Annotated in this window: 37 protein-coding genes (1 of these 37 only partly in view); 22 read left to right on the top strand and 15 right to left on the bottom strand. The window is 66.1% G+C overall.

Going from position 1 to position 43,761, the window contains the following annotated elements:
• Positions 1–571 (top strand): glycosyltransferase family 4 protein (locus ACXRVZ_RS14500; protein WP_458232515.1); only part of this gene is annotated, 571 nt, incomplete at its 5' end.
• Between the two features lie 261 nt (positions 572–832).
• Here ACXRVZ_RS14500 and ACXRVZ_RS14495 read toward each other — a convergent pair.
• Together ACXRVZ_RS14495 and ACXRVZ_RS14490 are read right to left on the bottom strand one after the other, a co-directional pair.
• A complete protein-coding gene (locus tag ACXRVZ_RS14495) occupies positions 833–3,445 on the bottom strand; it encodes a right-handed parallel beta-helix repeat-containing protein (RefSeq protein WP_457422350.1) in 2,613 nt (870 codons plus the stop codon).
• 638 nt (positions 3,446–4,083) lie between these two features.
• On the bottom strand, positions 4,084–4,872 hold the full coding sequence (locus ACXRVZ_RS14490) for a WecB/TagA/CpsF family glycosyltransferase (protein ID WP_457422352.1): 789 nt from the start codon (positions 4,870–4,872) through the stop codon (positions 4,084–4,086).
• A gap of 207 nt (positions 4,873–5,079) precedes the next feature.
• Between ACXRVZ_RS14490 and ACXRVZ_RS14485 the strand changes: the two genes are divergently transcribed.
• From ACXRVZ_RS14485 to ACXRVZ_RS14475, 3 genes are all read left to right on the top strand, one after another.
• Positions 5,080–6,087, top strand: coding sequence for an NAD-dependent epimerase (locus ACXRVZ_RS14485; RefSeq protein ID WP_457422353.1), 1,008 nt, complete (start codon positions 5,080–5,082; stop codon positions 6,085–6,087).
• A 68-nt stretch (positions 6,088–6,155) separates the two neighbouring features.
• Positions 6,156–7,490, top strand: coding sequence for a UDP-glucose dehydrogenase family protein (locus ACXRVZ_RS14480; protein WP_457422355.1), 1,335 nt, complete (start codon positions 6,156–6,158; stop codon positions 7,488–7,490).
• Positions 7,491–7,565: 75 nt separating this feature from the next.
• Complete coding sequence (locus tag ACXRVZ_RS14475; protein ID WP_457422357.1) at positions 7,566–8,657, top strand: sugar phosphate nucleotidyltransferase; 1,092 nt, start codon at positions 7,566–7,568, stop codon at positions 8,655–8,657.
• Positions 8,658–8,811: 154 nt separating this feature from the next.
• On the opposite strand, the gene ACXRVZ_RS14470 is transcribed toward ACXRVZ_RS14475, so the two are convergent.
• The 9 genes from ACXRVZ_RS14470 to ACXRVZ_RS14430 form a co-directional block, all read right to left on the bottom strand.
• Positions 8,812–9,207, bottom strand: coding sequence for a hypothetical protein (locus ACXRVZ_RS14470; protein WP_458232514.1), 396 nt, complete (start codon positions 9,205–9,207; stop codon positions 8,812–8,814).
• 7 nt (positions 9,208–9,214) lie between these two features.
• Positions 9,215–9,766 (bottom strand): dTDP-4-dehydrorhamnose 3,5-epimerase, encoded by a 552-nt coding sequence (rfbC, locus tag ACXRVZ_RS14465; protein ID WP_457422359.1) that lies wholly within the window; start codon positions 9,764–9,766, stop codon positions 9,215–9,217.
• Position 9,767: 1 nt separating this feature from the next.
• Positions 9,768–10,655 (bottom strand): glucose-1-phosphate thymidylyltransferase RfbA, encoded by an 888-nt coding sequence (rfbA, locus tag ACXRVZ_RS14460; RefSeq protein ID WP_457422361.1) that lies wholly within the window; start codon positions 10,653–10,655, stop codon positions 9,768–9,770.
• A 19-nt stretch (positions 10,656–10,674) separates the two neighbouring features.
• Positions 10,675–11,556, bottom strand: coding sequence for a dTDP-4-dehydrorhamnose reductase (gene rfbD, locus ACXRVZ_RS14455; RefSeq protein ID WP_457422363.1), 882 nt, complete (start codon positions 11,554–11,556; stop codon positions 10,675–10,677).
• Positions 11,553–12,611, bottom strand: coding sequence for a dTDP-glucose 4,6-dehydratase (gene rfbB / locus ACXRVZ_RS14450; protein WP_457422365.1), 1,059 nt, complete (start codon positions 12,609–12,611; stop codon positions 11,553–11,555). Before rfbB ends, rfbD begins: the two co-directional genes overlap by 4 nt.
• A gap of 101 nt (positions 12,612–12,712) precedes the next feature.
• A complete protein-coding gene (locus ACXRVZ_RS14445; protein WP_457422367.1) occupies positions 12,713–14,155 on the bottom strand; it encodes a mannose-1-phosphate guanylyltransferase/mannose-6-phosphate isomerase in 1,443 nt (480 codons plus the stop codon).
• A gap of 12 nt (positions 14,156–14,167) precedes the next feature.
• Positions 14,168–15,181 (bottom strand): UDP-glucose 4-epimerase GalE, encoded by a 1,014-nt coding sequence (galE, locus tag ACXRVZ_RS14440; protein WP_457422369.1) that lies wholly within the window; start codon positions 15,179–15,181, stop codon positions 14,168–14,170.
• Entirely contained in the window at positions 15,181–16,407 is a 1,227-nt protein-coding gene (locus tag ACXRVZ_RS14435) for a hypothetical protein (RefSeq protein WP_457422371.1), read from the bottom strand. The genes galE and ACXRVZ_RS14435 overlap by 1 nt, the downstream gene beginning before the upstream one ends.
• Positions 16,408–16,417: 10 nt before the next feature.
• Positions 16,418–17,806 carry an undecaprenyl-phosphate glucose phosphotransferase gene (locus ACXRVZ_RS14430; protein ID WP_458232513.1) on the bottom strand — a complete coding sequence of 463 codons (1,389 nt, stop codon included), beginning with the start codon at positions 17,804–17,806 and terminating at the stop codon, positions 16,418–16,420.
• A 127-nt stretch (positions 17,807–17,933) separates the two neighbouring features.
• Between ACXRVZ_RS14430 and ACXRVZ_RS14425 the strand changes: the two genes are divergently transcribed.
• The 6 genes from ACXRVZ_RS14425 to aspS all read left to right on the top strand — a co-directional run bounded on the left by ACXRVZ_RS14425 (position 17,934) and on the right by aspS (position 24,502).
• Positions 17,934–18,470: a hypothetical protein gene (locus tag ACXRVZ_RS14425; RefSeq protein WP_457422375.1), complete on the top strand. Its 537-nt coding sequence runs from the start codon at positions 17,934–17,936 to the stop codon at positions 18,468–18,470.
• The gene (ubiB, locus tag ACXRVZ_RS14420; RefSeq protein WP_457422377.1) at positions 18,467–20,029 is read left to right on the top strand and encodes a ubiquinone biosynthesis regulatory protein kinase UbiB; all 1,563 of its coding nucleotides are present in this window, start codon (positions 18,467–18,469) and stop codon (positions 20,027–20,029) included. The genes ACXRVZ_RS14425 and ubiB overlap by 4 nt, the downstream gene beginning before the upstream one ends.
• A 66-nt stretch (positions 20,030–20,095) precedes the next feature.
• Positions 20,096–21,559: a sodium:solute symporter family protein gene (locus ACXRVZ_RS14415; protein WP_457422379.1), complete on the top strand. Its 1,464-nt coding sequence runs from the start codon at positions 20,096–20,098 to the stop codon at positions 21,557–21,559.
• 44 nt (positions 21,560–21,603) lie between these two features.
• Entirely contained in the window at positions 21,604–21,927 is a 324-nt protein-coding gene (locus tag ACXRVZ_RS14410) for an FmdB family zinc ribbon protein (RefSeq protein ID WP_457422381.1), read from the top strand.
• A gap of 12 nt (positions 21,928–21,939) precedes the next feature.
• Positions 21,940–22,611, top strand: coding sequence for a DUF502 domain-containing protein (locus ACXRVZ_RS14405; protein WP_457422383.1), 672 nt, complete (start codon positions 21,940–21,942; stop codon positions 22,609–22,611).
• Between the two features lie 97 nt (positions 22,612–22,708).
• Entirely contained in the window at positions 22,709–24,502 is a 1,794-nt protein-coding gene (gene aspS / locus ACXRVZ_RS14400) for an aspartate--tRNA ligase (protein WP_457422385.1), read from the top strand.
• A 42-nt stretch (positions 24,503–24,544) separates the two neighbouring features.
• Here the strand turns inward: aspS and mpl are convergent, their stop codons facing one another.
• The 3 genes from mpl to thiD are packed head-to-tail and all read right to left on the bottom strand — an operon-like array spanning position 24,545 to position 28,186.
• The gene (gene mpl, locus ACXRVZ_RS14395) at positions 24,545–25,906 is read right to left on the bottom strand and encodes a UDP-N-acetylmuramate:L-alanyl-gamma-D-glutamyl-meso-diaminopimelate ligase (protein ID WP_457422387.1); all 1,362 of its coding nucleotides are present in this window, start codon (positions 25,904–25,906) and stop codon (positions 24,545–24,547) included.
• 26 nt (positions 25,907–25,932) lie between these two features.
• A complete protein-coding gene (gene hemL / locus ACXRVZ_RS14390; protein ID WP_457422389.1) occupies positions 25,933–27,219 on the bottom strand; it encodes a glutamate-1-semialdehyde 2,1-aminomutase in 1,287 nt (428 codons plus the stop codon).
• Positions 27,220–27,238: 19 nt separating this feature from the next.
• A complete protein-coding gene (thiD, locus tag ACXRVZ_RS14385) occupies positions 27,239–28,186 on the bottom strand; it encodes a bifunctional hydroxymethylpyrimidine kinase/phosphomethylpyrimidine kinase (RefSeq protein ID WP_457422391.1) in 948 nt (315 codons plus the stop codon).
• 181 nt (positions 28,187–28,367) lie between these two features.
• Between thiD and ACXRVZ_RS14380 the strand changes: the two genes are divergently transcribed.
• From ACXRVZ_RS14380 to ACXRVZ_RS14350, 7 genes are all read left to right on the top strand, one after another.
• Entirely contained in the window at positions 28,368–28,520 is a 153-nt protein-coding gene (locus ACXRVZ_RS14380; protein WP_394471142.1) for a rubredoxin, read from the top strand.
• A 49-nt stretch (positions 28,521–28,569) separates the two neighbouring features.
• Positions 28,570–28,959: a response regulator gene (locus ACXRVZ_RS14375; protein ID WP_457422393.1), complete on the top strand. Its 390-nt coding sequence runs from the start codon at positions 28,570–28,572 to the stop codon at positions 28,957–28,959.
• Between the two features lie 25 nt (positions 28,960–28,984).
• Positions 28,985–29,350, top strand: coding sequence for a response regulator transcription factor (locus tag ACXRVZ_RS14370; RefSeq protein WP_457422395.1), 366 nt, complete (start codon positions 28,985–28,987; stop codon positions 29,348–29,350).
• A 17-nt stretch (positions 29,351–29,367) separates the two neighbouring features.
• Positions 29,368–29,898, top strand: a complete 531-nt coding sequence (locus ACXRVZ_RS14365; RefSeq protein WP_458232512.1) for a chemotaxis protein CheW — start codon at positions 29,368–29,370, stop codon at positions 29,896–29,898.
• Between the two features lie 69 nt (positions 29,899–29,967).
• On the top strand, positions 29,968–32,343 hold the full coding sequence (locus ACXRVZ_RS14360) for a methyl-accepting chemotaxis protein (RefSeq protein ID WP_458232516.1): 2,376 nt from the start codon (positions 29,968–29,970) through the stop codon (positions 32,341–32,343).
• Positions 32,344–32,352: 9 nt separating this feature from the next.
• Entirely contained in the window at positions 32,353–38,304 is a 5,952-nt protein-coding gene (locus ACXRVZ_RS14355) for an Hpt domain-containing protein (RefSeq protein ID WP_458232511.1), read from the top strand.
• Positions 38,305–38,308: 4 nt separating this feature from the next.
• Complete coding sequence (locus tag ACXRVZ_RS14350; protein ID WP_457422401.1) at positions 38,309–39,352, top strand: GGDEF domain-containing protein; 1,044 nt, start codon at positions 38,309–38,311, stop codon at positions 39,350–39,352.
• A 24-nt stretch (positions 39,353–39,376) separates the two neighbouring features.
• On the opposite strand, the gene ACXRVZ_RS14345 is transcribed toward ACXRVZ_RS14350, so the two are convergent.
• The gene (locus ACXRVZ_RS14345) at positions 39,377–40,810 is read right to left on the bottom strand and encodes a cryptochrome/photolyase family protein (protein ID WP_457422403.1); all 1,434 of its coding nucleotides are present in this window, start codon (positions 40,808–40,810) and stop codon (positions 39,377–39,379) included.
• A gap of 14 nt (positions 40,811–40,824) precedes the next feature.
• On the opposite strand from ACXRVZ_RS14345, the gene ACXRVZ_RS14340 reads away from it, so the two are divergent.
• The 5 genes in view from ACXRVZ_RS14340 to ACXRVZ_RS14320 are tightly spaced (each overlapping or abutting the next) and all read left to right on the top strand, a layout consistent with a single transcriptional unit that may run on beyond the window.
• The gene (locus ACXRVZ_RS14340; protein ID WP_457422405.1) at positions 40,825–41,412 is read left to right on the top strand and encodes a YqgE/AlgH family protein; all 588 of its coding nucleotides are present in this window, start codon (positions 40,825–40,827) and stop codon (positions 41,410–41,412) included.
• A complete protein-coding gene (gene ruvX / locus ACXRVZ_RS14335) occupies positions 41,412–41,810 on the top strand; it encodes a Holliday junction resolvase RuvX (RefSeq protein WP_458232510.1) in 399 nt (132 codons plus the stop codon). Before ACXRVZ_RS14340 ends, ruvX begins: the two co-directional genes overlap by 1 nt.
• Complete coding sequence (gene pyrR, locus ACXRVZ_RS14330; protein WP_457422409.1) at positions 41,807–42,292, top strand: bifunctional pyr operon transcriptional regulator/uracil phosphoribosyltransferase PyrR; 486 nt, start codon at positions 41,807–41,809, stop codon at positions 42,290–42,292. Before ruvX ends, pyrR begins: the two co-directional genes overlap by 4 nt.
• Positions 42,292–43,254: an aspartate carbamoyltransferase catalytic subunit gene (locus tag ACXRVZ_RS14325; RefSeq protein ID WP_457422411.1), complete on the top strand. Its 963-nt coding sequence runs from the start codon at positions 42,292–42,294 to the stop codon at positions 43,252–43,254. The genes pyrR and ACXRVZ_RS14325 overlap by 1 nt, the downstream gene beginning before the upstream one ends.
• On the top strand, positions 43,251–43,761 hold the 5' end (the start) of the coding sequence (locus ACXRVZ_RS14320; RefSeq protein ID WP_458232509.1) for a dihydroorotase. 794 nt of this gene lie beyond the right edge of the window; the window shows 511 of its 1,305 coding nt (coding positions 1–511); the start codon lies at positions 43,251–43,253; its stop codon lies beyond the right edge, outside the window. Before ACXRVZ_RS14325 ends, ACXRVZ_RS14320 begins: the two co-directional genes overlap by 4 nt.

The raw sequence follows: 43,761 nt of genomic DNA, 5'->3' as shown, positions 1-43,761 counted from the left end.
AAGTTCGGCCCGCCGCGATTTGCAAATCCAACAGGATGCCCCAGTTGCCCTTTTCTGCGGCTCTCTGTATCCTGACAAAAGGCTCGATATCATGATTGCCGCGGGGGATTTGGTGCATGAAAGATTCCCGCAGTTCTCACTGCTGGTAATTGGAGATGGTCCATCGGCAGGGGATCTAAAAGCCGCAGCTAAAAGTCGGCCTTGGATGCATTTACTGGGCGTTAAAACAGGGCGAGAGAAAGCCCTTTATTTTCGGATGGCCGATGTGATGTTTAACCCTGGTTTGGTCGGGTTGCATATAGTCGATGCGTTTTGCGCCGGTTTGGTAATGGTTACAACGAAGGGCGCACGACATTCGCCGGAGGTTGCTTATCTTGAGCAGAATGTAAATGGCGTTATGACCGGCGACAGTTCACAGGAATATGCGGCCGCAGTAATTGAGCTGTTTTCGTCATCGCAGCATTTGGCTGCAATGAGGGGCGCCGCACTTTTGGGTAGTGAAAAATACACCATTGATAATATGGTGGCTAATTTTGCAGATGGGCTTTTTAATGCAACCCGTTCGGGTTGAGTGAGTCTTTGTGACTCTATTGAAGACAGCTTAGTAGACCTTTTTGGTGGTTGGAGCATGCCTGCCAGATGGTGCCGCCAATCGGCGTATCGACGTGCCCCCGACCGCTACTTGACGACAACCTTAAGCCCCAGTCGGACCTAGAAGGCGCGCCAGACCGTTGCCGCCCTAAAATGAATGCGGGAGCCGCAGTGCGTCGCACTGGGCTCCCGATATGAGGTAGATGCCAGTAGGTTCTGGCGACGGCAGCGGTACTAGCGCTTACAGATTAGACGCCTTCAAACCAGCCAAGCATGAGCTAGAGGTAGTCACGCCGTTTGAAATGAAGCCAAGCCAATTGAGTCGATTGAATTTCGGATTCTTCATCGCGAGGTTATTTACTGTCACCTTGTCACCGTTGGCTCGTGTCATTTCCAGCTTCCAAACCGCGTTCTGTTGACCCATTGGGGCGGTGACCTTGAACTTGATCCACTGCCCTACGTCAACCGCAGCGACAGTTGTGCCGAGAACTTGTACGCCCTTGGAACTGATGAACATCGTTGGTCCCCCGATGTACGGGCTACTGTCGTCGCGCCACTCGTGCCAGAAGCTGGTGGCGGCATCGACCTGTAAGCTGAACTCGACCGTGGTGGTGCCGGCCGTGTGGTTCAACTTGGCGAACGCCATCGGCTCGTAGCTGTTCTGGAACGTGGAGCTGTCGTAGTAAGCCAGACATTTGCCGCCAGGAGCGTCGGCCTTGTCGATCACCTTCATTGAGTTGCTGTTGTTCCCGAGGACGTAAACAAAGCCTGTCGATGGTCGCGCGCCCGCAGCCGTTCCGGCAATATCGATCGTCCAGTCCAGCCCGGTTGCCACTAGCGGTGGTGGCAGCAGTTCCTTGCCAATCACTGGAGGCAATGTCGCCGCTGGCGTGGCCAGCAGTGACAAGGCGCTCGTCGTGTTCTTGACCCCCAGTGCCGTGTTGATGATCGGCGCCCACATGCTGGAGCTGGTGGAGATCGCCAATGGCGCAGACGTCGTGGTGATCGACGTTTGACCCTTGGTGCAGCCGGCGCCGCAGATGGAGAGGTCCACGGTCGTGCTCAAGCTGCTGGAGACTTCATTGATGGTGGCGACGATCTCCGGCGCAGTTGCCAGTGCGCCAAACACCTGGGGCTTGTTGGAGACAAACAGGTTGGCACGAACGGTCAGGTTGGTTGCCACGTCCAGGCGGCCGACGTTCACGTCCGGGGCGTCGCTGGCAGCGAACACGTTGTTGTGCACCATGTTGTCACGGCCGTATTGCAGGAAGTAGCCGCCGCTGTCGGTGCCGATCACGACGTTGGTCTGCATGACGATGTTGCTGCTGCCTTGGTCGTTGTACAGGCCCCAGGCCCCGCCGCCGTTGCCGCCGTAATGGCGAACTTCGCGAATCACGTTTTGCGTGATCGTCGTGCCTGGCGACTTGCCCAGCGTGTAGATGCCACCCAGGTCAGCCAACTGGCCTTGCCCGATGTTGTAGAGCAGGTTGCCATTGATCTTGTTGCGGCCGGACCCGGCGTCGGCGTAGCCCCAAGTCCAGCCCACGGAGATGCCGGTGTGTGTCGTGCGATAGACGTTGTTCCACTGGACCTGGTTGTCCCAGGTCTGGCCCAGCCAGATGGCTGCCGCACCGGGGAAGAGCTTGCCGGTTTCGGCGACCGTGTTGCCGTTGACTTGATTCACGCCGCTGGCGTAGAAATCGGTGGCACTCTGGCTGGTCAGGCCCACGCGGATGCCGCCCGCGCCCATGTCCGTGAAGGTGCTGTTGGTGACTTTGGAATCGCGCACGCCGTCGCGAAGCCAAAGGCCCCAAGCGGCGGTTTGCGAGACCTGGCAGCGGTCGAACACGATGCCTCGGGCCTTGTTGACTTCGATGGCAGCACCGAGGTCGGTTGCCGACTGGTGGTCGATGAAACCAGCCGCCGGTGTCAGGTAGCGCGTGTGTGCAAACGAGAGGCCGACGAAGCGGACGTTCTGAATCAGCTTGGTGTTCGACTCGCCCTGGACAAGGAAGAGTTTGTCGAGCACGGGAAGCACCGGCGCAACGGTCTGCCCGGCCTCATCCGCCTGGCGGATGTACCGCACCACGCCGCTTTCGTAGATCCACTCGCCGGGGGCGTCCAGCGCGGCGACGACGTTGTCTACAAAGTAGCGTTGCGAGACGCCGAAATTCTGGAAAGGCCAGAGCGACTTGGGGGCCACGCGAACAGCGCCACTCGGTGCGCCGACTGCGCCGATGTGGTGGCGGCTGCTGGTCCAGGAGTGCATGACGTCAACGATGGCCCGGGACTTGTCGGCCGCGCTGAGGTTGGCCAGCCAGGTCAGATCCGGTGCGGCTGGTGCAAACGCCTCGGCGCCTTCGCTGCCGGCGGCATCGGTGCCGAGCACAATGGGTTTCTGGACAAACCAGGCAGAGCCAGCGTTCGGCTGTCGTGCCAGGATGGCCCGTCGACCGTTGACGTAGAGCTGCGCGCCGCCGGCGATCACGGCGGTGTCGGTGGGCGCGGTGAAGCTCAGAGACGTCACCGTTGCGGGAGCAACCTTCTCGCCGAGGGAGACGCCACCGCTGATCGTGACAGTGCCACTTTGTCGCGCTTCGTAGCTGACCGGTGCTGCCGCCGTACCGGAGTCGGCGGAGCTGAAGACTTGTGTGGCGCTGAGTCGGTAAGTGCCGGGACCGATCAGGACCCGAACGGGCAGGCGAACGGCCGAGCCGGCCAGCATGGCGGCCAGCTTGGCCCGGGCCAGCTGCTGTGCACGTCCAATCGTGAGCACGGGGCCGTCCGCGCTGCCAACGGTCAGGGTGCCCCCGGTGGCCGAATCGCTGCCATTGGGTTCGACGTAGATCAGCACCGCTGAGATAGCGTCAGTTGCCGTCGTCGTCGCTGCGATGCTGGCGTTCGCGGTGGCCGTAGCAGTTGTCGAACTGCCGCCTGCCACCACAGTGCCGCTCTGATTGCCTGCCGGCCCGGCTGATGTTGGCGCGCCAGAGGAGGAGGTGCCAGTGGATGTCCCACCCGTCGTGCTTCCGGTTGCAGAGGCAATCCCCGTGGTAGACGAGGAAACGCCGGCATTGGCATTGGCGCCTGCGGCCGACGCTGCGTCGTTTTGCGCCGCAGCGGCCATCGGGGCCGAGGCCGCGCTTGCCGCGGCTTCTGCGGCGGAGGCAGCCGAAGCGCTGCTGATGGCAGCGGAGGCGGCTGGGTCAACTGGCGCAACAGCAGCTTGCGATTGGGGCTGTCCCCCGCCGCCGCCGCCGCCGCCACAAGCGGTCGCGAGGAGAACTGACGAGACGACGGCGCCAGTCAGCATCGAGAGTTGCAAGGGCGAGCGTGGTGCGGAGCGGTACTGCATTGGGAGTGGCCCTGTGAAAGTGAGGAGCAAGTGGGGGCGCTGCTCCGGTCATCATTCTGTCGATTCGCAAAAATTGGAGCCGCCAAATCTGGCACGGTTGCGCGGCGGAGTTCGTAACGCATTTAAACGTTCGCGAACTAGTCCCCGCTCGTACGTTTGCTTACTGGCGACATGAGTTCTCGAATGGCGTACCAAATAAATAGCGAATTTCCGATCAGATATCGCTTCCAGAGGCGTCCAGGCTCCTGGCCCAGACGGAATAGCCATTCGAGACCGTTTTCACGCATCCATTTCGGTGCCTGCTTCTTGGTCCCTGCTATCAGTGCGAACGCCAGCCCAACGCCGACAGCCACAGGCCTGAGCTCGGCTCTATGGGTGTCCATCCAGAACTCTTGTTTGGGGCAGCCCAGGCCGACAAACACCAGCCCAGCGCCGGACTCGTTGATGTGGCGCGCGGTGCCCGTATCAAGTGGCGGCTCGGCAGGCAGCATCGGCGGCGACATCACGCCGGCGATGAGCAGGGCAGGGAAGCGAGTGCGTAGATTGCTTTGCAGTTGCGCCAGTTCGTCAGGCGTGCCACCGTAGAAAAACACGCTGACGCCGTCGGTGGCGGCCCTTTCGCAAAGGTCCAGCACGAGCCCGGGGCCGTAGACCCGCTGTGCGTCCTGGCGCCGGTGCAATGTGCGCAGCGCCCAGACGAGGGGCATGCCGTCGGTGACGACGGCCGTCGCGTTGCTCATCAATTGCGCCAGGCGGGGCGTGCGTTTGGCGCGGGTCAGCATGTCGACATTGGCCACGCAGACAAGCCCACCGGCGGACTGCGTCGCTTTGGCCATGATGGACTCCACGGCGGTGGCCATGGAGCCGACGCTCACCCGAATGCCGAACAACGTGGTTTCTGAAAGCAGGGCGTGGCCAGGGCGCATGAGGATTTCGTGATGTGAACGCTGAGCTTGGCGAAGGGAGCACGTGGACTCTGCCGAAGCTGCAAGACAATTTCAGAGCGAAGTGTCGCGGGTGACTAACGTCCCCCAGGTGGGGTGGCGTGGAATTCAGCTACCGGTCAAGTCGATGAGAATAGCGGCTCGATGAGCCAGCGCGGATGCCGCGTGGCCTAGCTTTTAGGAGAAATATTGAAAATCCTCGTCACCGGCGCCGCCGGCTTCATCGGCATGCATGTCAGCCAGATCCTGCTCGCCCGCGGCGACGAGGTAGTCGGCCTGGACAACCTGAACGACTACTACAGCCCCCAGCTCAAGCATGACCGTTTAGCGCGGCTGACGGGCAAGCCAGGCTTCAGCTTTGTGAAGATGGACGTGGCCGACCGCGAAGGCATGGCCAAGCTGTTTGCCGAGCAACGCTTCGACCGCGTGGTGCATCTGGCGGCCCAGGCCGGCGTGCGCTATTCCATCGAGAACCCGCACGCCTACATCGACAGCAACATCGTCGGTTTCACGAACATCCTGGAAGGCTGCCGCCACAGCGGTGTGCAGCACTTGGCCTATGCGTCCAGTTCCAGCGTCTACGGCGGCAACACGCTGATGCCCTTCTCGGAGCATCACGGCGTGGACCACCCCATCAGCCTCTACGCCGCGACGAAGAAGGCCAACGAGCTGATGGCGCACACCTACTCGCACCTTTTTGGCTTGCCGACGACGGGCCTGCGCTTCTTCACGGTCTACGGGCCCTGGGGCCGGCCGGACATGGCGCTGTTCCTGTTCACCAAGGCCATCATCGAAGGGCGGCCCATCAACGTGTTCAACCACGGCAAGATGATTCGCGACTTCACCTACATCGATGACATCGCCGAAGGCGTGGTGCGCGTGCTGGACCGCACGGCCACGGCCGACCCGGGCTACAACCCCGATCAGGCGGACCCGGCGCGCTCCAGCGCCCCCTACCGCCTCTTCAACATCGGCAACCATGCGCCTATCCAGCTGATGAGTTTCATTGAAGCCATCGAGCAGTCGGTAGGCCGCGAGGCGGTCAAGAATTTCATGCCGTTGCAAGACGGAGATGTGCCGGCAACGCACGCGGACGTAGAGGAGCTGGCGGCCTGGACTGATTTCCGCCCTGCAATGCCAGTACCAGAAGGTATCCAGCGGTTTGTCGCCTGGTATCGGGACTACTACAAGGTCTGACACACGGTGGCATGTCACGTGCTTGCGTTACAAACGCCTGAACCGCTTTTAAAGAACGAGGACAACGAATGAAAGTCACCGCCATCGGTACCGGCTATGTCGGCTTGGTCACTGGCGCCTGCCTGGCCGAGATGGGCAACCATGTGGTTTGCCTGGACGTGAATCCCGAGAAGATCCGCATCCTTAACGAAGGCCAGATTCCCATCCACGAGCCGGGCCTGCTGGAAGTCGTGCGCCGCAACGTGGAAGCCGGCCGGCTGCAGTTCACGACCGACGTCGACATGGCTGTGCAGCATGGCACGATGCTTTTCATCGGTGTCGGCACGCCGCCGGATGAAGATGGCTCGGCGGACCTGCAATATGTCGTGGCGGCGGCCCGCTCCATCGGCCAGCGCATGACGGACTACAAGGTCATCGTCGACAAGAGCACGGTGCCTGTAGGTACGGCGGACAAGGTTCGCGCGGCGATCAAAGAGGAACTGGTCATGCGGGGCCTCGGCGACATGGCCTTTGCCGTCGTTTCCAATCCCGAGTTTTTGAAAGAGGGCGCTGCGGTCGAGGACTTCTCGAAGCCGGACCGCATCATCGTCGGCTCTGACGACGAGCAGGCCACGCTGCTGATGCGCGCCCTCTATGCGCCTTTCAACCGCACGCAGGACCGCATGGTGGTCATGGACGTGCGCAGCGCCGAGTTCACGAAGTACGCGGCCAACGCGATGCTGGCCACGCGCATCAGTTTCATGAACGAACTGGCTCTGCTGGCCGAGCGCGTGGGAGCAGATATCGAGCTGGTGCGCCGCGGCATTGGCTCAGACCCGCGTATTGGCTACCAGTTCCTGTATGCCGGTGCTGGCTATGGCGGCTCCTGCTTCCCCAAGGACGTGAAGGCGCTCGTCAAGGCGGCGGCGGATGCTGGCATCCCCCTGAAGGTGCTGACGGCTGTGGAAGAGGCCAACGAGCGCCAGAAGCACGTGCTGGTGGACAAGGTCGTTGCGCGTTTCGGCGGCGACCTCAAGGGGCGCCGTTTCGCGATCTGGGGTCTGGCGTTCAAGCCGAACACCGACGACATGCGTGAAGCACCGTCGCTCGTCATCATTGACGAGCTGACGAAACGTGGCGCGACGGTGGCCGCCTACGATCCGGTGTCCATGCCCGAAACGGCTCGCGTGCTCGGCCCGCGGGACGACGTGACCTTGGTGGACCGCGCCGAGGCGGCGCTGCAGGGCGCCGACGCGCTGCTGATCGTGACCGAGTGGAAGGAGTTCCGCACACCGGACTTCGATGTCATCAAGGGTTCATTGAAGGCGCCCGTAGTCATGGATGGCCGCAACCTTTACGACCCGAAGCTGATGAAGACGCTGGGCATCGAGCATCACGGCATCGGCCGAGGTGCCCCGCTTTAAAAGCCAGCTAGCAGGCGCGCCGCTTGCTCAGTGGTCGTTGTTGTACTGACGAGGGCGGTAAAAGTGGCAAAAGCAATGATCCTGGCCGCAGGCCAGGGTACGCGTGTGCGACCGTTGACGAAGCACACGCCCAAGCCGATGGTGCCCATCCTGGGCAAGCCAGTGATGGAATACCTGGTCGAGCATTTGGCGCGTTATGACGTCAGGCAGATCATGGTCAACGTGGCGTTCATGCACTGGAAGATCGAAAACTATTTCGGCGCCGGAAATCGCTGGGGGGTCGAGCTTGGCTACTCCTACGAAGGTGTGCGGGAGCAGGGCGAGGTGGTGTGCAAGCCGGTTGGCTCGGCCGGCGGGATGCGCAAGATCCAGGACTTCGGCGGCTTCTTCGACGAGACCTTCATCGTGCTGTGCGGCGATGCGGTGATTGACCTGGACATTGCCGCCTCGGTGGCCGAACACAAGGCCAAGGGCGCGATTGCCACTGTCGTGACGTTCGAGGTGCCGCGCGAGCAGACCAAGAACTACGGCATCGTGGTGGCGGATGCTGACGGGCGGGTGACGTCCTTCCAAGAAAAGCCCAAGCCCGACGATGCCAAGAGCCTGCTGGCGTCAACGGGCATCTACATCTTCGAGCCTGAGGTGCTGGACCTGATTCCGTCTGGTGTCGAGTTCGACATTGGCAGCCAGCTGTTCCCTCTGCTGGTCGAGAAGGGCCTGCCGTTTTTTGCGCAGAACCGGTCGTTCAACTGGATCGACATCGGTCGTGTCACGGACTACTGGGCCGTCACCCAACAGGTGATGGCCGGTGGCGTTGCACAGATGGACATGCCGGGCCGCGAGGTCAAGCCGCAGGTCTGGGTCGGGCTGAACACGTCCGTGGATTGGGACAACGTGCAGATTGAGGGGCCCGTCTATATCGGCTCTAACGTGCGCATCGAGCCGGGCGCCAAGGTCATCGGCCCGACCTGGATCGGTCATGGCTCTCACCTGCGCTGCGGCTCGGTGGTGGAGCGCTCGGTGCTGATGGAACACACGCGCATCGGCGAAGGTATGACGGTGCGCGAGATGATCATCTCGCCGCAATACTGCGTCGATCGCAGCGGCCACACCAGCTATGTAGGGGACGAAGTCACACCGCTGCGCTGGGGTGACGCGCGGGCCTGACCACTGCGGCGGAGCGGTACGTCGGGGCGCAGCTAAACGGGTTGGCTCACGTGTAGATGGTGGAGGCTATCCGTGCAGCGTGTGGTGGCGCTACAGCACGGCTTATGCGGCGCTGATCAACTGACCGGTGATTGACAGCTTTACTTGCCGCAGGTCAGCGGTCAACTCTGACGTCGAACGCTAGTTCAACAGGTTTTGTCGTGCTGTTCGTCCATGACCAACAAATGCGATTGGTTGAGGAGTCGTCAACTTTCCCGGAAGACTTCCAGCCATTTGCGGCTGCAGCGCGAGGAGTTTTTTTACTCCCGTCGACCTGATACACGGTGAAACTCAGGGGTTGGGATGATTCAAAAGACCACAGCAGTTTCTGGCCGGTCGAGAGCGTTTTGCAGAATTCATAGGGTTGCGATGGCAAAACCTTTACTGAACGGGTAAACCTATCGATTCCAGTCCACTGAATGTCGACAGATTGCGCTTGCGCTTGGCAAACAATCATGAACATCAAGCCTGACGCAAACCGGTTGACGACGGGAATGTTGCTTTTCGCCATAAATAAGCTACTCAAAAAGTTTGGCGTCGGTCAGCAAAGGCGCGTTCGCGTCCTTGACGGCCAATATAGGCGTGATGCCTGCCAATGGCCACTCGATGGCGATGGCCGGATCATCCCAACGCACCGCCCCCTCGCACTCCGGCGCGTAGCGCCCGCTGGTCTTGTAGAGGAAGTCGGCCGTTTCGCTGGTGACGACGAAGCCATGCGCGAAGCCCGGCGGGATCCACAGTTGTCGGTGGTTCTCTGCTGTCAGCTCGTAGCCGACCCAGCGGCCGAAGTTCGCGCTGGAGCGCCGCATATCCACGGCGACGTCGAACACCGCGCCTGAGGTGCAGCGCACCAGCTTGCCCTGGGCATGCGGGTCGAGCTGGTAGTGCAGGCCGCGCAGCACGCCGCGCGCGGAACGGGAGTGGTTGTCCTGCACGAAATGCACGTCGTAGCCGAGGGCCGCATTGAAGCGTGACTCCGTCCAGCTCTCCATGAAGAAGCCGCGAGCGTCGCCGAAGACTTTGGGCTCGATAAGCAGGACTTCGGGCAGGGCGGTGGGGATGACGTTCATTTCAGAAAGCGCGGGAGTCGGTCAGCAGCTTGAGCAGGTATTGGCCGTAGCCGTTCTTGGCGAGCGGCTTGGCCAGGGCTTCGAGCTGGGTAGCGTCGATCCAGCCGGCGCGGAAGGCGATTTCCTCCGGGCAGGCGACCTTCAGGCCCTGGCGCTTTTCTAGCGTCGCGATGAACTGGCCGGCTTCCATCAGGCTGTCGTGCGTGCCCGTGTCCAGCCACGCATAGCCGCGGCCCATGATCTCGACATTGAGCTGGCCGCGCTTCAGGTACTCGGCATTGACGTCGGTGATCTCCAGCTCGCCGCGCGGGCTGGGCTTGATGTTGGCGGCGATGTCGCAGACCTGCTCGTCGTAGAAGTACAGGCCGGTGACGGCGTAGTTGCTCTTGGGCGAGGTCGGCTTCTCTTCGATGGATAGCGCACGCTTGGCCGCGTCGAAGTCGACGACGCCATAGCGCTCGGGATCGTGGACGTGATAGGCGAAGACGCTGGCACCGGTGTCGCGCTGGGTCGCGTTGTCGAGCAGGCCGGCGAAGTCGTGGCCGTAGAAGATGTTGTCGCCCAGCACCAGCGCGCTGGGCTTGCCGTCGACGAAATCGCGGCCAAGGATGAAGGCCTGTGCCAAGCCGTCCGGGCTGGGCTGCACGCAGTAGCTGATCTTCATGCCCCAGCGCGAGCCGTCGCCCAGCAGGGACTCGAAGCGTGGCGTGTCCTGCGGCGTGCTGATGATGAGCACGTCGCGGATGCCCGCGAGCATCAGCGTGCTCAGCGGGTAATAGACCATGGGCTTGTCGTAGACCGGCAGCAGTTGCTTGCTGACGGCCAGCGTGGCGGGGTGCAGGCGCGAGCCGGACCCGCCGGCGAGGATGATGCCTTTACGGTTTGTCATCGGAGACCTCGGGTTTCGTTTACAGGATTTCGGTCAGCATGCGCTCGACGCCCTGCTGCCAGTGCGGCAGCTGCAGGCCGAAGCGCTGCTGCAGCTTGGCCGTGGACAGGCGCGAGTTCAGCGGGCGTTGCGCGGGCGTGGGGTAGTCGCTGGTCGGGATGGGCAGGATCTGCTCCGGCGCGACCTTGATGACCTTGCCTTGCTTGCGTGCGAACTCGATGACGAAGCGGGCGTAGTCGTGCCAGTTCGTCTCGCCACCGGCCACCGCGTGATAGGTGCCGCTCAGGGCCGGGTTGGCGCGGGTGGCGCGCAGCATGTGGGCCGTCAGGTCGGCCAGCAGGTCGGCGCCGGTGGGCGCGCCGATCTGGTCGGCGATGACCTTGAGCTGTTCGCGCTCGGCGGCCAGGCGCAGCATGGTCTTGGCGAAGTTGCCGCCGCGCGCGGCATAGACCCAGCTGGTACGCAGGATCAGGTGTTGGCAGCCGCTGGCGCGGATGGCGTCCTCGCCCTCGGCCTTGGTGGCGCCGTAGACGCTCAGCGGCGCGATGGGCGCCTCTTCGTCGCGGGCATGGCTGCCGCTGCCGTCGAAGACGTAGTCGGTTGAGTAGTGCACGAGCAGCGCGCCCAGTCGCCTGGCCTCGATGGCCAGCAGAGCGGGTGTGGTGGCGTTGATCTGGCGGGCGAGGTCGGGCTCGCTTTCGGCCTTGTCGACGGCCGTGTGGGCTGCTGAATTGACAATGACCTGGGGTGCCAGTGCTTGCACGCGGGCCAGCAATTGATCGGGCTGGGTGAAGTCGCCGCCGTCGTCGAAGTCCAGTGCAGTGACTTCACCTGCCACGGCCAGCGAGCGCTGCAGTTCCCAGCCGACCTGGCCGCCCTTGCCGAGTAGAAGAATCTTCATGCGTTGTACTGCTTGGAGACCCAGTCCTTGTAGGCGCCGCTCTGCACGCGGGCAACCCACTCGGGATGGTCCAGATACCACTGCACCGTCTTGCGGATGCCGGTCTCGAAGGTTTCGGCCGGCCGCCAGCCGAGTTCGCGCTCGATCTTGCGCGCGTCGATGGCGTAGCGGCGGTCGTGGCCGGGGCGGTCCTTGACGTAAGTGATCAAGCGCGCGTAGGGCCCGGCCGGGTCAGGCCGCAGTTCGTCAAGCAGGGCGCAGACGATCTTGACGATGTCGATGTTGGCCTGCTCGTTCCAGCCGCCGATGTTGTAGGTCTCACCGAGCTTGCCGCCGGCCAGCACGGCGCGGATGCCACTGCAGTGGTCGGTGACATAGAGCCAGTCGCGGATCTGCTGGCCGTCGCCGTAGACGGGCAGGGGCTTGCCCGCGAGCGCGTTGACGATCATCAGCGGGATCAGCTTCTCGGGGAAGTGATACGGCCCGTAGTTGTTCGAGCAGTTGGTCGTGACGACCGGCAGGCCATAGGTGTGGTGCCAGGAGCGCACGAGGTGGTCGCTGGCGGCCTTGCTGGCCGAGTAGGGGCTGTTGGGCTCGTAGGGGTTGGTCTCGGCGAACGGCGGGTCGTCGGCCTTCAGCGAGCCATAGACCTCGTCGGTCGACACATGGTGGAAGCGAAAAGCCGCCTTGGCCTCGGCCTCCAGCCCGCCCCAGTAGGCGCGGGCGGCTTCGAGCAGCGTGAAGGTGCCGTCGACATTGGTCTTCATGAAGGCGCCGGGGCCGCTGATGGAGCGGTCGACGTGGCTCTCGGCCGCGAAGTGCACGAGGGCGCGCGGCTGGTGCGTGGCCAGCAGGCTGTCGACGAGGGCGCCGTCGCAGATGTCGCCCTTGACAAAAATGTGGCGGGCGTCGCCGTCCAGGGAGGCGAAGTTTTCAGGGTTGCCGGCGTAGGTCAGCACGTCGAGGTTGACGACCGGTTCGTCTGACTGGCGCAGCCAGTCGAGCACGAAATTGCTGCCGATGAAGCCGGCGCCGCCGGTCACAAGGATGGTCATTGATCGATTCCGATTTAAGCCGCAAGAGTGTCGCGCATCCTGGCGAGGCGATGAAACGCAACAGGCCCGGATCACCGGGCCTGTTGCGGAGCAAGCCCGGCTCAGGACCTGCCGTACGTGTCCTCGAAGCGCACGATGTCATCCTCACCGAGGTATGAGCCGGACTGCACTTCGATGATCTCCAGCGGCACCTTGCCCGGGTTGGCCAGGCGGTGCGTCTGCCCCAGCGGGATGTAGGTGGACTGGTTCTCGGTCAGCAGGATGGTCTTGTCGCCGTTGACGATCTCGGCCGTGCCGCAGACGACGATCCAGTGCTCGGCACGGTGGTGGTGCATCTGCAGGCTCAGGGACGCGCCCGGCTTGACCATGATGCGCTTGACCTGGTGGCGCGGGCCGTTGTCGATGCTGTCGTACCAGCCCCAGGGGCGGTGCACCTTGCGGTGCAGGGCGTGCTCGCCGCGCTGCTCGGCGCCCAGACGGTTGACGATCTGCTTGACCTCCTGGCTGCGCGCGCGGTCGCTGACCAGCACAGCGTCGGCCGTCTCGACGACGACGATGTCCTTCAGACCGACGACACCGACCAGGCGGCTGGTGGCGTGCACCAGGGTGTTCTGGCTGTCTGCAATGATCGCGTCGCCGACGAAAGCGTTGCCGCTCTCGTCCTTCTCCGACACCTGCCAGACGGCTTCCCAGGCGCCGAGGTCGTTCCAGCCGGCGTCCAGCGCAATCATGCGCAGCGGAATGTCGGTGCCGGGGCAGCGTTCCATGACGGCGTAGTCCACGGACTCGCTCGGCACGAGGGCAAATTCGGCCTTGCCGGGGCGTACGAACTTGGCGTCGGTCTTGCGAGCGGCCCAGGCGGCGCGAGTGGCCTCCAGGATGTCGGGGCGGAAGCGCTCCAGCGCCTTGACCCAGACGCTGGCGCGCAGCACGAACATGCCGCTGTTCCAGTAGTAGTCGCCCTCGGCGAGGTAGCGCTGGGCGGTCTCGAGGTCGGGCTTCTCGACGAACTGGGCCACCGCCAGGCCGCCGGCATCGCCCTGGGTGCGGATATAGCCATAGCCGGTCTCGGGCCGGTCGGGCGTGATGCCGAGGATGGCGATGGCGCCTTCGGCGGCAATGCGAACTGCATCTTGCAGCGCTGCGGTGAACGCGGCGCCGTTCGTGACCGTCTGGTCGGCCGGCGTCACGGCGAGCACCGGGTCGTTGCCGCCTTCAAGTGCAGCCAGCGCAGCCAGCGTCAGCGCGGGCGCTGTGTTGCGGCCCAGCGGTTCGAGCAGCACGCTGCTGGGCTCCTGCTTGGTCTCGCGCAGTTGGTCCAGCACCAGGAAGCGGTGCTCTTCGTTGCCGACGATGCAGGGGTCGGCCAGTTCGAATTCGGGCGAGGCGAGGGCAGCCAGACGGCGCGCCGCAAGCTGGAACAGGCTCTCGTTGCCCGACAGCACGAGGAACTGCTTGGGATAGCCGGATCGCGACAGCGGCCACAGCCGCGTGCCGGAGCCGCCGGCCATGATGACGGGAAGAACGGAGGTCTTGGAAGCCATGGTGCTTTCAGTTCAGTCGAAACCTTGGGGATTGGTGTGCTGCCAGCGCCAGCTGTCCTCGCACATGCGGGCCAGATCCAGCTTCGCCTCCCAGCCAAGCAACTCGCGGGCCATCGTGGGGTCGGCCCAGCAGGCGGCGATGTCACCCGCACGGCGAGGGGCGATTTCATAGGGCACGCTGCGGCCGCTGGCGGCCTCGTAGGCGTGCACCAGTTCGATCACGCTGTAGCCACGGCCGGTGCCGAGGTTGACGGTCAGCGAGCCGGGTTGGTCCAGCAGGCGGCGCAGCGCGGCGACATGACCTTCGGCCAGGTCGGTCACATGGATGTAGTCGCGCACGCCGGTGCCGTCGGGCGTGGCGTAGTCGCTGCCGAAGACCGACAGCTTGGCGCGCCGGCCGACGGCCACCTGGGCGACGTAGGGCATGAGGTTGTTGGGCGTGCCGCGCGGGTCCTCGCCGATGCGGCCGCTCTCGTGGGCGCCGACCGGGTTGAAGTAGCGCAGGCAGGCGGTCTGCCAGCCGGGATCGGCGACGCCGAGATCACGCAGGATCTGCTCGCCCATCAGCTTGGTGGCGCCATACGGGTTGGTGGCCGAGGTCGGGGCGTCCTCCCGCAGCGGCAGGCTCTCCGGCGCGCCGTAGACGGTGGCGCTGGAGCTGAAGACGATGCGCATGCAACCGTGGCGCTTCATGACCTCGCAGGTGTTGACGAGGCCGCCGAGGTTGTTGCGGTAATAGGCCAGCGGCTGGCTGACCGATTCGCCCACCGCCTTGTAGGCAGCGAAATGCACGACGGCGGCCGGCCGGTAGCGGTCGAAGATCTCGTCCATCTGCGCGGCGTCGCAGACGTCGGCACGTTCGAACTCGATAGGGGACTGTGCGAGTTCCGCCAGGCGCTCAAGCACGCGGGGCGAACTGTTGGTGAAGTTGTCGACCCCGACGACACGGTAACCGGTGCGTTGCAGCGCAAGCCATGTGTGCGAGGCGATATAGCCGGCCGCACCGGTGAGCAGAACGGTGATCATCAGTAGAGGATGGCTTGACCGGTACAGCCATAGCTGCTGGCGTTGTAGACGTACTGCGGCACGCTGTTGTCGCGGTTGATCCGGTCGTACTGGCAATTCAGGCTGAAGGCCCGGGAGAAGGCCCAGCGCAGACCGAGGTTGTAGCTCTTGGTGTCGTCGAGGGCATCGAGCACGGTGGCGCCAGAATCGCTTCTGCGCCGGGCATTGCTGTTGCTCGTTTTGGCGCTCAGACTGATCTTGCTCGTCAAGGCATAGCTGCCGCCAAATTGCCAGATGGTGTAAACGCGGTTCAGGTCGCCCGAGCTGACCGCACTTTCCTGGCCAGTGTCGCGGGAATACAGCGAATTGAACTGCAGCTTGGCCGTTGGCTGCCAGGCCCAGTTGATGGAGCCGGTGGTGCCGCTGAAGTCCCGCAACTGCGCGAGGCTGTTTTGGCTCTTGCTACGGCTGATTCGAGAGTTCAACGTGCTATGACCGCCGAGCGTCCAGCGCGCTGTCAAATCGACATCGTCCCGGCTGTAATCGTTGCGAGCCCTGAGTTCCTTGGGCAGCAGGGTGTCGGGATCGATCTCAATGAGGCCAGTGCGATAGCGCGGGTTATTGCCTTTAGTGTGCCGACCCACGAGGCCCAGCCGTAAGTTGCCGGCGGGCGTCCCATAGATGCCCAGCGAGCCGGTGTTCTGACGGAAGACCAGGTTGTCGTAGGCCTCTGCCGTGAAGCTCCTGCTGCGCTGCAGCCAGCCCGCTTCAAGTGTGTAGCGCGTGGCAACACCCAGGCGAGCGAGGGCCTGGTACTCGTTGCTACTCTCGATATTCTTTTCGAAGAATTGCTGAACGTTGCTGCCGACATTGAAGTCGGCAAGTGAGCGATCCGACTTCGCGCTGAATACGCCGGAAAGATTGCCCACCGTCTGCCAGTTCAACGCGCCGCGCAGGCTGTGCGAACGGTAGTTCAGCTCTCGATTGCTCGAATAGCGGTTGTTCTGCAGCGACCCGTCCAGCGTCAGATGCTGGCGACCCAGGCGCTGGTCGATGCCGCCGAGCAGGCCGGCGCTGGTGACCGTGTCACTGTTAGGCGCGCTGGACTGTCGGTAGACGTTGGACACGTGCGAGACGCCCAGCGAGCCGCCAGCGTAGAACGGTGTCGTGTCATCCGTCTGGGCCTGGGCCGAGTGCGTCAGTGCAGCAAAGGTGGCAAGAGCGGCAAGCCGGATGCGGCTGGGCATTTGATAGGTCTTAGTAGGCATGACGGTCGAACACCACCAGCCGCACCGTGCGCAGGATGATCTGCAGATCGAGGGCCAGCGACCAGTTGCGCAGGTATTCAAGATCGTATTCGACGCGCGCGATCATCTTGTCGATGGTGTCGGTCTCGMCGCGCAGGCCGTTGACCTGGGCCCAGCCGGTGATGCCCGGCTTGACCTTGTGGCGCACCATGTAGGCCTTGATGAGCTGGCGGTATTCCTCGTTGTGGGCGACCGCATGCGGCCTGGGACCGACGATGCTCATGCGGCCCTGTAAAACGTTGATGAATTGCGGCAGTTCGTCCAGCGAGGTGCGGCGTATGAAGGCGCCGAAGGGCGTGATGCGCGAGTCGCCCTTAGTCGCCTGCTTGACAACGGCGCCGTTGTCCTGGGTGCGCATCGAACGGAACTTGTAGACGATGATCTCCTCGCCATCCAGGCCATTGCGGCGCTGCTTGAAGATGACGGGACCGGGGGAACTCAGCTTCACGCCTATGGCCAGCGCCAGCAGGATGGGCGAGATCAGAATGAGGATGAGCGCGGACAGCACGATGTCGCTGACCCGCTTGATGAGCTGGTTGGTGCCGGTGAAGGGCGTCTCGCAGATGCCGACGACCGGCACGCCCGAAATGTCTTGCAGCCGGCCCTGGATGATGCTGATGCCGAACACGTCGGGCACGAAGAAGAGCGAGGCCGTCGTGCCCTGCACCTGCTCCAGCAGCTCGACGATGCGCGGCTGCGAGCCCAGCGGCAGCGTGATGTAGACCTCGCGCACGCCTTTTTCACGCACGAACTCGCTCAGCCTGGACAGCGGCCCGAGCAGCTCGGCGCCGGCATCCGGGTGCAGGCGTTCGCGGTTGCGGTCGTCGAAATAGCCCAGGCAGATCACGCCCTGGTTGTCGCGTAGCGCCCGCGTGACCTTGTGGCCCAGGGCCCCCGCGCCGACAACGACGGCCGTGCGCCGCGCGCTGGGGTCGCGCGCCCGCCAGCCCTGCACGCGGCGGCCGATCTCGATGGCAATGATCTGTGCGACCGGGGTGATGGCGGCCCACCAGATCAACACCTCGTTYTCGAAGTAGTGCAGGCTGCKGGTSGCRTAGCCGCACAGCAGCAGGATGCCCAGCAGCACCAGCCAGGACGAGACGACGTCGACCAGCGCGCTAGCCGGGTGATCGTTGAAGCGGTTGCGCCCGGGGAAGGTCAGCGCGAACACCAGCAGGCACAGCGTCAGCGTGGGGCGCATGACCGGCTCTTCGAAATGGCCGTTCACGAGCAGGAAGGTCAGCACGATGATGCCGGGCTCCAGGAAGGCGGCAATCAGCGATTCGACCGACTGCGGTGCGCTGTAGAACGTCCTTTTGTAGCTTCGATCCTCGAACATCGTGGCAGTCGGTGGCCTGGGTAAGGGTTATTGCTTGCAAAAAGCGATCCGGGATTCTCTACCAACAATTTTGACAACCGTTGCGGGCCCGTCCCCTGTTCAGGGTCCGCTGCCTACAATCTTGCGCATGTCTGCCCCCTGGCCTTTGCCCCCCCTGTCGCCGCTGCTGATGCCAGCCCTGCAAGACCGCCTGGTGCTGCTCATCAACCATGTCGTTTCGCGTGAACCCATCGCCACCAGGCGCCTCCAGCCGCTCGCTGGGCGCGCGCTGGTCGTCCACCTGGCGCGCTGGCCGGCGCTGCTGCCGGCGGCGCCCGATTTGATACTTGGCGTCACACCTGCGGGCCTGTTTGAGCGGCTGGAGGCGCCACCGCCGGGCGCGGGCGGCCTGCGCATCGAGATCGACGCTTCCAATCCGGCGAAGCTTGCCTTGGGCGCGCTCACGGGTGAGGCGCCCGGCGTCAGCGTGCAGGGTGATGCCGCCTTTGCCGGCGAGATGCACTGGCTGATGGACAACTTGCGCTGGGACATCGAGGACGATCTGGCCGGCATCGTCGGCCCCTTGCCGGCCCGGCAACTGGCCCAGTTCGGCCGCACCTTGCGGCGCACCCTGTCGGGCATGACCGAGCGCTTCGCGCCCAAGATGTCCGGTAACGGCGCATGAGGTTTGTCTCCCGGCTGCTTGTCATCCTGTGGACGATCTGGCGTTTCGGCCTCGACGACCTGGCCCTGTCGGGCCTGCGCCGGCGGCGTTTCCAGGTCCTGAGGCGCGTCACGCGGCTGGGCCGCCGCTGGCAGGAGCCGCGCGGCGTGCGCCTGCGCCTCGCTTTGGAGCACCTGGGCCCCATTTTTGTGAAGTTCGGCCAGGTGCTGTCGACGCGGCGCGACCTGCTGCCCATCGACGTCGCGCAGGAGCTGGCCAAGCTGCAGGACCGCGTGCCGCCTTTCCCGGCCGCGCAGTCGCGTGAACTGGTCGAGCGCGCCTTCGGCCAGCCGCTGGAGGCCTTGTTCGGCAGCTTCGACGCCGAGCCCGTGGCCAGCGCCAGCATTGCCCAGGTGCACTTCGCGACGCTCAAGGACGGCCGCGAGGTCGCCGTCAAGGTCTTGCGCCCGGGCATGCTGGACATCATCGACGACGACTTGTCGTTGATGCGCCGGCTCGCCGTGTGGGTCGACCGCTTCTCGGCCGACGGCCGGCGCCTGAAGCCGCGCGAGGTCGTCGCCGAGTTCGACATGTATCTGCACGACGAGCTGGACCTCGTCCGCGAGGCGGCCAACGCTGCGCAACTGCGCCGCAACATGGCCGGCCTGGACCTGGTGATGGTGCCCGAGATGCACTGGGACTTCTGCAAGCCGGAAGTCATCGTCATGGAGCGCATGAAGGGCGTGCCGATCTCGCAGCGCGCCGTGCTCGAAGAGGCCGGCATCGACATCAAGAAGCTGGCCCGCGACGGCGTCACCATCTTCTTCACCCAGGTGTTCCGCGACGGCTTCTTCCACGCCGACATGCATCCCGGCAACATCCAGGTCAGCCTGGCGCCCGAGACCTTCGGCCGCTACGTGGCGCTGGACTTCGGCATCATTGGCACGCTGACCGAGGTCGACAAGGACTACCTGGCGCAGAACTTCATAGCCTTCTTCCAACGCGACTACAAGCGCGTCGCCGAGCTGCACATCGCCTCCGGCTGGGTGCCGCCCGAGACCCGTGTGGACGCGCTTGAGAGCGCGGTCCGCGCGGTGTGCGAGCCTCATTTCGACCGGCCGCTGAAGGACATTTCCCTCGGCCAGGTGCTGATGCGTCTGTTCCAGACCTCGCGCCGCTTCAACGTCGAGATCCAGCCCCAGCTTGTGCTGCTGCAGAAGACCCTGCTCAACATCGAGGGCCTGGGTCGTCAGTTGGACCCGGAGCTGGACCTCTGGGCCACGGCCAAGCCCTTCCTGGAGCGCTGGATGAACGAGCAGGTCGGCTGGCCGGCGCTGACCAAGCAGCTGCAGAAGGAGGCGCCGCGCTTCGCCCAGCTCATCCCCGCTCTGCCGCGCCTGCTGCACGACGCGCTGAAGAACCAGGCCCAGCGCGGCGGCGACGCCGACATGCGGGCGCTGGTGCGCGAGCTGCGCAGCACCAACCGCCTGCTGTCGGGCCTGCTCTGGGGCGCCACCGGCTTTGCCTTCGGCATCAGTCTTGCGTGGCTGGCGCTGCGCTTTCTGGACCTCGGCTTCTAGCTCGGCACCGGCGCGGCGCCTTCATAATTCGCGCGAAATTTTCCGGCCCCACCCGCTCCCACGCCCATGAACACCACGCTCATCGTCTTCGTCGTGCTCTACCTGCTCGGCACGCTGGGCATCGGCGTCTGGGCCGGCACGCGGGTCAAGAACACGGCGGACTTCGCCGTCGCCGGCCGCAGCCTGCCGCTGATCATGGTCATCACGACCACCTTCGCGACCTGGTTCGGCGCCGAGACGGTCATGGGCATCCCGGCCAAGTTCGTGCAGGGCGGCCTGGGCGCCATCGTCGAGGACCCCTTTGGCGCGGGCCTCTGCCTGGTGCTGGTGGGCACGTTCTTCGCCGCCAAGCTCTACCGCAAGAACCTGCTGACCATCGGCGACTTCTATCGCCAGCGCTACGGCAAGGGCGTCGAGATCTTCTGCTCGCTGGCCATCATCCTCAGCTACCTGGGCTGGGTGGCGGCCCAGGTCACGGCGCTGGGCCTTGTCTTCAACATCCTGACCAATGGCGCGCTACCCCAGGAATGGGGCATGGCCATCGGTTTGCTGGCCGTGCTGGTCTACGTCGTCATCGGTGGCTTCCTGGCCGTGGCCTGGACGGACTTCATCCAGATGATCGTGCTGGTCATCGGCCTGTCGGTCATCGCCGTGTTCTCGGCCGACCTGGCGGGCGGCGCCGGGGTCGTGCTGGACCTGGCGACCCAGAAGAACCTCGGCAAGTTCTTTCCGGAGCCCACATTCACGCAGATCGCCATGTTCCTCGGCGCGGCGCTGACCATGATGCTGGGGTCCATCCCGCAGCAGGACGTGTTCCAGCGCGTCATGTCCGCCAAGGACGCCAAGACCGCGCAGCGCGGCGCCATCATCGGCGGCTTCAGCTACATCGCCTTCGCCTTCGTGCCCATGTTCATCGTTCTGGCAGCGGTCGTCGTCATGGGCGACAAGGCGCTGGACCTGGCCCAGAACGACTACCAGCGCGTGCTGCCCACCTTCATCATGGGCCACATGCCTTTGCTGATGCAGATCCTGTTCTTCGGCGCGCTGCTGTCGGCCATCAAGAGCACCTCGTCGGCCACGCTGCTGGCGCCGACGACCAGCTTCGTCGAGAACATCCTCAAGCAGATCCGCCCCGGCATGAGCGACAAGCAGTCCCTCGTCGCCATGCGCGTCACCCTGGTCATCTTCGCGTTCTGCGTGCTGGCCTACTCCATCGCGTTGCAGGGCACGCCCATCTACGAACTGGTCAGCTCCGCCTACCAGGTCACGCTGGTCGCGGCCTTCGTGCCGCTGGCCTTTGGCCTGTACTGGCAGCGCGCGACGACGCAGGGTGCGGTGTTCTCGATCTTTGCGGGCATCGCTGTCTGGGTGGCCTTCTTCCCGCAGGTCAGCACCTGGGGCGAGTTTTTCCCGGGGCAGTTGGCCGGCCTGCTCGCCGCCCTGGTCGGCATGGTCGCCGGCTCGCTCGCGCCGCAGGTGCTGACCGATCGCCACGAGCACGTCAGCCATCATCTGCAGCCCCACGCCTGAGCCTCCCCTAAAATGGCGGGCTTTTCGTCCCTGATCGAGCCGCCATGCCCATTTACGCCTACCGCTGCAGCGCCTGTGGCCATGCCAAGGACGTGCTGCAGAAGCTGTCCGACGCGCCGCTGACCACCTGCCCGGCCTGCGCGGCCGAGAGCTTCTCCAAGCAGGTCACCGCTGCCGGCTTCCAGCTCAAGGGCTCGGGCTGGTACGCGACCGATTTCAAGGGCGGCGGCACGGCCCCACCGGCAGCCGCCGCTGCCACGGGTGCAGCCGCCGCGCCGGCAGCCGCTGAAGCACCCAAATCGGACAAGCCCGAGGCTTCCAGTGCCTCGTCGTCCACGCACGGCGGCGGCTCCTGCCCCTGCCACTGACCCGGACGTTTCGTGGGCGCCTCACTCCGCAAATATCTCGTCGCCGGCCTGCTGGTCTGGCTGCCGCTGGCCATCACGATCTGGGTGCTGGCCCAGGTGCTGGACGTCGTCAACGGCGTCTTCGGCTCCATGCTGGCCGCGCTGGCCCTGGTCATGCCGACCTCGCTGCGCGATGCCATCCTGGAGCTGCGCCATGTGCCCGGCCTGGGCCTGGTGATCCTGGTCGGCGGCCTGCTGGCCACGGGCGTGCTGGTGGCCAATATCTTCGGCCAGTGGCTGTTGACGCAGTGGGACCGGCTGATGTCCCACATCCCCATCGTCAAGAGCATCTACAGCTCGGTCAAGCAGGTGTCGGATACGCTGTTCTCCAGCAGCGGCAACGCCTTTCGCGAAGCCGTGCTGGTGCAATACCCGCGCGCCGGCAGCTGGACGATTGCCTTCGTCACGGGCACACCCAGCGGCGAGGTGGCCTGCCATCTGGAAGACGAGCACGTCAGCATCTACGTGCCGACCACGCCCAACCCCACTTCGGGTTTCTTCCTCATCGTGCCCAGGTCGGATGTCAAGCCGCTGCACATGACGGTCGACGAGGCGCTGAAATACATCATCTCGATGGGCACGGTGGCGCCGCTGCCGCACGTCGGTGATGCCGTAGCGCCGCTGGACGAAGCCGCACGAAATTAGCGGGGTTGAACGCCCCGGCCGGCGTTCAACCCTGAGGGCCGCGAGAGCCCGTCAGCGCCCACAAGACACCCCTGCAAAGAATTCGGAGAAGAACACCATGCGCACCTGCTATGCCGGCCAAGTCAGCGAAAAGCTGCTCGACCAGACCGTGACCCTGATGGGCTGGGCCCACCGCAGCCGTGACCACGGCGGCGTCATCTTCATCGAACTTCGCGACCGCGAAGGCCTCGTGCAAATCGTCTGCGACCCCGATCGCCCCGAGATGTTCAAGGTGGCCGAGACCGTCCGCAGCGAGTACTGCCTCAAGATCGTCGGCAAGGTGCGCGCTCGCCCAGGCGACAAGGCGAACGCCAACGTCGCCAGCGGCAAGATCGAGGTGCTCTGCCACGAGATCGAGGTGCTGAACCCGTCGGTGCCCATCCCCTTCCAGATCGACGAGGACAACCTCAGCGAGACGACCCGCCTCACGCATCGCGTGCTGGATCTGCGCCGCCCCTACATGCAGAACAACCTGATGCTGCGTTACCGCGTGGCGATGGAAGTGCGCAAGTTCCTGGACGAGCATGGCTTCGTCGACATCGAGACGCCGATGCTCACCAAGAGCACGCCCGAAGGCGCGCGCGACTACCTCGTGCCCAGCCGCGTGCATGACGGCCACTTCTTCGCGCTACCGCAGTCGCCCCAGCTGTTCAAGCAACTGCTGATGGTGTCGGGCTTCGACCGCTACTACCAGATCACCAAGTGCTTCCGCGACGAGGACCTGCGCGCCGACCGCCAGCCCGAGTTCACGCAGATCGATATCGAGACCTCGTTCCTGACCGAGGAAGAGATCCGCTCGATGTTCGAGGGCATGATCCGCCACGTCTTCCGCAAGAACCTCAACGTCGAGCTGGGTGACTACCCGGTCATGAAGTACGCGGACGCCATGCACCGCTTCGGCTCCGACAAGCCCGACCTGCGCGTCAAGCTCGAGTTCACCGAGCTGACCGACGCGATGACCACGGTGGACTTCAAGGTGTTCAGCGGCCCGGCCACCACGCCGGGTGGCCGGGTCGTCGCGCTGCGCGTGCCCAAGGGAGCGTCCATGAGCCGCGGCGAGATCGACGCCTACACCGAGTTCGTCAAGATCTACGGCGCCAAGGGCCTGGCCTGGGTCAAGGTCAACGAGGTTGCAAAGGGGCGCGAGGGGTTGCAGTCGCCCATCGTCAAGAACCTGCACGACGAAGCCGTCGCCGAGATCCTCAAGCGCACCGGCGCCCAGGACGGCGATCTGCTGTTCTTCGGCGCTGACAAGGCCAAGGTCGTCAATGACGCCATCGGCGCGCTGCGCCTGAAGGTCGGCCACAGCGAGTTCGGCAAGGCCAACGGCCTGTTCAACGACGTCTGGGCGCCGCTGTGGGTGGTCGACTTCCCGATGTTCGAGCACGACGAGGAGAACAACCGCTGGGCGGCCGTCCACCATCCGTTCACGGCGCCCAAGGACGGCCATGAGGACCTGATGACGGCCGACCCGGGCAAGTGCATCGCCAAGGCCTACGACATGGTGCTGAACGGCTGGGAACTGGGCGGCGGCTCCGTGCGTATCCACCGCGCCGAAGTGCAGGCCAAGGTCTTCGCGGCGCTGAACATCAGCGAGGAAGATCAGCGCATCAAGTTCGGCTTCCTGCTGGATGCGTTGCAGTACGGCGCCCCGCCGCACGGTGGCCTCGCCTTCGGCCTGGACCGCATCGTCACGATGATGACCAAGGCCGACTCCATCCGCGACGTCATCGCCTTCCCCAAGACCCAGCGCGCCCAGTGCCTGCTGACCGGCGCGCCGTCGCTGGTCGACGAGAAGCAGCTGCGCGAACTGCATATCCGCCTGCGCAACGCCGGCGGCGCCGCGCAGTAAGCCGACCGGTTCTGCGATGAAGCCCCGCCTCGGCGGGGCTTTTTACTTAGCGAGTGCGGTGAGCAGTTTCTCGTGGATGCCGCTGAAGCCACCGTTGCTCATGCAGAGCAGGTGGTCGCCGGGCTTGGCCACCTTGATGACAGCCGCCACGAGTGCATCGACATCAGCGCCCACGATGGCCTGAGCGCCCATCGGCGCCAGCACGTCCTTGGCATCCCAGGTCAGCCCCTGCTGGTTGCAAAAGGCCAGGTCCGCCTCCTCCAGTGACCACGGCAACTGGGCCTTCATCGTGCCCAGCTTCATCGTGTTGGAGCGTGGCTCGAAGATGGCCAGGATGCGCTCGGCCGGCGCGATGCGGCGGCGCAGGCCGTTGATGGTCGTGCGGATGGCCGTCGGGTGATGGGCGAAGTCGTCGTACACCTTGATGCCGCGCACTTCACCGCGCAGTTCCATGCGCCGACGCACATTCTGGAACTCGGCCAGCGCTGCAGCCGACTGCTCGGGCGACACGCCGACATGCTCGGCCGCTGCGATGGCCGCCAGCGCATTGAGCTGGTTGTGCTCGCCGAACAGGCTCCATTCGACGCGGGCGACCTTGAGGCTGCCGCGCAGCACGTCGAAGGCCTGCGGCTCGCCGCGCGCGCGCAGCATGCCGGCCTCTTCCTTCCTGGCGCCAAAGCGTTGCACCTCGCTCCAGCAGCCGCGCGAGATGACGCGTTGCAGTGCCTCCTCGCGGGCGTTGACGACGAGCCGGCCGTTGCCGGGCACGGTGCGCACGAGGTGATGGAACTGGGTCTCGATGGCGCCCAGGTCCGGGAAGATGTCGGCGTGGTCGTGCTCGAGGTTGTTCAGGATGGCGGTGCGCGGCCGGTAGTGGACGAACTTGCTGCGCTTGTCGAAGAAGGCGGTGTCGTATTCATCGGCCTCGATGACAAAAGGAGAACCTTCACCGAGCCGTGCCGACACGCCGAAGTTCTGCGGCACGCCGCCGACGAGGAAGCCGGGCTTCTGACCTGCGTGTTCCAGGATCCACGCCAGCATGGACGTCGTCGTCGTCTTGCCATGCGTGCCGGCCACGGCCAGCACATGGCGGCCTTGCAGCACATGCTCGGCCAGCCATTGCGGGCCGGAGACATAGGGCAGGCCGGCGTCAAGGATGGCCTCCATCAGCGGGAAGCGCTCGCCGCGCGTGACGACGTTGCCGATGACGAAGACGTCGGGCTTGAACTCCAACTGCTCGGCGCCGAAGCCTTCGATGAGCTCGATGCCCAGGGCTTCGAGCTGCGTGCTCATCGGCGGGTAGACGTTTGCGTCGCAGCCGGTTACGCGGTGGCCTGCCTCGCGCGCCAGCGCCGCCAGGCCGCCCATGAAGGTACCGCAGATGCCGAGGATGTGGAGATGCATGTCAGTCAGCCCGCGAGGGCGCGAGATCAGCGCAGGGCGGTGCGCGCGGCCGCGAGGGTGGCGTCGATGTCGGCCTTGCTGTGAGCCGCCGACACGAAGCCGGCTTCATACAAGGCCGGAGCAAGATAGATGCCGGCGTCCAGCATCGCGTGGAAGAAGCGGTTGAAGCGTTCCTTGTCGGTCGTCATGACCGTCGCGTAGTTCTGCGGCAGCTCCGGCATCAGGAAGAAGCCGAACATGCCGCCTACGCTGTCGGCGCTGAAGGGCACGCCGTTCTCGGCGGCGACCGTCGTCAAGCCGGCCACCAGTTGCTGCGTGCGGCGGGTGAGGGCGTCGAAGAAGCCGGGTTTCTGGATCTCCTTCAGCGTCGCCAGCCCGCAGGCCGTGGCCACCGGGTTGCCCGACAGCGTGCCGGCCTGGTAGACACCGCCCAGCGGCGCCAGGTGCTGCATGACCTCGCGTCTGGCGCCAAACGCCGCCAGCGGCATGCCGCCGCCGATGACCTTGCCGAAGACCGAGATGTCGGGCGCAAAGCCGGGGATGAGCTGGGCGTAGTGGGCCTGCGCACCGCCAAGGCCGACGCGGAAGCCCGTCATCACCTCGTCCAGCACCAGCAGCGCGCCGTGCTTCGAGCACAGACTGCGCATGGCCGTCATGAAGGGCAGGGAGGCCCGCACGAAGTTCATGTTGCCGGCAATCGGCTCGACGATGACGCAGGCCAGCTCGGCGCCGTGCTGCGCGAACGCGGCTTCCAGCTGCTCGACGTTGTTGTATTCCAGGACGACCGTGTCCGCCGCCGCGCCCGGCGTGACGCCCGCACTGGTCGGGTGGCCAAAGGTCGCCAGGCCCGAACCGGCCTTCACCAGCAGCGCGTCCGTGTGGCCGTGATAGCAACCTTCGAACTTGATGAACTTGGCCCGGCCGGTCGCGCCGCGTGCCAGGCGGATGGCGCTCATCGTCGCCTCGGTGCCCGAGCTGACCAGCCGCACCTGGTCCATGCTCGGCACGAGCTTCAGGATCTCCTCGGCCAGCTCGATCTCGCGCTCCGTCGGCGCGCCGAAGGAGAAGCCGTCGACGGCCGCCTTCTGCACCGCCTCCAGCACGGCGGGGTGACCGTGGCCGAGGATCATCGGCCCCCAGGAGCCGATGTAGTCGACATAACGCTTGCCTTCGGTGTCATAGATGTAGGCGCCTTGGCCGCGGGCAATGAAGCGGGGCGTGCCGCCGACGGCGCGGAAGGCGCGCACCGGCGAGTTCACGCCGCCAGGGATGACGCGCGCGGCGCGCTCGAAGAGCTCGGTATTGCTGGCCATGTCAGAAAGGGGAGGAGGCTCAGTGCATGCGCCGCGGCATCTTGGGCGACGGCTCGGGTTCGGCTTCGACTTCCTCGAAGGTCGGCTCGGTGCCGTCTTCGTCCGCCGGCGGCAGGGCCCAGAAGAAGCGGTCGGGCACGACATTGCCCATGCCGGGCCGGAAGCCTGAGTCCAGCGACTGGTCCAGGAAGGACAGCGCCTCGCTGACGGCCGAGTGCAGCTCGGCGCCCACCGCCAGCAGCGCCGCCAGCGCCGCCGACAGCGTGTCGCCCGCGCCGACGAAAGACGTCTCGAAGCGCTCGAACTTCTCGCCGGTGATGGGCCCTTGCGAGTTGGCCAGCACGTTGTCGACGAACTGGTTGGGCAACTGGATGCCGGTCACTAGCACATGCTGGGCGCCTGCCTGAGCGGCGGCCACGGCCAGTTCGCGGGCCGATGGCGCACGCTCGTTGTCCCAGTCGGGCAGCAGGAAATCGGTCAGCGTCTTGTGGTTGCCGACCAGCACGACCGTCTGCGGCAGCACCAGCTCGCGCAGCGCGTCCAGGTATTGCTGCTGGTCGTCCTCGTCGATCCAGGCGACCGAGGGCAGGTAGGTCACCAACGGCACGTCCGGGTAGTCGCTCAGCACCTCGGCAACGGCGCTGACCGCTTCGGCATTGCCGAGGAAGCCGACCTTCCAGGCCGTGATGGGCACGTCTTCGAGGATGTGGCGGGCCTGCTCGGCGACGGTGTCGGGGTCGAGGTTCTCGTGCTCGAAGATCTCGGCCGTGTCGCGCAGCACGATGGCGGTGACGACCGGCAGGCAGTGCGCGCCCATGGCCGCAATCGTTGCGATGTCGCCAGCCAGACCGCCGGCGCCGGAGGCGTCGCTGGCGTTGAAGCTCAGCACGCAGGCCGGCGGCGGGCTTTCCTGTTCGTCCTGCGGTTCGTCGACCTCGGGGTCGGTGGGAATGGGAGTTGGGCTCATGGGGAGGTCGTGGCGGTCGCGGCGGAGCTGGCGCAAAGCGTGGAGTCTGCCGCTAAAAGGGCGTTTGCTGGGCCCTGGGCACAGGCGTTTGCCCTCAGCATTGCGCTTTCAGGCCCTGGCTAGAATGATTCGATTGTAGTGAGCAAACTCTGAGCAACCCGTGAGCGAACCCAGTACCTGGATGTGCCTGATCTGCGGATGGATCTATGACGAAGAGACGGGGGACCCCGAGCATGGCATCGCGCCTGGCACCAAGTGGGCCGATGTGGACATGAACTGGGTCTGCCCCGATTGCGGCGCACGCAAGGAAGATTTCGAGATGGTGCGCATCTGACGCGGCCTCACTGGCCCGGACCCGAGCTGAAGCTCCGAGGAGACAAGGTTTGAACGAGCAAGTTTCCGCTGCAGGGCCGACCCGGGTCCTGGTCATCGACGACAGCAACACCATTCGCCGCAGCGCCGAGATTTTCCTGAAGCAGGGGGGTCACGACGTGGCCCTGGCCGAGGATGGCTTCGATGCGCTGGCCAAGCTGGGCGATTTCCGGCCCGACCTTGTTTTCTGCGACATCCTGATGCCGCGCCTTGATGGCTACCAGACCTGCGCCATCATCAAGCGCAACCCGGAGTTCTCGGGCGTGCCGGTCATCATGCTGTCGTCCAAGGACGGCCTTTTCGACAAAGCGCGTGGGCGCATGGTGGGCTCGCAGGACTACCTGACCAAGCCTTTCACCAAAGACCAGCTGCTTCAAGCGGTGCTGCAGCACCGGCCGTGAGAAGCGCCGACTGAGAGACAAAGCCATGAGCATCCAAAACATCCTGCTGGTTGACGATTCCAAGACCGAACTGCACGCCCTGTCCGAGATGCTGGTCAAGCGCGGCTACAGCGTGCGCACGGCCGAGAACGGCGAGGAGGCGATGAAGCGCCTGGCCGAGGCCAAGCCCGACCTGATCCTGATGGACGTCGTCATGCCCGGCCAGAACGGCTTCCAGCTGACCCGCGCGATCACGCGCGACGAGCGCTACCTCGGTGTGCCGGTCATCATGTGCACCAGCAAGGGCCAGGAGACGGACAAGGTCTGGGGCATGCGCCAAGGCGCCAGCGACTACGTCGTCAAGCCGGTCAAGGCCGAAGAGTTGTTGGCCAAGATCAAAGCCCTCGGCTGAAGCCACAGGGCGCAGACATGGCGAACAAGACTGCACTGCGTGAACTGCAACAGCGCCTGGCCGAGCGCATGCAGGCGGCGCGCGAGACGACGCTGATCGCGAAGTGGCTGGCTGTCGAAACTGCGGGCGTCGGCCTGCTGTTCTCGCTGAAGCAGGCCAGTGAAATCTTCGCGCCCGTGCCCATCAAGCCCGTGCCCTATGCCAAGCCCTGGCTGGCCGGCGTGGCCAATCTGCGTGGCGGCCTGTTCACGGTCGTCGACCTGGCCGTCTATCTCGGCTTGCGCGACGGTGCGGCTGCGCGCGGCGTCGCGCCCCAGGCCCGGCTCGTGTCGCTGAGCGCCGACCTGAACCTGAATTGCGCGCTGCTGGTGGACCGTCTGGCCGGCCTGCGCAGCGACGAACAACTGCCGCTTGCCGCCGAACAGCCGGCCGGGCCGCTGCCGCGTTTTGCTGGCGCCCTGCGCCGCGACGAGGCCGGTCGCCATTGGCAGGAAATCAATCTGGAAGCGTTGTCAAGGCAGGAGAACTTCCTGCACATCGTTGGGTGATGCGCGCTTCCTAGCTTCAAGGCTCGCGCAGGGATGCGAGCACCACAAACACTGAAGGACGAGGGTGAGATGAGCCTGCTGGACAAGATCAGGGGAAAGTCCGAAGCCGATGAGCAGCCGTTTGCGGCGCCAGACGCTTCCGATACCACCATCGACTCGCACGGGGGCGGCTTCGACGCGACCCGCAACGCCGACACCACCCTCGCCGGCGTCGAGCTGCCGCCCGTGCGCACCGTCGCCTTCGTGCGCGACGACGCGCCGTCCATCATCTCGCCGGCCCTGCCCACCGAGCCGGGCCCGAACAGCGAGTTCCCGGCCAGTTCGCTGAACTTCGCGCAGACCACCCAGGCGGCCGACCCGACGACGCTGGCGTCTGCTGCTACAGCGGCCACGGGCGCCGAGAAGCTAGGCGACCTCTTCAGCCGCCACCGCCAGGCTGTGCTGACGGGCCTCGTCGCCCTTGGCTTGGTCGGCACTGCGGTGTCCGTCGGCCTTGTGCTGGTCAACTCCAACCGCAGCGCCGCCCAGGTGCGCGCAGCGGGCCAGGCGCTGATGCATTCGCAGCGGATGGCCAAGTCGGTGTCGGCAGCGCTGGTGGGTAACCCGACGGCCTTCGCAGAACTGCGCGAGTCGGTGGGCACGCTCAGCGGCGTGGTCAACAACCTGCGCACCGGCGAAGGCGAACTGAAGATCGCGCCGGCCAGCGTGCAGCCCACGCTGGATTCGCTCAAGCCCTTCGTGGAACGCGCCGAGAAGAACGGCAAGATCGTCCAGAACCAGGAAAAGATCCTGACCCAGGTCGGCCAGGCACTGCGCGCCATCAACCGGCAATCGAGCGACCTGCTCGAAAGCGCCGAGGCCGTGTCATCTCAGGCCCTGCAGATCGGCGCCTCGGCGGGCGAGGTCTCCGCGGTCGGCCAGCTGGTCATGTTGACCCAGCGTATCGGCAAGAGCGCCAACGAGTTCCTGACGCAGGAAGGCGTGAGCCCCGAGGCGGTCTTCCTGCTGGGCAAGGACTTGAACTCCTTCAAGCTCATCACCGAAGCGCTGATCAGCGGCAGCCCCGAACTGCGCCTGAACGCCGCACGCGACCCGCAGTTGAAGGAACGCCTGCAGACCCTGCTCAAGCAGTACGAGCAGACCCGCACCCAGGCAGCCGCCATTCTGGGCAACCTGCAGGGCCTGGTGTCGGCGCGTGAGGCGCAGACCGCCATCCTGGGCGATTCCGAACCCCTGCGCAAGAACCTGGAGCAGGCCGCGTCCGAGCTGGAGCAGTCCGGTGGCGCGGGTTGGGGCCTGATCCTCCTCCTGCTGGCCTCGCTGGCCGCCCTCGTCGGTGGCGCCTTCGGCTTCCTGCGGCTCTTCGTGGCCGACCAGTCCGAACGTGCGGCGCTCGCCGAATCCCAGAAGCGCGACGCCGAGGCCCAGGAGCAAGAAGCCAAGCGCGTCAACGACGCCAACCAGGCCGCCATTTTGCGGTTGATGAACGAGCTGTCCTCGGTCGCTGAAGGTGACTTGACGCAGCAGGCGACGGTGACGGAAGACATCACCGGCGCCATCGCCGACTCGGTGAACTACACAGTGGAAGAGCTGCGCAACCTGGTCGGCCAGGTGCAGCAGACGGCAGCCCGCGTGACGGACACGACCGGCGCGGTCGACCAGACGTCCACCGACCTGCTGGCCGCGTCCAAAGAACAACTGCACGAGATCCGCGCCACCGGCGAGGCCGTGCTGGGCATGGCGAGCCGAATCACCGACGTGTCCGCCCAGGCGCAGACAACGGCGGGCGTGGCGCGCCAGAGCCGGCAGGCCGCTGAACTGGGCCTCTCGGCGATGCAGAACAMCATCGCCGGTATGAACACCATCCGTGACTCCATCCAGGAGACCTCCAAGCGCATCAAGCGCCTGGGTGAGTCGTCKCAGGAAATCGGCGAGATCACGGAGCTGATCTCGGACATTACGGAGCAGACGAACGTGCTGGCCTTGAACGCCGCCATCCAGGCCGCGTCCGCCGGTGAAGCCGGCCGCGGCTTCTCGGTGGTTGCGGAAGAAGTGCAGCGGCTGGCCGAACGCTCCGGCGACGCGACGCGACGGATTGCCGCGCTGGTCAAGACCATTCAGACCGACACCCACGACGCCGTGGCCGCCATGGAGCGTTCGACGCGCGGGGTGGTGGAAGGTACCCAGCTGTCCGACGCGGCCGGCCGCGCGCTGGAAGACATCGACAGCGTGTCCCGCCAGCTTGACGGGCTGATCGGCCAGATCTCCACGCAGGCTCAGCAGGAAGCCGAGCATGCCAACGAGGTGGCCTCCAACATCCAGCACATCTTCGCGGTGACCGAGCAGACCTCCGAGGGCACGCGCTCCACCGCCCAGATGGTGCATGAGCTGTCCCGTTCCGCCGAGGCGCTGCGCGCGTCCGTGTCCCGTTTCAAGGTCGCCTGACGAACCGACATGGACAGCTCACTGCGAGACGCCGACCTCCCGGCCGACCTCAGCCCACTAGCGTGGGTGCAGGAGGAATTGCGCCGTTCGCTGGAGTCGGTGCACAAGACCTTGCGCCGCCTCGTTCGCGACGGCAGCGACAACCGCCTGTCGGCCTTTGGCGGCGACGCCCAACCCAGCGTGCCGCTGCAGCAGGCAGCGGCCCAGCTCCATCAGGTCAGCGGCGTGCTGTCCCTCGTCGGCCTGCCGGCGGGTGCCGCCGTGCTGCGCGCCGCCGAGACGGCCGTTGGCCGCTTGGCCGAGCGTCCGCTGGAGGTTGAGGCCAGCACCGTCGACACCATCGAGCGCGCCAACTTCGCGTTGCTGGCCTACGTCGCCCGCCTGCTGGCCGGCAACAAGACCTCGACGCTGGCTCTCTACCCCAGCTACCGCGAACTGCTGCAGCTCAACGGTGCCGAGCGCGTGCATCCGGCCGACCTGTGGCAGCACGAATGGGCCTGGCGCAGCGTGCCCATAGAGAACGGCGTGCTGCCGCGCTCGCCCGAGGCTGTGCGCGCGCCCTTCGAGACCGCGTTGCTGCGTCACATGCGTGAGCCCAGCTCGGCGCATGCGGCCCATCTGTCCGGCCTGTGCGCCGGCCTGGCTGCCGCTTTGCCGGCGGGCCAGGGCCGCACGCTTTGGCAACTGGCCGCCGCCGTCTTCGAAGGCCAGGCACTCAAGCTGCTGCCCAGCGACGGCTACACCAAGCGCCTGGGCTCCAAGCTGCTGCATGAGCTGCGCCTGATTGGCCGGGGCGACCAGGACGACCCGCAGCGCGAGCGTCTCGCGCAGGACCTGCTGTTCTTCTGCGCCCAGTGCCGCCTCAGCCAGGGTGCCGGCCCGCGCCTGCATGCCGTGCACGAGGCCTACCGCCTCAGTGACGAGCAGGCCGGCGACTACGAAGACGCCAGCCTTGGTCGCATCGACCCGGCCTGGGTCGTGCAGGCCAAGCGCCGCGTGATGTCGGCCAAGGAGAGCTGGTCCAGCGCCGCCGAGGGTGACCAGCACCGCATCGGCAGCCTGGACGAACAGTTCGCCGGGCTGGCCGAGTCGCTGACCCGCCTGTTCCCGAGCGGCGAAGTGCTGGCCCAGACGCTGCAGCGCGCCGTCGTCGCGACGCTGCGCTCGCGCAGCACGCCGCCGCCCGCCCTGGCGATGGAAGTCGCCACCAGCCTGCTCTACGTCGAAGCTGCGCTGGAAGATGCCGCCTTCGACCAGCCCGAGCAGGCCGACCGCGTGCGCCGCCTCGCGCGCCGCGTCGAGGCCGTCGCCCACGGCCAGCCGGCCGAGCCGCTGGAAGGCTGGATGGAGGAGCTCTACCGTCGCGTCTCCGATCGCCAGACCCTGGGCAGCGTCGTGCACGAACTGCGCGCCAGCCTCTCCGAAGTCGAGAAGCAGTGCGACGACTATTTCCGTGACCCGTCGCGCCGCGAGCTGCTCATCCCCGTGCCCGGCCAGTTGCAGGCCATGCGTGGCGTGCTCAGCGTGCTGGGCCTGGACCAGGCCGCCCTGGCCACGCTGCGCATGCGCGACGAGGTGGACAGCCTGGCCAGCACCGAGATCGACTTCGAGCGCGCCGCCGCCCGTGGCGTCTTCGAGCGCCTGGCCAACAACCTCGGCGCCCTGGGTTTCCTCATCGACATGCTGAGCGTGCAACCGGCCCTGGCCAAGCGCATGTTCGAGTTCGACGAGTCCACCGGCCGCCTGGATGCCGTCATGGGCCGCCGTGAAGGCGCCGTCGAACTGCCCGACTTCGAGGCCAGTGGCTTCCACGTCGATCTGGGCGACGAGCCCGCCGAATTCGAGACATCCCACGAGGCCACGCAGCCGCTGCGCATCGACCTGGCGTCGCTGGACCTGCCCGACCTCAGCCTGCCCGACCTGGACCTGTCGGAGCCGGCCCCGGTGCCCGCTCCAGCGCCCGCGCCGGCGCCTGCCCGCGCGCCAGTCGCCTCCGAGCCCAGCGTCGCCGACGACCCGGAGATGCGCGAGATCTTCCTGGAGGAGGCCGACGAGGTCATTGGCAATGCCCGCGCCGCGCTCACCGCCTTGCGCGAGGCCCCGGCCGACCACGGCGAACTCACCATCATCCGCCGCGCCTTCCACACCCTCAAGGGCAGTGCCCGCATGGTGGGGTTGAATGACTTCGGCGAAGGCGCCTGGGCCTGCGAGCAGCTCTACAACACCCGGCTGGCCGAGCACTCGCCGCAGGCCGATGCGGCGCTGCTGGGCTTCACGAACGAGGCCCTGGACTACTTCACCCGCTGGCGCGAACAGATCGCCGGCAACGAGACCGGCCAGAGCCTGCCCGATCCGCTGCGCCGCAGCGCCGATGCGCTGCGCCTGAATGGCGAGCATCTGCCGCTGACGCCGGCCCAGGACCCGCCTGCGGTGGACCTGGCGATGGAGCCTGAAGGCGACATCGAGGTCATCGACTTCGGCGATGCCCTGGTGGGCGAGGTCGTCAACGTCACCACGCCGGCCGCCGACGAGGCCGAGACCGTCGCGCCGGACTTCATCCTCGATCTGGCGGAGCCTGCGGGCCTGGAGGTGATCGTCGCCGAGGCCGCTCCGGCCCTGCCCGATGACGAGCACACGCTGGACTTCGGCGAGCACCCGACCGAGCTGATGCCGCATGCGGCCGAAGCGACCGAACCCATGCCGCTGCCGGCCGCGGCCGAAGTGACGCTGGCCAACTTCCGCCTGCAGCTCGACCTGGACGAACCTGCCGCCGAGCCGCAGCCCCTGCCTGTCGGCGAGCCGCCGCAGCAGCCCGAGGAAATCACGCTGGTCATCCCGGCGCTGGCGCCGGACGAAGACGAGGCTGTCGCCACGCCTCTGTCTGTGGTCGACGAGGCCGAGCCGGAACTGCTCGATCCCGATGAGGGCTACAAGCTCATCGGCCCGCTGCGCATCAGCATTGCCTTGTTCAACATCTTCCTGAACGAGGCCGACGAGCTGTCGCGCAAGCTTTCCATCGGCCTGGCTGAATGGTCGGCCGAGCTGCACCACACCGTGCCGCAAAGTTGCGAGGTGCAGGCCCATGCGCTGGCCGGCAACGCCGGCACCGTCGGCTATGACGACCTCTCTGCACTGGCGCGCGAACTTGAGCACGCCCTCGGCCGCGCCCAGCGCGCCATCGCCTACGAAGCGGAGGACGCCGAACTCTTCGTGCGCGCCGCCGACGACATCCGCCGCCTGCTGCACCAGTTCGCTGCCGGGTTCCTGAAGCCCAACGACCCCGAGGTCATCACTCGCCTGCACGCCTACCAGCCGCAGGAAGAGCCCATGACGGCCGCCGCGCCGCTGAGTGACACGGTCGCCGACGATCTCGGTGCCTTCCTGCAAAGCAACCCGGCCACGGAGCCCGCGCCTCTCATCGAGCTGCCGCCCGAAGCGCTGCCCGAGCCCGCGGCCGAAGAGCAGCCCCGGTTCGACGCCGAGATCGACGCACCCGCGTCGCCGGAGCCGCTGGCCGCTGCCCTCGAACCCGAGCCCGAAGCCGGCCTGCCGGACAACATCGAGCCCGAGCTCTACCCGATCTTCGAGGAAGAAGGTCGCGACCTGCTGCGGGACCTGCATGGCGCCCTGCGCGACTGGCTGGCCGAACCGGCCGAGCTGGGCCGCTCCGACGCCTGCATGCGCGCCCTGCATACGTTCAAGGGCGGCGCCCGCCTCGCCGGGGCCATGCGCCTGGGCGAGCAGGCCCACAACCTGGAGTCGGCCATCGAGGCCTTGCTGCGTGCCGGCACGGCCGACCACGGCCAGGTCCAGGCGCTGCAGCATGACGGCGATGCGCTGGAGCATGCCTTCGAGGAACTCGGTCGCAGCCTGAATGCGCCCGTTGTTGTGGCAGCTGTCGCAGCACCGGTCGCGGCACCCGTGGCGCCCGCAGTCATCGCTCCGCCGCCTCCCGCGCCGGAGCCCGAGCCCCGCTACGAGCCGCTCGCCCGTTTCGCCCAGCCCGCCCCGGTTGCCGAAGAAGCCTCTTCCGAACCGGCCCGCGAGATCGACTGGAGCCGCTTCGCCGAAAGCACCGAGATCGCCGCCGGCAGCGACAACCTCGCCATCGGCCAGGCCCTGGTGCGCGTGCGCGGCAGCCTGCTGGAGCGCATGGCCACGCAGGCCGGCGAGGTCAGCATCCGCCGCGCGCGGATGGAGTCCGAACTCGTCCAGATGAAGGGCGCGCTGCTCGATCTGGACGACAACCTGGAGCGCCTGCGTACCCAACTGCGCGAACTGGACCTGCAGGCCGAGGCCCAGATGCACACCCAGCAGGAGCTGGCGCAGCAGGGCGGCCGCGAGTTCGACCCGCTGGAGTTCGACCGCTACACCCGCTTCCAGGAACTGACCCGCATGCTGACCGAGTCGGTCGGCGACGTGGCCACGTTGCAGCGCACGCTCAGCCGTAACGTGCAGACGGGTGAAGACGAACTGGCCGCGCAATCGCGGCTGACGCGCGAGCTGCAGGACGACCTGCTGCGCACCCGCCTGGTCGACTTCGACTCGATTGGCGAGCGCATGCACCGCGTCGTGCGCCAGGCCGCCCGCGATGCCGGCAAGCAGGTCAAGCTGGAGATCACCGGCGGCCAGACCGAGCTGGACCGCTCGGTACTGGAACGCACGGCAGGCGCCTTCGAGCACTTGCTGCGCAACAGCGTTGCCCACGGCATCGAGATGCCGGAGGCACGCACGGCCGCCGGCAAGGAGGCCGCCGGCACGCTGCGCATCGAAGTGGGCCAGCATGGCAACGAAGTGCGCCTGAACTTCGTCGACGACGGCGCCGGCCTGAACCTGGCCCGCATCCGCGAGCGCGGCCTGCAGCTGGGCCTGCTCGCACCGGACGCCGAACCCGATGACGCGCAACTGCGCCGCCTCATCTTCGCGCCCGGCTTCTCCACGGCCAGCCAGATCACTGAGCTCAGCGGTCGCGGCATCGGCATGGACGTCGTCCGTGCCGAAGTCGGCACGCTGGGCGGCAGTATTGAAACCACGTCCACCAGCGGCAAGGGCACCAGCTTCCTGCTGCGTCTGCCGCTGACCACGGCGCTGACCCAGGTCGTGCTGCTGAAGAGCGCCGAGCAGGTGGTGGCCGTGCCGGCGGCACTGATGCAGTCGGTACAGCGCGTGCCCGTCGACGCCGTCGAGGCGGCCTATGCCACCGGCAAACTGCTGCATGGCGGCGCCGAGCTGCCGTTCTATTGGCTGGGCGGCCTGCTGGGCCATGGTGGCCGCGGCCACACCCATGGCAAGCACGCGCCCGTCGTGCTGGTGCGCAGCGCGCAAGCATCGCTGGCCCTGCACGTCGACGAAGTCGTCGGCAACCAGGAAGTCGTCGTCAAGAACCTCGGCGCCCAGCTCAACCGCGTGCCGGGTCTTGCGGGCATCAGCCTGCTGGCCTCCGGCGACGTGGCGCTGATCTACAACGTCGTGGCCTTGGCCGACTGGTACGGCGCCGACGCCCAGGCCCGCCTTGCGGCGGCGCGCGGGCAGTTGTCCGACCACAAGCCGGTCGCACCGGACGCCGAAGAGATCGTGCAGGCGCCGCTGGTCATGGTCGTCGATGACTCGCTGACCGTGCGCCGCGTCACCCAGCGCCTGCTGGAGCGCGTGGGCTTGCGTGTCTTGCTGGCCAAGGACGGTCTGGACGCGATGGAGAAGCTGTCCGGCGACGAGCTGCCGTCGGTCGTGCTGTCAGACATTGAAATGCCCCGCATGGACGGCTTCGACCTGGTGCGCAACATGCGTGCCGACGCGCGCCTGGCGCCGCTGCCGGTCATCATGATCACGTCCCGCATCGCCCAGAAGCACCGCGACTATGCGGCCCAGTTGGGCGTCGACCACTACCTTGGCAAGCCCTATGACGAAGAGCATCTGCTCGGGTTGATCCGCCAGTACACGCAAGCCGCAGTGGTAGTCTGACCGCATGTCCCAGGTAGTCGACCATCTTGCCGAGCTCACCGGCTTCCGTGACCGTGACGTCATGGACGTCACGCTCGTCATGGCGCTGCGTGACCTGCTCGAACCCGAGTCGGCCGCCATCTACCGCGCCGTGGGCGAACCCGGCCAGGAGCGCTGGCTCACCCGCGCCCACCTGCGCGCGGGCGACGCCGTCGCCACGGCCGACCCGCTGTGGGCCAAGCCCGCGACGCTGCCGCTGGTGGCTACGCACCCGCTGCGCCTGGAGGCCATGCGCACGCGCAGCGTCACTCAGGTGGCCCAGGGCGGGCAGTGGCTGTATCTGTTTCCCATCGCCACCGAGCGTGACGTCATCGGCGTCATCGAGATCCTGTCGACACGCCGGCTTGGCACGGGCGCGCAGCGCATGGTCAGCAGCGTGCTGCGGATCTATCACAACTTTCAGGGCCTGCTCGACTACTCCGAGCGCGACACGCTGACGGGCCTGCTGAACCGCAAGACCTTCGACGAGAGCTTCCTGAAGGTGCTCTCCGACCTCCCGGCCCGACCCGTGGCCGGCCATGAGACCGAGGACCGGCGTCACGAGGCGGCGACACCGCACTATGTGCTCGGCGTCATCGACATCGACCACTTCAAGACCGTCAACGACCGCTTCGGTCACCTGATCGGCGATGAAGTGCTGCTGCTGCTGTCGCGACTGATGCGTGGCTCCTTCCGTTTCCACGACATGCTCTACCGCTTCGGCGGCGAGGAGTTCGTCGTGCTGATGCGTTGCGACGAGGAAATCCACGCCGGCGAGGCCTTCGAGCGCCTGCGCCTGAACACCGAGCGCTATGCCTTCCCGCAGGTCGGGCACATCACGGTCAGCATCGGCTTCACCGAGGTGCGCAACAGCGACGGGCCGGCCACGGCCTTCGAGCGCGCCGACAAGGCCGTCTATCACGCCAAGGGCCATGGCCGGAACCAGGTGCACAACTACGCGGCCCTGGTGGCCAGCGGCGTGATCCAGGAAGCCGTCCAGCACGACAACAGCGACGCCGAGCTGTTCTGATCCGACCCAAAGCCCGGCAGGCTCCTAGACCTTTCTGCTTTTGACCACGGCGTAGCGCGCCAACGTGCGCTCCCGGGCCACGGCGTGGTCCACGACCGGGCGCGGGTAGTCCACCCCCTGCATCGCCAGCGGCGCACGCTCCCAGGGGGCGTGGATGGCCTTGGCATCTAAGCCGGCCAGCTCCGGGCAGTAGCGGCGGATGAAGCGGCCCTCGGCGTCGAATTTCTCGCTCTGGCTGGTCGGGTTGAAGATGCGGAAATAGGGTTGGGCGTCGCAGCCGCTGCTGCTGGCCCACTGCCAGCCGCCGTTGTTGGCGGCGAGGTCGAAATCCAGCAGCTTCTCGGCGAAGTAAGCCTCGCCGCGCCGCCAGTCCAGCCCCAGGTCCTTGGTCAGGAAGCTGGCCGTCACCATGCGCAAGCGGTTGTGCTGGTAGCCGGTGGCGTTCAGCTGGCGCATCGCGGCGTCCACCAGCGGGTAGCCGGTGGTTCCGGCGCACCAGGCCTGGAAGAGGGCGTCGGCATGCTCGCCGGTCTCCCATTCAATGGCGTCGTACTCGGGCCGGAAGGCCGCGCGCATCGCGTGTGGGTGGTGGTGCATGACCTGGTGATAGAAGTCGCGCCAGATCAGCTCTGACAGCCAGATCTCGGCGCCGTGGTCGCCGCCCTGCATCAGCTGGTGGGCCGTGCGCGCCAGGCGGCGGATGGACACGGTGCCGAAGCGCAGGTGCACGCTGAGGTAGCTGGGACCTTTGGCGGCGGGGAAGTCGCGCTTCTTGTCGTAGTCGGCGACGCGGTCGAGGAAGTCGTCCAGCAGCGCCGCGGCGCCGCGGCTGCCTTCGCCGATGTGCGCGGTCAGCCCGGCGAGCTCGAAGCCGATGTCCTTGAGCGTGGGCACCCCCTTGGCAAGCGGCGTCTTGGCGAGGGCATGCGCGTGGCGCTCGACGGGATAGCTGCTCAGGTAGAACTCGTCCACCTTGCGCAGCCAGGCGTTCTTGTAGGGCGTGAACACGCCGTAGGGCCCGCCGGTGGCCGTCATCACCTCGCGGCGCTCGAAGACGACGTGATCCTTGAACGTGCGCAGCTCGGCATTGAGGGGTTTCAGCAGGTCGGCGACGAGTGCGTCGCGCATCAGTGCCTGCGGCTCGTCGTCGTGATTGGCGAACACCGCCTGCACGCCCAGCTCGGCCGCCAGCTTCGGGATCTCGTCCGCCGCAAAGCCGTGCCGCACGATCAACCCGCCGCCCAGCTGGCGCAAGTCTTCGTCCAGCACATTCAACGCGCCGAGGATGAACTCCACGCGGCGGTCCGCGCGGGGCAGGGCATCGAGGATGTCGCGGTCCAGCACGAAGGCGCAGAAGACCTGTTTTGCGCTTCGGAGTGCGTGGTACAGCGCCGCCTGGTCGTCCACGCGCAGATCACGGCGAAACCAGACGAGCGCACGATCAAGGAGTGGGTTCATCCCCGCAGAATAAAATGACCGCCATGCCTGCCGACCGGATCGTCCTGACCAACCAGTTCCTCATCGCCATGCCCGGCATGGCCGACGAGGCCTTCGCAGGCACCGTGGTCTACCTCTGCGAGCACAACGACAACGGCGCCCTGGGCCTCGTCATCAACAAGCCGATCTCGCTGACGCTGGGCACGCTGTTCGAAAAGGTCGAGCTCAGCCCGCCCAGCGAACCGCTGGCCGACACGCCCGTCTACTACGGCGGCCCGGTGCAGACCGACCGCGGTTTCGTGCTGCACGAGCCGCTGGACGCGCAGGGCGGCCACTACAACGCGACGCTGGCCGTGCCCGGCGGCCTGGAGATGACCACCAGCCGCGACGTGCTGGAGGCGCTGTCCAACGGCGCCGGCCCGCGCAAGATCCTGGTCACGCTGGGCTACAGCGGCTGGGCCGCCGGCCAGCTCGAAGAAGAGATAGGCCGCAACGGCTGGCTGACGGTGGACGCCTCGCCGGCCATCATCTTCGACACGCCGGTGGAGCAGCGCTACGAGAAGGCGCTGGCGCTGCTGGGCGTGGACCCGCGCATGCTCAGCTCGGATGCTGGGCACGCCTGATGAAGCTCGACGCTTCCGCGCCGATGCTTCAGTCCTTTCTTGCTTTTGATTTCGGCACCCGCCGCATTGGCGTGGCCTCAGGCACACGGCTGCTGGGCGCCGCCGAACCGCGCGGCACGGTCAGGAGCGGCGACTTCGACGCGATTGCCGCCCTCGTCAAGACCTGGCAGCCCGACGCCCTCGTCATCGGCGTGCCCCGCCACCCCGACGGCGCGCCGCACGAGATGACCGCCAAGGCACAGAACTTTGGCCGCCGCCTGGCCGGGCGCCACCACCTGCCGGTCTTCGAGGTGGACGAGCGCTACACCAGCGTCGAAGCCGAGGCCGAAGGTGCCCACGACGTGGACGCCGCCGCCGCCGCCCTCATCCTTGAACAATTCTTCAGAGAGCATCCATGAGTGAACTGCTGCTGGACGCCGAGGCCCTGTACCTCGAGCTCAAACGCGGTGTGCAGCGCCTGCTGACACCGGACACCGCCCTCGTGGGCATCTGGAGCGGCGGCGCCTGGCTGGCCGAGCGGCTGGCCGTCGACCTCGGCGTCGCTTCCGGCACCATCTCCAGCGCCTTGCACCGCGACGACTTCGGCTCGCGCGGCATGGCCAAGGCCGACCACACCAAGCTGCCCTTCGACGTCGACGGTCGCGACATCCTGCTCATCGACGACGTGCTCTACACCGGTCGCACGACGCGCGCCGTCATCAACGAGCTGTTCGACTTCGGCCGCCCGGCCAGCGTGCAGTTGGCGGTGCTGGTGGACCGCGGCGGGCGTCAGTTGCCCATCGAGCCGGCGTTCTCGGCCGCGCGCGTGACGCTCAACAGCGAACAACACCTGCGCCTGGCACGAGGCGAAGATGGCCGATTCGCCTTCGAGGTCAAGTGATGCTCAGCAAACGCAACCCTCAACTCAACAAGCACGGCGAGCTGATCCATCTGCTGTCCATCGAAGGCCTGCCGCGCGCGGTCATCGATCAGATCCTGGACACGGCCGGCAGCTTCCTGTCCGTCAACGACCGCGAGGTCAAGAAGGTGCCGCTGCTGCGCGGCAAGTCGGTGTTCAACCTGTTCTTCGAGAACAGCACGCGCACCCGCACCACCTTCGAGATCGCCGCCAAGCGCTTGTCCGCCGACGTCATCAACCTCGACATCGCGCGCAGCTCCACCGCCAAGGGCGAGACGCTGCTCGACACGGTCGCGAACTTGAGCGCCATGCATGCCGACATGTTCGTCGTGCGACACAGCGAGAGCGGCGCGCCCCATCTGATCGCCCAGCACTGCGCGCCGCATGTGCACGTCGTCAACGCCGGCGACGGCCGCCATGCGCACCCGACGCAGGGGCTGCTGGACATGTACACGATCCGGCACTTCAAGAAGGACTTCCGCAACCTGACGGTGGCCATCGTCGGCGACATCGTCCACTCGCGCGTGGCCCGCTCGGACATCCACGCGCTGAACATCCTGGGCGTGCCCGAGATCCGCGCCGTCGGCCCCAAGACGCTCGTGCCCGGCGACCTGCGCGACATGGGCGTGCGCGTCTGCCACGACATGGCCGAGGGCGTGCGTGACGCCGACGTCATCATCATGCTGCGCCTGCAGAACGAGCGCATGAACGGCGGCATGCTGCCCAGCAGCGGTGAGTTCTTCAAGCACTTCGGCCTGACCCACGACAAGCTGCGCCTGGCCAAGCCCGACGCCATCGTCATGCATCCGGGGCCCATCAACCGCGGCGTCGAGATCGCGTCCGACGTGGCCGACGGCAAGAGCAGCGTCATCCTTCCTCAAGTGACATTCGGCATCGCTGTCCGAATGGCTGTCATGGCCATCCTCGCCGGGAACGAAGCATGAAGATCCTCATCAAAGGTGGCCGCCTGATCGACCCGGCATCCGGCCTCGACCGCATCGGTGACCTGGCCGTGGCCAATGGGCGCATCGTCAAGCTCGGCGACGTTGGCGAGTTCACCGCAGACCGCACGGTGGACGCCACCGGCCTCATCGTCGCGCCCGGCCTGGTCGACCTCTGCGCCCGGTTGCGCGAGCCCGGCCACGAGCATGAAGGCCTGCTGGAAAGCGAACTCGCGGCGGCCGCCGCGGGCGGCGTGACCAGCCTGGTCTGCCCACCCGACACCGACCCCGTGCTCGACGAGCCCGGCCTGGTCGAGATGCTGAAGTTCCGCGCCCGCAAGCTCAGCCGTTGCCGCCTCTTCCCGCTCGGCGCGCTGACGCGCCAACTGGGCGGCACCGCGCTGACCGAGATGGCTGAGCTGACCGAGGCCGGCTGCATCGGCTTCTCGCAGGCCGAGGTGGCCATCAAGGACACGCTGGTGCTGAGCCGCGCGCTGCAATACGCGGCGA

The sequence above is a fragment of the Roseateles sp. P5_E8 genome (genome assembly GCF_054177665.1).
The sequence above is the reverse complement of the archived record's forward strand: the minus strand, read 5'-3'. Positions and strand labels throughout refer to the sequence as shown.

Coding starts and splice junctions, on each gene's coding strand:
- ACXRVZ_RS14490 (WP_457422352.1), bottom strand. CDS start 4,872: ATGCGCCCTGGCCACGCCCTGCTTTCAGAAACCACGTTGTTCGGCATT.
- ACXRVZ_RS14340 (WP_457422405.1), top strand. CDS start 40,825: ATGACCGCCATGCCTGCCGACCGGATCGTCCTGACCAACCAGTTCCTC.
- mpl (WP_457422387.1), bottom strand. CDS start 25,906: ATGCATCTCCACATCCTCGGCATCTGCGGTACCTTCATGGGCGGCCTG.
- rfbD (WP_457422363.1), bottom strand. CDS start 11,556: ATGAAGATTCTTCTACTCGGCAAGGGCGGCCAGGTCGGCTGGGAACTG.
- ACXRVZ_RS14370 (WP_457422395.1), top strand. CDS start 28,985: ATGAGCATCCAAAACATCCTGCTGGTTGACGATTCCAAGACCGAACTG.
- ACXRVZ_RS14410 (WP_457422381.1), top strand. CDS start 21,604: ATGCCCATTTACGCCTACCGCTGCAGCGCCTGTGGCCATGCCAAGGAC.
- ACXRVZ_RS14325 (WP_457422411.1), top strand. CDS start 42,292: ATGCTCAGCAAACGCAACCCTCAACTCAACAAGCACGGCGAGCTGATC.
- ACXRVZ_RS14425 (WP_457422375.1), top strand. CDS start 17,934: ATGTCTGCCCCCTGGCCTTTGCCCCCCCTGTCGCCGCTGCTGATGCCA.
- rfbB (WP_457422365.1), bottom strand. CDS start 12,611: ATGACCATCCTTGTGACCGGCGGCGCCGGCTTCATCGGCAGCAATTTC.
- ACXRVZ_RS14355 (WP_458232511.1), top strand. CDS start 32,353: ATGGACAGCTCACTGCGAGACGCCGACCTCCCGGCCGACCTCAGCCCA.
- ACXRVZ_RS14445 (WP_457422367.1), bottom strand. CDS start 14,155: ATGGCTTCCAAGACCTCCGTTCTTCCCGTCATCATGGCCGGCGGCTCC.
- pyrR (WP_457422409.1), top strand. CDS start 41,807: ATGAGTGAACTGCTGCTGGACGCCGAGGCCCTGTACCTCGAGCTCAAA.
- ACXRVZ_RS14380 (WP_394471142.1), top strand. CDS start 28,368: ATGTGCCTGATCTGCGGATGGATCTATGACGAAGAGACGGGGGACCCC.
- ubiB (WP_457422377.1), top strand. CDS start 18,467: ATGAGGTTTGTCTCCCGGCTGCTTGTCATCCTGTGGACGATCTGGCGT.
- ACXRVZ_RS14480 (WP_457422355.1), top strand. CDS start 6,156: ATGAAAGTCACCGCCATCGGTACCGGCTATGTCGGCTTGGTCACTGGC.
- thiD (WP_457422391.1), bottom strand. CDS start 28,186: ATGAGCCCAACTCCCATTCCCACCGACCCCGAGGTCGACGAACCGCAG.
- ACXRVZ_RS14470 (WP_458232514.1), bottom strand. CDS start 9,207: ATGGCGAAAAGCAACATTCCCGTCGTCAACCGGTTTGCGTCAGGCTTG.
- ACXRVZ_RS14415 (WP_457422379.1), top strand. CDS start 20,096: ATGAACACCACGCTCATCGTCTTCGTCGTGCTCTACCTGCTCGGCACG.
- ACXRVZ_RS14350 (WP_457422401.1), top strand. CDS start 38,309: ATGTCCCAGGTAGTCGACCATCTTGCCGAGCTCACCGGCTTCCGTGAC.
- rfbA (WP_457422361.1), bottom strand. CDS start 10,655: ATGACAAACCGTAAAGGCATCATCCTCGCCGGCGGGTCCGGCTCGCGC.
- ACXRVZ_RS14435 (WP_457422371.1), bottom strand. CDS start 16,407: ATGCCCAGCCGCATCCGGCTTGCCGCTCTTGCCACCTTTGCTGCACTG.
- ACXRVZ_RS14345 (WP_457422403.1), bottom strand. CDS start 40,810: ATGAACCCACTCCTTGATCGTGCGCTCGTCTGGTTTCGCCGTGATCTG.
- hemL (WP_457422389.1), bottom strand. CDS start 27,219: ATGGCCAGCAATACCGAGCTCTTCGAGCGCGCCGCGCGCGTCATCCCT.
- ruvX (WP_458232510.1), top strand. CDS start 41,412: ATGAAGCTCGACGCTTCCGCGCCGATGCTTCAGTCCTTTCTTGCTTTT.
- galE (WP_457422369.1), bottom strand. CDS start 15,181: ATGATCACCGTTCTGCTCACCGGTGCGGCCGGCTATATCGCCTCGCAC.
- ACXRVZ_RS14475 (WP_457422357.1), top strand. CDS start 7,566: ATGATCCTGGCCGCAGGCCAGGGTACGCGTGTGCGACCGTTGACGAAG.
- aspS (WP_457422385.1), top strand. CDS start 22,709: ATGCGCACCTGCTATGCCGGCCAAGTCAGCGAAAAGCTGCTCGACCAG.
- rfbC (WP_457422359.1), bottom strand. CDS start 9,766: ATGAACGTCATCCCCACCGCCCTGCCCGAAGTCCTGCTTATCGAGCCC.
- ACXRVZ_RS14365 (WP_458232512.1), top strand. CDS start 29,368: ATGGCGAACAAGACTGCACTGCGTGAACTGCAACAGCGCCTGGCCGAG.